Source organism: Candidatus Binatota bacterium (assembly GCA_012960245.1).
GTDB lineage: Bacteria > Desulfobacterota > Binatia > UBA1149 > UBA1149 > UBA1149.
The window spans coordinates 1-56,096 of sequence record DUBO01000040.1 but is presented as its reverse complement, the minus strand read 5'-3'; the positions used below and the strand labels follow the sequence as shown (position 1 = coordinate 56,096).

At 64.1% G+C, this 56,096-nt stretch carries 57 protein-coding genes (1 of these 57 running past the window's edge); 40 read left to right on the top strand and 17 right to left on the bottom strand.

All coding sequences use genetic code 11. The features are described from left to right. Positions 1–377, bottom strand: the 5' end (the start) of a protein-coding gene (locus tag EYQ35_06805) for an acyl-CoA synthetase (GenBank protein HIF63844.1). Its footprint begins 1,141 nt before the window's first position; the window shows 377 of its 1,518 coding nt (coding positions 1–377); it begins with the start codon at positions 375–377; its stop codon lies beyond the left edge, outside the window. Positions 378–517: 140 nt separating this feature from the next. Between EYQ35_06805 and EYQ35_06800 the strand changes: the two genes are divergently transcribed. After that, the gene (locus EYQ35_06800; protein ID HIF63843.1) at positions 518–1,546 is read left to right on the top strand and encodes a metal-activated pyridoxal enzyme; all 1,029 of its coding nucleotides are present in this window, start codon (positions 518–520) and stop codon (positions 1,544–1,546) included. A 17-nt stretch (positions 1,547–1,563) separates the two neighbouring features. Here EYQ35_06800 and thrH read toward each other — a convergent pair whose 3' ends face one another. Continuing rightward, positions 1,564–2,172, bottom strand: a complete 609-nt coding sequence (thrH, locus tag EYQ35_06795) for a bifunctional phosphoserine phosphatase/homoserine phosphotransferase ThrH (protein ID HIF63842.1) — start codon at positions 2,170–2,172, stop codon at positions 1,564–1,566. Between the two features lie 92 nt (positions 2,173–2,264). On the opposite strand from thrH, the gene EYQ35_06790 reads away from it, so the two are divergent. Both EYQ35_06790 and EYQ35_06785 read left to right on the top strand, forming a co-directional pair. Beyond that, positions 2,265–2,996 carry an SDR family oxidoreductase gene (locus EYQ35_06790; protein HIF63841.1) on the top strand — a complete coding sequence of 244 codons (732 nt, stop codon included), beginning with the start codon at positions 2,265–2,267 and terminating at the stop codon, positions 2,994–2,996. Between the two features lie 114 nt (positions 2,997–3,110). Continuing rightward, positions 3,111–4,001 carry an LLM class F420-dependent oxidoreductase gene (locus EYQ35_06785; protein ID HIF63840.1) on the top strand — a complete coding sequence of 297 codons (891 nt, stop codon included), beginning with the start codon at positions 3,111–3,113 and terminating at the stop codon, positions 3,999–4,001. Between the two features lie 9 nt (positions 4,002–4,010). Here EYQ35_06785 and EYQ35_06780 read toward each other — a convergent pair whose 3' ends face one another. Further along, the gene (locus EYQ35_06780; GenBank protein ID HIF63839.1) at positions 4,011–4,916 is read right to left on the bottom strand and encodes a crotonase/enoyl-CoA hydratase family protein; all 906 of its coding nucleotides are present in this window, start codon (positions 4,914–4,916) and stop codon (positions 4,011–4,013) included. 187 nt (positions 4,917–5,103) lie between these two features. On the opposite strand from EYQ35_06780, the gene EYQ35_06775 reads away from it, so the two are divergent. From EYQ35_06775 to EYQ35_06760, 4 genes are all read left to right on the top strand, one after another. Beyond that, the gene (locus tag EYQ35_06775) at positions 5,104–6,153 is read left to right on the top strand and encodes a CoA ester lyase (GenBank protein HIF63838.1); all 1,050 of its coding nucleotides are present in this window, start codon (positions 5,104–5,106) and stop codon (positions 6,151–6,153) included. Between the two features lie 136 nt (positions 6,154–6,289). After that, on the top strand, positions 6,290–7,498 hold the full coding sequence (locus EYQ35_06770) for a hypothetical protein (GenBank protein ID HIF63837.1): 1,209 nt from the start codon (positions 6,290–6,292) through the stop codon (positions 7,496–7,498). Between the two features lie 35 nt (positions 7,499–7,533). Further along, positions 7,534–8,439 (top strand): succinate--CoA ligase subunit alpha, encoded by a 906-nt coding sequence (locus EYQ35_06765; GenBank protein ID HIF63836.1) that lies wholly within the window; start codon positions 7,534–7,536, stop codon positions 8,437–8,439. Positions 8,440–8,466: 27 nt separating this feature from the next. Continuing rightward, positions 8,467–8,691, top strand: coding sequence for a hypothetical protein (locus EYQ35_06760; protein HIF63835.1), 225 nt, complete (start codon positions 8,467–8,469; stop codon positions 8,689–8,691). On the opposite strand, the gene EYQ35_06755 is transcribed toward EYQ35_06760, so the two are convergent. After that, entirely contained in the window at positions 8,679–9,152 is a 474-nt protein-coding gene (locus EYQ35_06755) for a DUF4345 domain-containing protein (protein HIF63834.1), read from the bottom strand. The genes EYQ35_06760 and EYQ35_06755 overlap by 13 nt on opposite strands. Between EYQ35_06755 and EYQ35_06750 the strand changes: the two genes are divergently transcribed. The 4 genes from EYQ35_06750 to EYQ35_06735 all read left to right on the top strand — a co-directional run bounded on the left by EYQ35_06750 (position 9,151) and on the right by EYQ35_06735 (position 14,052). Next, complete coding sequence (locus tag EYQ35_06750) at positions 9,151–10,260, top strand: LLM class flavin-dependent oxidoreductase (protein ID HIF63833.1); 1,110 nt, start codon at positions 9,151–9,153, stop codon at positions 10,258–10,260. The two genes, EYQ35_06755 and EYQ35_06750, sit on opposite strands and share 2 nt — an antisense overlap. A 76-nt stretch (positions 10,261–10,336) precedes the next feature. Beyond that, positions 10,337–11,560: an LLM class flavin-dependent oxidoreductase gene (locus tag EYQ35_06745; protein HIF63832.1), complete on the top strand. Its 1,224-nt coding sequence runs from the start codon at positions 10,337–10,339 to the stop codon at positions 11,558–11,560. Continuing rightward, the gene (locus EYQ35_06740) at positions 11,529–12,677 is read left to right on the top strand and encodes an alpha/beta fold hydrolase (GenBank protein HIF63831.1); all 1,149 of its coding nucleotides are present in this window, start codon (positions 11,529–11,531) and stop codon (positions 12,675–12,677) included. The genes EYQ35_06745 and EYQ35_06740 overlap by 32 nt, the downstream gene beginning before the upstream one ends. Next, on the top strand, positions 12,646–14,052 hold the full coding sequence (locus tag EYQ35_06735; protein ID HIF63830.1) for an FAD-dependent oxidoreductase: 1,407 nt from the start codon (positions 12,646–12,648) through the stop codon (positions 14,050–14,052). The genes EYQ35_06740 and EYQ35_06735 overlap by 32 nt, the downstream gene beginning before the upstream one ends. Before the next feature lie 39 nt (positions 14,053–14,091). Here the strand turns inward: EYQ35_06735 and EYQ35_06730 are convergent, their stop codons facing one another. Further along, a complete protein-coding gene (locus EYQ35_06730) occupies positions 14,092–15,252 on the bottom strand; it encodes a cytochrome P450 (protein HIF63829.1) in 1,161 nt (386 codons plus the stop codon). On the opposite strand from EYQ35_06730, the gene EYQ35_06725 reads away from it, so the two are divergent. Further along, positions 15,160–15,858: a nuclear transport factor 2 family protein gene (locus EYQ35_06725; GenBank protein HIF63828.1), complete on the top strand. Its 699-nt coding sequence runs from the start codon at positions 15,160–15,162 to the stop codon at positions 15,856–15,858. The two genes, EYQ35_06730 and EYQ35_06725, sit on opposite strands and share 93 nt — an antisense overlap. Before the next feature lie 19 nt (positions 15,859–15,877). Here the strand turns inward: EYQ35_06725 and EYQ35_06720 are convergent, their stop codons facing one another. Beyond that, entirely contained in the window at positions 15,878–16,933 is a 1,056-nt protein-coding gene (locus EYQ35_06720) for a phosphotransferase family protein (protein HIF63827.1), read from the bottom strand. 244 nt (positions 16,934–17,177) lie between these two features. On the opposite strand from EYQ35_06720, the gene EYQ35_06715 reads away from it, so the two are divergent. Together EYQ35_06715 and EYQ35_06710 are read left to right on the top strand one after the other, a co-directional pair. Continuing rightward, complete coding sequence (locus tag EYQ35_06715) at positions 17,178–18,017, top strand: LLM class F420-dependent oxidoreductase (protein ID HIF63826.1); 840 nt, start codon at positions 17,178–17,180, stop codon at positions 18,015–18,017. A 12-nt stretch (positions 18,018–18,029) separates the two neighbouring features. Further along, the gene (locus EYQ35_06710) at positions 18,030–18,941 is read left to right on the top strand and encodes a hypothetical protein (GenBank protein ID HIF63825.1); all 912 of its coding nucleotides are present in this window, start codon (positions 18,030–18,032) and stop codon (positions 18,939–18,941) included. A 50-nt stretch (positions 18,942–18,991) separates the two neighbouring features. On the opposite strand, the gene EYQ35_06705 is transcribed toward EYQ35_06710, so the two are convergent. The 8 genes from EYQ35_06705 to EYQ35_06670 form a co-directional block, all read right to left on the bottom strand. Continuing rightward, on the bottom strand, positions 18,992–19,876 hold the full coding sequence (locus EYQ35_06705) for a phytanoyl-CoA dioxygenase family protein (protein HIF63824.1): 885 nt from the start codon (positions 19,874–19,876) through the stop codon (positions 18,992–18,994). A 168-nt stretch (positions 19,877–20,044) separates the two neighbouring features. Continuing rightward, a complete protein-coding gene (locus EYQ35_06700) occupies positions 20,045–21,169 on the bottom strand; it encodes a DUF1214 domain-containing protein (protein ID HIF63823.1) in 1,125 nt (374 codons plus the stop codon). Positions 21,170–21,213: 44 nt separating this feature from the next. After that, positions 21,214–22,458 (bottom strand): sulfotransferase, encoded by a 1,245-nt coding sequence (locus EYQ35_06695; GenBank protein ID HIF63822.1) that lies wholly within the window; start codon positions 22,456–22,458, stop codon positions 21,214–21,216. Between the two features lie 85 nt (positions 22,459–22,543). After that, positions 22,544–22,978 (bottom strand): DNA-binding protein, encoded by a 435-nt coding sequence (locus tag EYQ35_06690; GenBank protein ID HIF63821.1) that lies wholly within the window; start codon positions 22,976–22,978, stop codon positions 22,544–22,546. Further along, a complete protein-coding gene (locus EYQ35_06685) occupies positions 22,975–24,105 on the bottom strand; it encodes a nonspecific lipid-transfer protein (GenBank protein HIF63820.1) in 1,131 nt (376 codons plus the stop codon). Before EYQ35_06685 ends, EYQ35_06690 begins: the two co-directional genes overlap by 4 nt. Before the next feature lie 28 nt (positions 24,106–24,133). Continuing rightward, positions 24,134–25,090: an aromatic ring-hydroxylating dioxygenase subunit alpha gene (locus tag EYQ35_06680; protein HIF63819.1), complete on the bottom strand. Its 957-nt coding sequence runs from the start codon at positions 25,088–25,090 to the stop codon at positions 24,134–24,136. 183 nt (positions 25,091–25,273) lie between these two features. Continuing rightward, on the bottom strand, positions 25,274–26,047 hold the full coding sequence (locus EYQ35_06675; protein ID HIF63818.1) for an enoyl-CoA hydratase: 774 nt from the start codon (positions 26,045–26,047) through the stop codon (positions 25,274–25,276). A gap of 43 nt (positions 26,048–26,090) precedes the next feature. Further along, a complete protein-coding gene (locus EYQ35_06670; GenBank protein ID HIF63817.1) occupies positions 26,091–26,459 on the bottom strand; it encodes a VOC family protein in 369 nt (122 codons plus the stop codon). A gap of 266 nt (positions 26,460–26,725) precedes the next feature. Here EYQ35_06670 and EYQ35_06665 point away from each other — a divergent pair, with 266 nt between their 5' ends. The 13 genes from EYQ35_06665 to EYQ35_06605 all read left to right on the top strand — a co-directional run bounded on the left by EYQ35_06665 (position 26,726) and on the right by EYQ35_06605 (position 40,799). Further along, positions 26,726–27,607, top strand: a complete 882-nt coding sequence (locus EYQ35_06665; protein ID HIF63816.1) for a CoA transferase subunit A — start codon at positions 26,726–26,728, stop codon at positions 27,605–27,607. 16 nt (positions 27,608–27,623) lie between these two features. Further along, positions 27,624–28,463 (top strand): ketoacid CoA transferase, encoded by an 840-nt coding sequence (locus tag EYQ35_06660; GenBank protein ID HIF63815.1) that lies wholly within the window; start codon positions 27,624–27,626, stop codon positions 28,461–28,463. 5 nt (positions 28,464–28,468) lie between these two features. Next, on the top strand, positions 28,469–29,524 hold the full coding sequence (locus EYQ35_06655; GenBank protein ID HIF63814.1) for a nitronate monooxygenase: 1,056 nt from the start codon (positions 28,469–28,471) through the stop codon (positions 29,522–29,524). A gap of 50 nt (positions 29,525–29,574) precedes the next feature. Further along, a complete protein-coding gene (locus EYQ35_06650; GenBank protein ID HIF63813.1) occupies positions 29,575–30,363 on the top strand; it encodes an enoyl-CoA hydratase family protein in 789 nt (262 codons plus the stop codon). Positions 30,364–30,368: 5 nt separating this feature from the next. Next, entirely contained in the window at positions 30,369–31,535 is a 1,167-nt protein-coding gene (locus EYQ35_06645; protein HIF63812.1) for an acyl-CoA dehydrogenase, read from the top strand. Between the two features lie 11 nt (positions 31,536–31,546). Next, positions 31,547–32,632: an acyl-CoA dehydrogenase gene (locus EYQ35_06640; protein ID HIF63811.1), complete on the top strand. Its 1,086-nt coding sequence runs from the start codon at positions 31,547–31,549 to the stop codon at positions 32,630–32,632. 4 nt (positions 32,633–32,636) lie between these two features. Next, positions 32,637–33,788, top strand: coding sequence for a lipid-transfer protein (locus tag EYQ35_06635; protein ID HIF63810.1), 1,152 nt, complete (start codon positions 32,637–32,639; stop codon positions 33,786–33,788). Positions 33,789–33,803: 15 nt separating this feature from the next. Further along, entirely contained in the window at positions 33,804–34,268 is a 465-nt protein-coding gene (locus tag EYQ35_06630) for a hypothetical protein (GenBank protein HIF63809.1), read from the top strand. A 75-nt stretch (positions 34,269–34,343) separates the two neighbouring features. Beyond that, positions 34,344–35,495 (top strand): acetyl-CoA C-acetyltransferase, encoded by a 1,152-nt coding sequence (locus EYQ35_06625; GenBank protein ID HIF63808.1) that lies wholly within the window; start codon positions 34,344–34,346, stop codon positions 35,493–35,495. A 31-nt stretch (positions 35,496–35,526) separates the two neighbouring features. Next, positions 35,527–36,429 (top strand): SDR family NAD(P)-dependent oxidoreductase, encoded by a 903-nt coding sequence (locus EYQ35_06620; GenBank protein HIF63807.1) that lies wholly within the window; start codon positions 35,527–35,529, stop codon positions 36,427–36,429. 26 nt (positions 36,430–36,455) lie between these two features. After that, positions 36,456–37,616 carry an acyl-CoA dehydrogenase gene (locus tag EYQ35_06615; protein HIF63806.1) on the top strand — a complete coding sequence of 387 codons (1,161 nt, stop codon included), beginning with the start codon at positions 36,456–36,458 and terminating at the stop codon, positions 37,614–37,616. A gap of 2 nt (positions 37,617–37,618) precedes the next feature. Beyond that, positions 37,619–38,404, top strand: coding sequence for an SDR family oxidoreductase (locus tag EYQ35_06610; GenBank protein HIF63805.1), 786 nt, complete (start codon positions 37,619–37,621; stop codon positions 38,402–38,404). Positions 38,405–38,495: 91 nt separating this feature from the next. Then, entirely contained in the window at positions 38,496–40,799 is a 2,304-nt protein-coding gene (locus EYQ35_06605) for a hypothetical protein (protein ID HIF63804.1), read from the top strand. Between the two features lie 56 nt (positions 40,800–40,855). Here the strand turns inward: EYQ35_06605 and EYQ35_06600 are convergent, their stop codons facing one another. After that, entirely contained in the window at positions 40,856–41,491 is a 636-nt protein-coding gene (locus EYQ35_06600; protein ID HIF63803.1) for a hypothetical protein, read from the bottom strand. Then, the gene (locus EYQ35_06595) at positions 41,488–42,222 is read right to left on the bottom strand and encodes an EthD family reductase (GenBank protein ID HIF63802.1); all 735 of its coding nucleotides are present in this window, start codon (positions 42,220–42,222) and stop codon (positions 41,488–41,490) included. Before EYQ35_06595 ends, EYQ35_06600 begins: the two co-directional genes overlap by 4 nt. Positions 42,223–42,409: 187 nt before the next feature. On the opposite strand from EYQ35_06595, the gene EYQ35_06590 reads away from it, so the two are divergent. From EYQ35_06590 to EYQ35_06575, 4 genes are all read left to right on the top strand, one after another. Next, a complete protein-coding gene (locus tag EYQ35_06590; GenBank protein HIF63801.1) occupies positions 42,410–42,805 on the top strand; it encodes a hypothetical protein in 396 nt (131 codons plus the stop codon). 154 nt (positions 42,806–42,959) lie between these two features. Next, positions 42,960–43,964, top strand: coding sequence for a hypothetical protein (locus EYQ35_06585; GenBank protein ID HIF63800.1), 1,005 nt, complete (start codon positions 42,960–42,962; stop codon positions 43,962–43,964). 90 nt (positions 43,965–44,054) lie between these two features. Then, positions 44,055–45,191 (top strand): ferritin-like domain-containing protein, encoded by a 1,137-nt coding sequence (locus tag EYQ35_06580; protein HIF63799.1) that lies wholly within the window; start codon positions 44,055–44,057, stop codon positions 45,189–45,191. A gap of 175 nt (positions 45,192–45,366) precedes the next feature. Next, positions 45,367–46,938, top strand: a complete 1,572-nt coding sequence (locus tag EYQ35_06575) for a hypothetical protein (GenBank protein HIF63798.1) — start codon at positions 45,367–45,369, stop codon at positions 46,936–46,938. Positions 46,939–47,022: 84 nt separating this feature from the next. On the opposite strand, the gene EYQ35_06570 is transcribed toward EYQ35_06575, so the two are convergent. Next, positions 47,023–48,120 (bottom strand): porin, encoded by a 1,098-nt coding sequence (locus EYQ35_06570; GenBank protein ID HIF63797.1) that lies wholly within the window; start codon positions 48,118–48,120, stop codon positions 47,023–47,025. A gap of 389 nt (positions 48,121–48,509) precedes the next feature. Here EYQ35_06570 and urtA point away from each other — a divergent pair, with 389 nt between their 5' ends. From urtA to ureC, 9 genes are all read left to right on the top strand, one after another. Beyond that, entirely contained in the window at positions 48,510–49,793 is a 1,284-nt protein-coding gene (urtA, locus tag EYQ35_06565; GenBank protein HIF63796.1) for an urea ABC transporter substrate-binding protein, read from the top strand. A gap of 142 nt (positions 49,794–49,935) precedes the next feature. Next, positions 49,936–51,597 carry an urea ABC transporter permease subunit UrtB gene (gene urtB / locus EYQ35_06560; protein HIF63795.1) on the top strand — a complete coding sequence of 554 codons (1,662 nt, stop codon included), beginning with the start codon at positions 49,936–49,938 and terminating at the stop codon, positions 51,595–51,597. 26 nt (positions 51,598–51,623) lie between these two features. Beyond that, entirely contained in the window at positions 51,624–52,793 is a 1,170-nt protein-coding gene (gene urtC / locus EYQ35_06555) for an urea ABC transporter permease subunit UrtC (GenBank protein HIF63794.1), read from the top strand. Beyond that, on the top strand, positions 52,786–53,568 hold the full coding sequence (urtD, locus tag EYQ35_06550) for an urea ABC transporter ATP-binding protein UrtD (protein ID HIF63793.1): 783 nt from the start codon (positions 52,786–52,788) through the stop codon (positions 53,566–53,568). Before urtC ends, urtD begins: the two co-directional genes overlap by 8 nt. Before the next feature lie 24 nt (positions 53,569–53,592). Further along, complete coding sequence (gene urtE, locus EYQ35_06545; protein HIF63792.1) at positions 53,593–54,288, top strand: urea ABC transporter ATP-binding subunit UrtE; 696 nt, start codon at positions 53,593–53,595, stop codon at positions 54,286–54,288. Then, positions 54,285–55,193: an urease accessory protein UreD gene (locus EYQ35_06540; protein ID HIF63791.1), complete on the top strand. Its 909-nt coding sequence runs from the start codon at positions 54,285–54,287 to the stop codon at positions 55,191–55,193. Before urtE ends, EYQ35_06540 begins: the two co-directional genes overlap by 4 nt. A 31-nt stretch (positions 55,194–55,224) precedes the next feature. Continuing rightward, positions 55,225–55,527, top strand: a complete 303-nt coding sequence (locus tag EYQ35_06535) for an urease subunit gamma (protein HIF63790.1) — start codon at positions 55,225–55,227, stop codon at positions 55,525–55,527. Positions 55,528–55,576: 49 nt separating this feature from the next. Then, positions 55,577–55,915, top strand: a complete 339-nt coding sequence (locus tag EYQ35_06530) for an urease subunit beta (protein HIF63789.1) — start codon at positions 55,577–55,579, stop codon at positions 55,913–55,915. Position 55,916: 1 nt separating this feature from the next. Next, positions 55,917–56,096 (top strand): urease subunit alpha (gene ureC / locus EYQ35_06525; protein ID HIF63788.1); only part of this gene is annotated, 180 nt, incomplete at its 3' end.

The following is a 56,096-nucleotide window of genomic DNA, read 5'->3' as shown; positions in this document are numbered from 1 at the left end:
TCCAGCTCGTCGCCGGCGACCAGCAGGGTGGCTGCGTCAACGCAGCCCGCCGAGGCGGCATCTCTATGTTGCTCGTCGCAGATCACCACGCGCGCGCCGCTGTCGGTCAGCACGTAGTCGATCTCGTCGGCCAGCAGGTGATGGTTGATGGGGGTCAGCCACAGGCCGGCCAGCCAGGAGGCGAGCACAAGCTCGAGGCACTCGCCGCGGTTGTACATCAGCGTGGCCACCCTGTCGCCGGGCTCGAGGCCCAGCTCGCTGCTCAGCAGGCGGGCCATGCGCGTGGCCCTGTCGGCCAGTTCGGCCCAGGAGCGGGTGACCGTCAGATCGTCGAGCGCGGCCTCGTCGCCGCGCATCCTGGCAAGCTCATACAACAAGGGGGATACGTTCTTTTTATGTTAAAGGTAGCAGGGCATCTTCGCCAGCCGAGCAGCCCTGCTACCTTAAGGCCCAAGGGTGCCTGGCTCTATTTCTCGATGCGCTGGCCACCGCGACGCGCGGTTGGCAGGATGGTGTCGTGAAGCTCCTCGACCTCGCCACGCCCGCGCTGCTTATTGACCGCGATGCTCTCGGGCAGAACCTGGACTTCATGGCCGCGTCGCTGCCCGGTGATCGCTTGCGCCCGCACGTCAAGGCGCACAAGTCGACGGCGTTGGCGCGTGAGCAGGCCGCGCGTGGACACTGTTCGTTTACCTGCGCCACCGCGCGCGAGATGGCGGGAATGGCAGCCGCGGGACTGGGCGACGATTTGCTGCTGGCCAACGAACTCCTCGACACGGCCCGCCTGTCGATGTTGGCGGACCTGGATGCGCGGGTGACGGTGGCCGTTGATTCGGCCTCCACCGTATCGGCTGCCGCGGCCGCCGGCATCGCCGAGGTACTCATCGACGTTAACGTGGGCTTGCCGCGCTGCGGTTGCCTGCCCGCCGATGCTGGCCGGTTGGCCGACAGCGCGAGGGCGGCCGGACTGCAGGTGCGCGGGGTGATGGGTTACGAAGGGCACGCGGTGGGTCTGGAAGACCGCGAGCAGCGTCGCGTCGCGACCGAGGTATCCATGCAGTTGCTGGCTGCCGCCCACGCGGACGTCGGCGGCGAGCTGGTTTCGGCTGGTGGTACCACCACCTGGGATCTCAACAAGCTTGCCACCGAGATCCAGGCCGGCTCGTACGCACTCATGGACACGGCGTATACGCGCATGGGCCTGCCTTTTACGCAGGCCGTGTCGATCCTGAGCACGGTGGTGTCGGTGTCCGAGGCGAGTGGCTATGCGGTGGCCGACTGTGGCCTCAAGGCCCTGGGCATGGATCACGGGGATCCCTCGATTGAAGAGGCGCGGGTGTGGTTCTGCTCGGATGAGCACGTCACGTTTTCGCCGGACCCGGCTTCGCCCGATGCCGCCGCGGGCTCCAGGCTACCCGTCGTCGGCGACCGGGTGCGGGTGCTTCCCGCCCACGTGGACCCCACCATGGCCTGCCACGAACGGGCCTACCTGGTCAGCGGCGACGAGGTTGTCGATTGCTGGGCCATCGACCTGCGCAGCTGGTAGGGGCCTGACCCCCTTTTTCAGAGTTCGTCAGCGGAAGCGGCCACGAAGGCTTCGCGCAGTTGTTGATAGTCGCTGGTGACCGGGAACTGCGGGAAATCGTCGACCACGTTCTGCGGTGGACAGAAGAGTATGCCTGCGTCGGCCTCGGTGAGCATCGTGGTGTCGTTGTATGAATCACCGGCCGCCACCACGCGAAAGTTGAGTTCGCGCAGCGCCCTTACGGCGCGTCGCTTGCCGTCGTCCAGGCGCAGGGTGTAGCCCGAGATGCGGCCTTCGGGCTCCACTTCCAGCCGGTGGCAGAACAGGCAGGGAAAATCGAGCTGCCGCATCAGCGGCTGCGCAAACTGGTAAAAGGTGTCCGACAGGATGATGACCTGCGCGCGCTCGCGCAGCCAGTCAACGAACTCGCCGGCGCCTTCGAGCGGCCCCATGCCGGCTATCACCTCCTGTATCTGGGGCAGGGTGATCCCCTCGCGGTCGAGAATGTCGAGCCGGTAGCGCATGAGTACGTCGTAGTCGGGCTCGTCGCGGGTGGTGCGCCGCAGCTCGTCGATACCGGTGCGCTCGGCAACGTTGATCCAGATTTCGGGCACCAGCACCCCTTCGAGGTCGAGACAGGCGATCATGCGCGCAAGTTAGCCCAGCCAGCGGCAAGGCTCAACGCGGGCCGCGAACGAATGGTGGCTACAGCTGCCCGCCGCCGTTAGCATTGCCCATTATGGGCACGCTTGACGGCAGGACAGCAGTGGTTACCGGGGCCGGCCGGGGAATAGGCCGCGCCATGGCCGAGGCGCTCGCGCGACTGGGGGCCTCGGTGGCGGTGAATGACATCGTGGCCGAGCGCGCCGAAGAAACCGCGGCCTTGATCAACGACGCCGGCGGCCGGGCCGCGGCCTTTGCCGCCGACGTGGGCCAGCACGCTGCCGTGCTCGAGATGGCGGCTGCCGTCGAAAAAGAATTGGGGCCGGCCGACCTGCTGGTCAACAACGCGGGCATCCCCGGTAGCTTTCCGGCGTTCAAGTTCGTTGACAGCCAACCCTCCGACTGGGAGCCCTTTCTGCGCGTGAACCTCTACGGTGTACTGCACTGCTGCCACGCTTTTGCGCCGGCAATGAAAGAACGGGGCTGGGGACGCGTGGTCACCATCTCGTCGGAGGCCTGGCGCATGGGCACCGACTACGGCATTTCGATGTACGCCGCGGGCAAGGCGGGGGCCATCGGTTTCATGCGCCAACTGGCGAGTGAGCTGGGACGCGACGGTGTTACTGCGAACTGCATATCGTTGGGAGAGCTCGACAACCTGCCGTTGCCCGACGACTACTTTGCGCGTTACCCGGTGGCGCGCGCGGGCAGCGCCGACGACGTGGTGGCGCTGTTGCTCTACCTCGTCTCGGACGAGGCCGCGTGGATGACCGGCCAGGTGCTGCCACTCAACGGCGGTCTCTCCTGAAGCGGGATACGTTGCAATCAGCCAAAAGCTAGAGGGCAGCCCCGGTACTATTAAGCTGGTTGGCGTGCATCCTCCGTATTGACTGGCCGGTGCGGGGGTGGCCTGTAGTAGGGCATGAAGTTTGGAGTGATTCCGCCTTACGGTATGGCCGCGGTCGAGGATCCAGTGTTCGCGGGCGATTTCTGTCGTGCGGCCGAGCAGACCGGCATGGAGTCGGTGTGGGTGGTCGAGCACACGGTGATGTGCCCCGACTACACTTCGCGCTACCCCTACGATCGCTCGGGCCGCTCGCCTTTTAACGAGAACGTGCCGCAACCCGATCCGTTGCTCTGGCTCGCCTGGGCGGCCGCGCACACCGAGACCCTGCGCCTGGCCACCGGCGTGATGATACTGCCGCAGCGCAATCCACTCGTACTTGCCAAGGAGCTTGCCACGCTCGACCGGCTGTCGGGCGGCCGCCTGGTGGCCGGCTTCGGCGTGGGCTGGGTGCGCGAAGAGGCCGAGGCCCTGGGGTGTGACTTCGGCAGCCGCGGGCGTCGCGCCGACGAGTGCATCGAGGTCATGCGTGAACTCTGGAGCGAGCAGGAAACGGCGTCTTACCACGGCAGTTTCTACGACTTCGAGCGGGTGGTGAGCCGTCCGCGTCCGCTGCAGGAAGGCGGTGTACCGCTGATCATCGGCGGTCACAGCGAGGCGGCTGCGCGCAGGGCCGGTCGTTACGGCGATGGGTTTTTCCCCCTGGGCGTTTCGATGCAGCGCCTGGCCGAACTGCGCGAGGTCTTGAACGATGCCGCCAAAGCGGCTGGCCGCGACCCGGCCCGCGTGGAGATCACCTGCGTGGGAGCGGCCGACCCGGCGCTGTTGTCGGCATACGCCGAGGCTGGTGTTCATCGCACCGTGGTGGCCTGCCTCGTGCCCGAACTCGACGCCGCGAGCAGCGCTATGCAGGCCGCGCTTTCGGCCGCGCGCGAAGCCGGCCTGCCGCTCGACGGTGGCCTGGCCTGAGCTGGTCCTTCAGCCGAACGCTCTCGGCGACACTGTGTTCTTCGGGTTCGGCTTGTCCTCAGCGGCGGCCTGGCTGTAGTCGCTCCAGGGTCCGTCGCGCTCAGCCACCGCTGCGCCCACGCCGTCGCGGGCGGCGGTTTCGATAAAGTCGAGCGACTCGGGAATATTGCGCATGTAGCCATCCAATATAGGCCCGAGCAGCTGCGTGCCGGCCAGGCCCATGTTTTCGTAGGCCTGGTTGACGACCATCTTCATGGCCGCGAGTTGCGCCGGCGGCAGCGCGGCGATCGCGCGGGCCTCGTCCATGACGGTTTTTTCAAGATCGGCAAAGGGTACCGCGCGGTTGATGAGGCCGATTTCGGCCGCCCGGCTGCCCGACAACGGTCTGCCGGTAAGCGCGTGTTCCTTGGCGCGGGTCAGGCCCAGCCGGTAGATCCACATGCCCGTGAGGTAGCAGCCCCACGCGCGCGAGTAGGGTGTGCCGATGCGCGCGTCGTCGCTGGCGATCACCAGGTCGGCGCACAGGGCCATGTCCGAGCCGCCGCCGACACACCAGCCGTGTACCTGCGCGATCACGGGCTTGGGGCTGCGCCACAGGCTCATGAACTTGGGCACGGGTCCGGTGTGCGGGCTGGTCACGCCTATCATGTCGCGGCCTGGGTCCCAGCTGCCGCCCGTGCCCACCAGGCCTTCCCAGGCAGCCATGTTGTCAGCGAAGTTGAAGCCTGCGCAGAAGGCGCGCCCAGCGCCGCGCAACACGATCACGCGCACGTCGGGGTCCGCGTTGGCGCACGCTACGGCCTGTTCGATCTCGTCGGGCATGGGCGGGACGATGGTGTTGAGCTCGTCGGGGCGGTTCAGGGTAATGGCGGCAACAGCCCCTTCGGTTTCGTAGATCAGGCTTTCAAATTTCATGGTGCAGGCCTCTGCGGTCAAGCTAGCGTTGCGCTTGAGTTGGTGGAAGCGAGCCGCTGGTGCGCTCGCGTCAGTAAAGGAGCGTTGCGGCCGGGCTCTAACCGGCGATTGTAAAATACACGATAAACGGGGTAGTTAGAGAGGTTCAGGTCGACCACCACGGGTCGTTTGCAGGAGGATACTGCCTATGCGCAGCGCAAAAGACTTTTTTCAGCCACTGGCCCTCGGCGCGCCCGAGCCGCTGCGCGAAGTGCCGTTTCGTCCCTCGCGGATGATACATTTTTTTGATCCGAGCAACCCTAAGATGGCGGCCAAGGTGCCCGACATCGCGAAAAAGTGCGACGTCGTGCTCGGCAATCTCGAAGACGCGATAGCGGCCGACAACAAGGAAGCCGCCCGCGAAGGCCTGGTCTCGATCGCGCGCGACACCGACTTCGGCAACTGCCAGTTGTGGACCCGCATCAACAGCCTCGACTCGCCCTGGGCCCTGGACGATGTGACCCGCCTTGTCGGCGAGATCGGCGACAAGCTCGACGTCATAATGATTCCCAAGGTCGAGGGTGCCTGGGACATTCACTACATGGACCGGCTGGTGGCCCAGCTCGAAGCCCGCGCGGGGCTCAAGCGTCCCATACTGTTTCACGCCATACTCGAGACGGCCACCGGTGTGGCCAATGTCGAAGAGATATGCGGAGCCAGCCCACGCATGCAGGGGCTGTCGCTGGGCCCGGCGGATCTTGCCGCTTCCAGGCGCATGAAGACCACTCGCGTGGGCGGAGGACACCCCGGTTACATAGTGAGGGCCGACCCCGACGCGGCCAACGAGGACGCGCCGCGCACGACCGCGCAGCAGGACCTGTGGCACTACACCATCGCGCGCATGGTCGACGCTTGCGCCGCGCACGGCATACTTCCTTACTACGGTCCTTTCGGGGACATCAAGGACACCGTCGCCTGCGAGGACCAGTTTCGCAACGCTTTTCTCATGGGCTGCGTGGGCGCGTGGAGCCTGCACCCGGTGCAGATTGGTATAGCCCGCAAGGTGTTCAGTCCGCCGGCCGACGAGGTGAAGTGGGCGCGCCGGGTCATCGACGAGATGGGCGACGGCACGGGCGCGGTCATGATAGACGGCAAGATGCAAGACGACGCGACCTTCAAGCAGTGCCAGGTGATGGTCGATCTTGCCCGCTCGCTGGCCGAGGGCGACGAGGAGTTGACCGAGGCCTACGGATTCTGAAGCGGCTGCGACGGGGCTGCTGACGTTGAAATGCGCGGGTGGAAAGGTTAGAAATCCCGTTGATTTTGAGCGCTGGACTGACTGACAGCTCGACCGACCCTACGACTGGCCACGACCCAGGAGGTGGTTTTCTGATATGCGTTTTTACGAGTTTGAAACCAAGACGATTTTGGCCAGGCGAGGTATCGCGGTGCCCGAGGGCAGCAGGGCTGCCAACGCCGGGGAGGCAGCCAGTGCTGCCGAGGAACTGGGCGGCGCGGTAATCGTAAAAGCCCAGCTGCTGGTGGGCTCTAAGGGCGGCGCGAGCAGGTCCGACGAGTCGCAGGCGGTCGATAGCCCCGAGCAGGCGGCCACCGCCACCGAGGAACTGCTCAAGATCGACGACGGCGGACGTGGTCCCAGGGGCGTGCTCGTTGAGAAGGTCCAAGCGGCCACCGCCGAGTACTCGCTGTCGATAAGTTACGACGGAACGGCCAAGCAGCCGCTTCTGCTCGCAGCCGACATCGCGGGTAACATCGAGGACATCGCCGAGGCGCATCCCGACCGCGTGGTCTCGAGACACTTTTCAGCGCTGGTGCCGTTCTCGGATTACGTCGCCAAGGAAGTAGCCGCGGGCCTGGGCCTGAACGGTTCGGAACTCAACCGCATGGCCGGCGTTATTGCTCGCCTCGCGCGCTTGTTTCTCGACTACGATCTTACCCAGGCCGACATCCAGACCCTGGCCCGGCTCGAAGACGGCAGCCTGCTGGCGGTCGATTGTTTTTCGGACATGGAAGTCGAGGCCAAGTACCGGCAGAAAGAACTGCTTGCCGAGTTCGGCGTGGGCGAGGAAGACACCCGCTCGGTGCGCGAGCCTACCGAGTTTGAGCTGGCCGGCAAGAAGATCGACGACGACGACCCGCGTGGCATCATCGGTCCGGTCGTCGAGTTCGGCGGCAACGTGGGCCTGGTCATCGGTGCTGGCGGTGGTTCGCTGACGCTTACCGATGCGGTGCGCAAGGCAGGCGGTGATCCGGCCAACTACGCGGCCATAGGCGGCAACCCCAGCGTCGCCAAGGCGGTGGCGCTCACCAAGCTGGTGCTGGGCAAGTCGGGCGTCGACAAGATAGCCGTGATGTCCAACGTGGTGTCCAACACCCGCGCCGACCTGGTGGCCCGCGGCGTCATAAAAGGCGTGATCGAGATGGGCTTCGAGCCCGCCGACAAGATCACTATTTTTCGCGTGCCCGGTGCGTGGGAGGCCGACGCGGTGAAGATACTGGACAAGTACGGCGTGGAATACTGCGACCGTTCGGTGTCGATCAGCGAGGCGGCCAAGCGCGCCGTCGACAAGATCAACGGCTGAGCGGCTGGCGAGCAGAGAGCGAGAAGAGGAAAGCGATGGGAGTTCTGGTTCACAAGGATTTTGATTTTATCGTCCAGGGCATCACCGGGCGCGAGGCGGTTAACTTTACCCGCGAGTGCCTGGAGTACGGCTCCAGGATCGTCGGTGGGGTGACACCCGGCAAGGGTGGTCGCGAGGTCTACGGCGTGCCGGTGTACAACACGGTTCGCGAGATCACCGAGCAGCGCAAGGTAGACGGCACCGTGATTACGGTGCCCCTGGCCTTTGCTGCCGACGCGGCCTACGAGGCCATCGACGCCGGCGTCAAGCTGCTGGTGATTATCACCGAGGGCATTTGTCGTCGCGACGCGGCGGCGTTCATCGAGTACGCGGCCCAGCACGACGCCCGCGTGATCGGGCCCAACTGCCTGGGAGTCATCATCCCCGACGTGTGCAGGTTCGGCAGCCTTGGCGGTCCGGCCGTCGACTGTCGCAAGGCTTTCAAGCCCGGGGTGGTTGGCGTCATGTCGCGCTCGGGTGGCATGACCACCGAGATCTGCAACGCCCTGAGCCAGGCGGGCCTGGGCGAGAGCACGGCAATTTCGATAGGCGGCGACCCGGTCATCGGCTCGACCTACGCCGAGTTGATGCCCTACTTCGAAGCCGACGAGGATACCAAGGCCGTTGTCATTTATTCCGAGCCGGGTGGTTCGTCGGAGGCGGAACTGGCGCGCTGGGCCAAGGAAAACAACAGCCGCCTGCCTATCGTTGCTTTCGTGGCAGGACGCTTCATGGACGATATGCACGGCATGAGCTTCGGCCACGCCGGTACCATCGTTGAAAAGAAACTGGATTCACCGGCCGATAAGATCCGTCGCATGCGCGACGCGGGTATTTCGGTGGCAGACGAGATCGGGGACATTCCGCGCCTCGTGCAGGAGCGCCTCGACGGCGCCGCCTGAGCATAAGGGCAGCAGGAGAACGTAAACATGGCAATGTTCATACGCGTGGATGTAAACGACGAACTGGTGGCCGCCACCGACGGACTGGCGGCCAAGTTGATCGAGGTGTGCCCGGTCAAGATCTTCAAGGCCGGCGCCGACGCTGGTTCGGTCGCCGTGGTGGAAGACAACGTAGACGAGTGCACCCTCTGCGACCTGTGTCTGCAAGGACCCGAGGGCTCGGTGTCTATCGTCAAGCTCTACGAAGACTGAGCGCCGGACCCACTCCGCAACAGCCACGCGCTTGCAGCGGCGAGCGTGTATTCGAGCAACAGCGCAGAGCCCGTGTACGAAGACAGCTCGGCCGCCATCACGGCGCCCGCGCTGCGCGCCAGGGCCAGGCCGCAGGCAAGAAAGAGCAACAGCAACAACGCCGGTCGCTCCAACTCCTCTCGCATCGCGCCGGCGGCGCAGAGGGCGCCGATGCCTGCCTGCAGGCCCCCATACATAGCCCGTAGTTCAATGGTGCCGGTCGAGGCGGTGGCCGACACGGCGGCGGCCTCGACCAGGAACTCCGGCACCAGGAAACAGTAAAGGCCGTAGGGCAGCCACAGCAGCGCGTTGGCGGCAAGAAATAATCTCGTCATGGTGTTTTCTCTCTCCCCGGGGCTCCCATCTTGCCCGCCGCTGGTATAGAAGCCAGTACAGCGGGCGCCCGCAGGGAGAACAACCATGAAATTCGCGCTTTTTCACGAGATCCCGGTGGCACGGCCCTGGACGGCGGGCAAGGAGCAACAGGCCATAGTCAACGTGGTCGACCAGGCCGTGGCTGGCGAGCAGGCCGGCTTCGACAGCATGTGGACCGTGGAGCATCACTTCCTCGAGGAGTTTTCCCACTGCTCCAACCCCGAGGTGTTGTACGGGGCCGTGGCGGCGCGAACCAGCAGCCTGCGCATCGGCTACGGAGTTCGGCTCACGCCCAAACCATACAACCACCCGGTGCGAACGGCCGAGAGCGTGGCCATGCTCGACAACCTGTCGAACGGGCGCGTCGAGTTCGGAGTGGGCCGTTCGGCCACTGCCGCCGAGCTGGAAGGATTTGGCATCGACCCGCAGGTGACGCGCGAGATGCTCTCCGAGGCGCTCGACCACATCGTGGGTTGCTGGACCGACGACCTGCACGAGTTCAACGGTACGCACTGGAGCATGCCGGCCCGGCGCGTGTTGCCGCGTCCGGTGCAGCAGCCGCACCCGCCGCTGTGGTCAGCCACGACCAGCCTCGACGGACACCGCGGCGTGGGTCGCATGGGCGTGGGCCTGTTGTCTTTTGCCGTTGGTGTGCCGCCCGAAGACCTCCTGCCGCGGGTGGCGGCCTACCGTGAAGGCCTGGCCGAATGCACACAGCCCAAGGGCAGGGTGCGCAACGAACGCGTGGCCACGTTTACCATGGGCCACTGCGCGGAGACCAACGAGCAGGCCTTCGAAGAGGCCGCCGAATCGATGACCTGGTACCCCAGGGCGGGCGCGCGGCAGGTGGCGACGGTGGCCGACTACGCCCGGCGCTTCAACGAGGACCTGGGAAGCTACGGCTACGCCGAAGACATCAAGCAACTCGACGAAGCGGGCTCACTTGACCAGCTCGACTTTGACTACATACGCGAAAGCGGTGCGGCCATGGTGGGTGACCCCGACCGCTGCATTGAAATCGCGCGCCGCTACAAGGACGCCGGCTGCGACCTGCTGCTGTGCCTGCTCAATCCCTACGATATCCCCCACGAGCAGGTCCTGAAATCGATAGACCTGCTGGGGAAGCACGTGATACCGGAACTTTCGGGCGACTGACTAAAACGAGCAGTCGTTCTCGCGGAGAGACCCGGGACCGCTGGCGAGAGTTGGCGCCGGGTTGTAAGATCCACCGATGAATGAACCGCTGCGTTTCGGGGTGTTCCTGGCGCCCTTTCATCCCACCGACGAGAATCCAACCCTGCAGTTGCACCGCGACCTGCAGCTGGCCGAGCAACTCGACCAACTAGGCTACGACGAGTTGTGGATAGGCGAGCACCACTCGGGTGCTTACGAAACCATATCGTCGCCCGAACTCTTCATAGCCGCGGCCGCCGAGCGCACGCGCAACATACGCCTGGGTACCGGCGTGGTGTCGTTGCCTTATCACCACCCGCTGATGGTAGCCGGCCGCATCGTTCAGCTCGACCACCAGACCCGCGGCCGGGTGATGTTCGGGGTGGGGCCGGGACAGCTACCGTCAGACGCACACATGATGGGTATCAACGTTTCGTCTCAGCGTCACCGCATGGACGAGGCGCTGGAGGTGTTGATCCCGCTGCTCCGCGGCGAGACCGTTACGCGCAAGACCGACTGGTTTGAACTCAGGGATGCGCGCGTGCAGATGGCACCGCATACCCATCCGTCGGTCGAGGTGGCCGTGGCCGCCGCGATTTCGCCGTCAGGTCCGCGTGCTGCCGGCAAGCACGGCATCGGGATGCTGTCGATGGCTGCCAGCAGCGCCGAGGGTTTCGACCTGTTGCCCGCCCACTGGCAGTTGTGCGAGCAACTGGCCGCCGAGCACGGGCACGTGGTCGACCGCCGCAACTGGCGGCTGGTGGCGCCCATGCACCTGGCCGAGACAAGAGAACAGGCCCGAGCCGACATGGAACACGGTCTACTCAAGCTCGTACACTACTTCGAGCAACTGGGAGGCAACAAGCTGGACTACAGCAGCAGCACCGAGGCTGCCGTCGAGGAGTGGACGGAGCGGGGCCTGACCGTGCTGGGCCGTGCGATCATCGGTACGCCGGACGACGCCATCGAGCAGATCGAGCAACTACGCGAGCGCTCGGGTGGTTTTGGTACCTTCATGATGATCGCCCACGACTGCGCCGATCCGCAGCGCACGGCGAACAGCTACGAATTGTTTGCCCGCTACGTGATGCCGGCCGTCAACGGTGCCAACCGCACGCGCGAGGACAGCCTCGACTGGTGCAATCGCAACAGCGCGCAGGTGATAGGTGACCTGCAGAACGCTATCGTCAGTGCGATCGGGGAACACGAAGACGAGCGACGCGAGCGTGGCAGTGGCGTGGCCTGGGGCGATGGCAGCGACCTGCTGGTCGGCGACGAGTAGTTTACGCGTGAGTACTTGCGGGAATGGTGCTGGTGCGGGCAAGCCCGCGAGACTGGAGGGCTTGGCTGCGGGTGCACGGACGCTTACGGCCGCAGCGCTTACCCTGGGCTATTCCTACCGTCGCTTCGACTGGAGTACGGGCGAGGACGAGCGTCACACGGCCGTTACGTCCGATGGCTGGAAGCTCGCGCTGTACCGCTATCGCGCCCGTGGCCGCGCCCATCCCTACCCCGTTCTGTGCAGCCACGGGATGGCAGGCAGCCGTTTCATATACGACCTGCATCCCGACTACTCGCTGGCGAGATATCTCAGCGGGCGCGGCTTCGACACCTGGCTGGTCGACTTGCGGGGCCGTGGAGAAAGCTGGCCCGAAGCGGGGCCCGACCGCGCCTTGCAATGGACGTTCGATGACCTGGCCGAGCGCGATCTGCCGGCGGCGGTCGCGCGCGTGTGCGAGATAACCGGCGCGCCGCAAGCGTTCTGGGTAGGCATGGAAATGAGTGGCCAGGCTCTCTACGCGGCAGCTATACAGGGCAAGGCCGGCTTGGTGCGCGGTGCGGTGACCTGTGGCTCACCGGTGCTGACGGATTCCGCGGCCCTGGTGCCCGGCGTGACCGCTGCCCCGAGGATGAGCGTTCGAGGGCGCGTGCCGTTTCGCTCGGGCGCGCGCATGGCTGGGCCGATTCTTGCCTACGGCCGCTCGCATGCGCTCGAGAGCAGCTTTCGGTCCTGTAATACCGCCCCGCTGGTTTCCGCTCGTTACTTTCGCAACGGGATTCCCGACGAAGCTGCCAGCCTGGTCGACCAGTTTAAGACCTGGATCGACGAGGGCACCATGCGCAACCTTGACGGCTCGGTGGTGTACTCGGACCGGTTGGAAGAGGTTAAGTTGCCGCTGCTCGTGATGGCGGCGGGGAGTGACCTGCAGCGACCTGCCGAATCGGTTCGCGCGGCGTACGACGCTTTCGGGAGCACGGACAAAACATTTCTGCACGCTGGCGTAAGCGATGGGTTCAGCGTGGACTTCGGACACGACGACCTGCTTGCCGGGTACGCGTCACCAACTGAGATATTTCCCCTGGTCAATGACTGGCTCGCTAACAGGAGCGATTCGTGAGACTGAATATCCGGATATTGGTCTGCTACGCCCCGTGGGGACCGCGATAAAAGACAAGGGAGTTCGGACGATGCTCGACGCGATTGTAATAGGAGCTGGCATGGCCGGGATCACGGCGGCCAGGGACCTGGCCGCGTCGGGCCTGTCGGTGTGTGTTGTAGAGGCGCGCGACCGGATCGGTGGCCGGGTCTACTCGGTACGCGATTTCTGTGACGAGCCGGTAGAGGGCGGAGCCGAGTTTATACACGGGGTCGGTGCCGCGACGTGGCCTGACGCGATGGCAGCTGGCGTGGAGGCTCGGCCCTGTCCCCTGACCCGTCACACGATGTTCAGCCTGGGCGGTCGACCGCGCTGGTTACCGTGGATCCTGCTCCACCCCGGAGTCTGGCCCAGCTTTCCCATCCTGATGAAGGTCGCCCGTTTCAAGCCGCCCGACATGTCGGCGCGGGAGTTCATCGACAAGCAGGGATACCGCGGCCACGCGCGTGTCATGGCCCAGATGGTACTTACTGCCCATTTGCCGGGTAGTGTCGACGAGGTCGGCTTGCTCGGTTTGCTGGAGGACAACGTTCTCAAGCTCGAGACCGGTCTCAATCATCGCATAGTTGAAGGCTACGACTCGGTGGTCTCGCACATCGCCAGGGATCTTGATGTGCGCCTCGGTTTTGGTGTCGAGTCCATAGACTGGAGCGGTGATGGCGTCGTGATCCGTTCGACCGGCGGCGAGGAGCTCTCTGCCCGTGCCGCGATCACCACGCTACCCCTGGGGGTGCTCAAGTCGGGTAAGGTGCGCTTCAAGCCCGAGCTGCCGGCTGGCAAACACGAGGCGTTCGAGGGCCTGGTGGCCGGGCCGGTCGTCAAGGTGCTGTTGCACTTCAAGGAGCGGTTCTGGCCCAGGTGGCTCGCCAACCTGCCGTGTGGAACGGGTCCGGTGACCCTTTACTGGCCGGTTTTTTACGGAGCCAAGTACGAGACCCAGGCCGTGCTTACGGCTTACGCGACCGGCCCCCGGGCAGCCCGCCTGTCGGAGGTCAGCGAGGACGAAGCCACCGAGATCTGCATCTCGGACCTGGAGCGCCTGTTCCCGAAGGCCGATCCTCGCGGCCAGCTGGTTGCCCGTCGCCGGATTGACTGGGCGGCGGACCCGTTCGCTTGCGGGGGATATACGCTCGTGCGGCCCGGCGGTGCTGGGTCGAGGGTGAAGCTGACCGCGGCCGATACCGGGGCACTGTTCTGGGCCGGTTCGGCTACCTCCACCCCGGTGATCGCCGCCACGGTAGAGAGTGCTTTTGTGAGTGGTCTGCGCGCCGCGGGCGACGTACGGGCATTACTCGGGGGCGCCGCCGCGCGGGATCGCCCGGTTGCCGGCGCCTGAGACCCCCGTAGATCGGACGCCAAGGGCCCGCGCTGTTGCCTAGGTGTCCAACTCCAGGGGAACGCTGAGCATGCCACGGAAGGTTGCGGAGTGCAGGCGCTCGACCGGTTGCACAACGCGAAATTTTGGGAATCGCGCGAGGATTTCCTCCCACACGACGCGTAGCTCAAGGCGGGCCAGGCTCGATCCCAGGCAGAAGTGGGCACCGAATCCGAAGGCCAGGTGAGGATTGGGGTCGCGGCCGACGTCGAAGCGATCGGGATCCTCGATCTCCCTCTCGTCACGGTTGGCGGCGCCGAGCAGCAGGAAAACTTTCTCTCCCCTGTGAATCGTCTGGCCCTGGATCACGACGTCTTCTGTCAGCAATCTCTCAACGCCCTGGACGGGGGACTCGAAACGGAGGAATTCCTCGACGGCCGAGCCGATCAGCGAGCGGTCTTCCAGCAGGCGGGCCCGCTGGTCCGGGAAGCGGTCGAGGAGGATCGTCGCGTTGCTTATGAGGTTGGTAGTGGTTTCGTTCCCGGCCACAAGGAGCAGGAGTGCGAATCCCATCAGTTCTTCCTGGCTCAGGGCGCGTCCGTTGATCTCGGTCGTGAGCAGCGCGCTCATCAGGTCATCGCCAGGGTGTTTGCGTTTCTCGGTGAAGACCTCCGACAGGTATGCTGCGAGTTCGAAGGACGCGTCGGTGTTCTTCACCCCCGCCGGGCCCACGCTGGCCGCGATGGCGATGGACTTTTCCTTGAACATTTCGCGGTCCTCGGTGGGGACACCGAGGAGTTCGGCGATGACGATGGTCGGCAGTGGTGCCGCGAGATCCCGGAACAGGTCACAGTGGCCCGAGTCTATAAAAGAATCGACCAGGTCGGTGGTGATGTCGCGAATGTGTGGCTCAAGGGCTGCTATTCTTTGTGGCGTGAAGGCGCGGTTTACCAGCGAGCGGAGCTCGTCGTGTCGCGGCGGGTCCAGGACCACCATGATGGGCATAAGAGATGACGGGTCGGACGGGGGAGGGGGCCCCAGGAACCGTTTTGACGAGAAAACCTGTGGGCGCATCAGCGCGGCGGCCACGTCTTCGTAGCGAGAGATGGCCCAGAAGCCCTGTTCGGGATGGTGGTAGACAGGGGCTGTATCGCGCAGTTCGCGGTAGACGGGGTAGGGGTTCTCGTGGAAGCTGTCCGAGTAAGGGTCGTAGTTGATCAAGTTTTATGTCCTCTTGCGGCAATGCCTGCTCAGGGCAGGCTTGACAGGGTTTGCCCGGGGGTGGTTTCCTGTGGCAATGGACTCCGAATATTGTACGTTTGCCCCAATCGCAAGAGTGCGAAGAGCCGCCGCGACGTTTTGTCGAGGTATGCAAGCTGGAGTAGCGCCGTGAGCCCAACCGAATGTCTTCTGATCGAGCGAGAGTGCGAGCGCCTTGTCACGGCCTACTGTCACTACGTTGACCACGGACAGGCGCGGCGCATCGCGGATCTCTTTACGTCCGATGGAGTCTGGACTGCCCCCGGTGTCGTCACCATGACCGGCACCGAAGAGCTGCAGAAGGGATTGGGAGAGAGGGAAGCTCGTACCGATCGCAGGTCGCGGCACGTGTGCAACAACCTGCTGTTGGACGTGCTCGACGAGGATACGGCCGAGGGCGTGGTATACCTGGTTCTTTATCGGCATGACGGTGGCGATGATGAGAAACCTGCGCCGGTTGAGAGCCCTCTCATGATAGGCGAGTACAGGGACCGGTTCGCGAGGACATCGGAGGGCTGGCGTTTCTCGCGCCGCGAGGTCGCCGTTTCCTTCGTGCGCGAGCGTTAGCGAGAACGGGCATTCAGGCTCAGGCGAATATTTTTCCGTCTATCAGGTCGTTGGCTTCTTCGAGCAGGCCCATGGAAAGCCGGGCCATGATTTCACTGGTGGAGGGATCTCCGATTCCGGCTGCGGCACGGGCCACGTGCCCCTCCAGGATAATGCCGAGTTTGTAGCAGGCCAGAACGCAGAAATAGCGCACGGCTTCAGGGGTGCGGTCGGTCCGCGCGAGGTAGCGGTCGATCATCTCTGCTCGCGAGGGAAAACCGTTCCACGGCTCGATGTACGTGGTGGGCATTCGCGGTCCGTCCGGCTCAGACCAGCTAGCCAGGATCCAACCCAGGTCGAGCATGGGGTCGCCGAGTGTCGAGAGTTCCCAGTCGATCAGGGCGATGAGCTCGGGGCGGTCATGGGCAAACATGGCGTTGGGAAGTTGCGGATCCCCGTGAAGGATGCCCGGCCGGTAGTCGCGCGGTCGGTTGGCCTCCAGCCAGGTTGCGACCCGGTCGAGCCCAGGTAATTTGTGGCCCTGGTAGCCGGTTATTTCGCGGTAGCTCTCCAGCTGGGCACGCCAGCGTGGGACCTGCCTTTCCAGGAAGCCGTCAGGTCTGCCGAAGTCCTCCAGCCCGACCGAACGATAATCGACCAGGGCCAGGGCTGCCAGGGCGTCCACCAGGGCGAAGCCCATCTCCCGGCGGAACCGCGGGGACGACGCGAATGGTTCTTTCAGCGGGCTCCCGGGACTCCAGCCATCGATCGGCTTCATTACGTAGAAGCACACCCCGATCACATCCGTGTTGTCGCACAGTGCGTGGAGCATCGGGTGCGGTACGTCGGTGTGCGCAAGAGCGCGCAGCAGGGTGCCCTCGCGGACTATCGACTTGTTGCTGTCGCGGCGCGGGTGGCGTGGTGGCCGCCGTAGCACGTAGTCAGCATCGCCGCGGTGGAACCGGAAGACCGCGTTTGACGAACCACCACCGAGTTGGGCCAGTCTTTCTATCGGCGCCCCGCTGCCGATATCCTGCGCATCCAGCCAGGGAGCCAGGCGATCCAGGGGCAACAAATCTAAATCATCTTTGCTCATCGGAGCCCGGAGGATCCACCGGTCAATTCACCGTCGGCCTCCTTTTACATAAGCCCGAGGGCATTGTACTTCAAGCCGTGGTTATTCCGCGGCGCGGAAGGCTGAGTGGAAAACTCATGTACGCGGAATAAACTACGAACCAGGTAGCCACCGCTTTTGACGGTCTTTTCCGCGAGGCGGCGAAATTGAAAATTATTGGTGTGGGTAAGAACAGGCGCATCGCGAGGCCCGGGTAGGTAACGGAGTGAAACTGGGAATCGCACTTGGCCGTCTCTACCCGACGTACTACGAGAGGGTGACCCTGGAGGCTGATCGCCTGGGCTTTGAATCGGTGTGGCTGCCCGAGCACCTGGTGCTGCCGGTAGACGTGGCCGGCTCGCCGTTTGCCGGGGCCGACCATCCGCCGGTTCCGTCGAACGCGCCCGTGTACGACTGCTTTGGCTATCTTAACTACCTGGCCGGTGTGACATCGCGTGTCCGCCTGGGAAGCCACGTCTACCTGCTGGGTTTGCGCCACCCATTCGTCTCGGCGCGCGCGATCCAGACCCTCGACCTGGTCTCGGGCGGCAGGGCCGAAATCGGGGTCGGCGCGGGCTGGCTGCTGAGCGAGTGGACCGCCACCGGCATGGACCCCCGAACGCGCGGTCGTCGCCTGGACGAGGCAATCGAGATCTGCAAGCGCCTCTGGAGCGACGATGTTATTGAGCACCACGGCGAGTTCTACGACTTCGAACCGGTGCAGTTCGAACCCAAGCCGGTACAGAAGCCCCACCCACCTATCCTGATCGGTGGAGAGTCTCCGCCCGCCCTGCGCCGGGCTGCCCGAGTGGGGAATGGCTGGGTGGGGCTCGATCACACGCCCGATTCGTGCGCCGAGCCGATCGCAAAGCTGGCACAGCTGCGGGCTCAGTACGGCCGCGAGGACGAACCCTTTGAGTTGGTATGCACCGGACGGATCGAGAATCTCGACGACGTTCGCCGCTGGGAAGACGCTGGAATCACGCGGTTGATAGTCGCGCCGTGGGACCGTTCGCGCGGGGCCATCGACGGGATGCGGCGCCTCGCCGAGCAGGTCTTCGAGTAGCAAGGAGGCTCTATGTCCGAGATTGTTCGATTGTTTCATGGCTCGCAGATCGTCCACGATGTTCTCGAGGTCGGTCGTTTTTACCACGACTTCTTCGGGAGCTGGGTATACGAGGCCCAGCACCTGGGAGCGGAGGACAGTCGCAACAGCGCCAACCTGCTGGGCGGAGATTTTTCGATCGAGATGCTTGCTCCCGTTGATCGCCAGGCCCCCACGTCCATCGCGAGGTTTCTCGGGCGCCACGGCAACCACTTCAACAACATCGCCTTCTGGGTCAAGGACTGCCGTGGGCTGGCACAACGTCTCGTGGAGAACGGGGTGCGGGTATCACTACGAGGGCTGGGGGTCGTCGACGAGATCCCGGACCAGGACTTCGACTACGTGATCGCTCACCCCCGGGACACGTACGGTTCTGCCCTGGAATTCCTGGAGGACCAGGTGATTCCCGACCCGCGGCACCGGGAGTGGTGGTCACCGGCCTTCTGGCGCGACCGGCATCCCCTGGGGATAGAGGCGCTTTCGCACTGCACGGTGGCGGTGAATGATCTTGCCGGGGCGGCGGGGTTCTACACGGACGTGCTGGGCTGTGAACTCGTTCACGAGGAAGAAGACTCCACCCGCAGCTCACACAGCCTGTTTTTCGCGATCGGCGATACCCTGATCGAGTTGGCCGAACCGACCTCCGAGGGCTCGGAACTGGCGCGCCACCTTGAGGCACACGGACCCATAGTCTACGCGTTCACCTTCAGGGTAGCCGATCTGCAGCGGGTGGTTGCCCACGCCCGCGACCACGAGATCGGCGTGATTCAACAGGGCTCGCATACGGTTGAACTCGATCCTGCGGATACTTTCGGCGCGGTATACGGGTTCACCGAGCGTGAGCTTCCGGGCCACCCGGGGTTAGGCGAGGGCGACGCGACATAGCTGGTCGCAGCGACGCCTGCATGACGGGAGGGGAGCAGCTCGCCTTTCGATCAGCCGAGTTCGCCGTTGGCGAGCAGTTCAACCGGGTCCTTCATACGGACCATACCGAGGTAGCCTCCACCGCGGGAGATGCTGTCATGCAGGGCATAGCCGAGAAGCTCCTGCGCCAGCCGCGGGTAGGTTGCTGCGGTGGCGGGAGGTGTTGACAGGTAGTTGTTCTCCTCGGTTCGTAACCAGCCCAGGCAGTAACTCAGGTGTGCACCCCGTCGCGGTTGGTCCGTGGTGTTCGCCCCGCCCCCGTGTATGGTGCCGCCCGAGTAGACGATGGCAGAACCTGCGGGCATTTCCGCGCACGCGACCTGGTCGGCGGTCGGCGCCGGCTGCCCGGCCTGTTCCGCTGGAGAGAGCTGACGGTCGGGCCAGCGGTGACTCCCGGGCACGACATGGGTGGCGCCGTTCTCATGGGTGAAGTCGACGAAGGCTATGACCGACGCGAGCTGCAGTTCGGGGTGCGGGCGGGGCACGTCACTCCAGACGGCCTCGTCTCGGTGCAGCCACTGGTCCTCGGCGCCCGGGCCGCGCTGCAGCAGGTGGCCCAGGTTGAGTTGGTAACGGGCGCAGGATGGCAACAGGGTGCGGTCACAGAGCGCCATCAGCATGGGATGGCACATGACCTCAAGGGCAAACGTGCGTGAGATCCCGGGTACGCCGGTCACCTGTTTTGTGTAGGGGCCATAGAACGCCTTCATGATCGGGTTGAGCATCGCCTCTTCAGGGTCCGCGGCGAGGACGGCCGAATCGACCTCGTCGTTGACGCGCCGGATTACATCCGGTGGGAGCAGGTTCTCGATGATCGCCGCGCCGTCGCGCTCAATGGTGGCGTGAATCTTGTCGGGGTCGCCCGCAACGCTGAACCGTTCAATTTTCGCATTCATCAGGGTCTCCTCCTCTTCGAATCGCCGCCGGTCGTGGCAGTTGCCTTGAGTCGGGGTATAGCGGGATAAACCGGGAAAGCGGAAGAAGGAAGTTTCGGGGGAGTTTTTCTCGGCCGGTTTTCGAGGCTTCGCGGTTTCACGCAGAACGAGGCCGGTGGGCCAGGGTGGTCAGAGGCGCAGTGACGAGAGCGACATCAATTCACAATCGGGGTCGGGCGGGACCTCGCCGTGCGTCACCCAGCGCAGCATCGCGAATCCTTCGAGCCGGCCACCGGTGTCGACCCAGTTGGCGACTCCCGGGTCATCGGCCGCGATCACCAGGCGCCAGGTCCCGTCCTCGTTCCGATCTGCCTTGTGATTGTTAGTACAGGGTCTCGCGTAGCGGCTGTCATATGATTCCATCCATGGGTTAACGAGAGTGATTCCCCAGTACCGGAAGTTTCCTTCCGGCGGTCGGATCGTTACCACGAGCGCGTGGCCGTCTTCGAGCGACCACCGGCTGCCCATGTAGTACATTTGCGAATCGCAGTGCGTGTTGATCTCGTTTTCGCCCGCCTTGACGTGGTGCTGGCCGGAGCCCCCCCCAATATTATTCACCCGGGAGCCGAACCCGGACCACATGGAGATGCTGGTCTGCACCACGAACAGGAAAAACTTTGCCGCGGTCGCAAGCTTGTCGGCGAACTCTTCCGGCGTGAGTTCGGGTGGTGGGACCTTTCGCCCTGTGAGCTCGATGCTGAGCTTCGCGGCCTCCTGCTTGCGCAGGTCGGAAAAAGTTTCACGTAACGTTACATGTTGGGTTCCCTTTTCGAGTCGTATCCAGTTCCCTTCGTGTTCATCTGGACTCAGGGTGATCTCGAATTCTCCGTTTTCCGAGATTTCAAAATTATCAAGGTCGTACTGGCCGAGGTTTCCTCCCGCGGCGCCTGAACCCCAATTGAAGATGTCGCTGCCCAGGTTAATCCCGATGTAGATCGCTTCGCCGCGCTTCCCGAATAAGCGATAGGTTTCGTTTTCGTCGATGGTCGCGAAGTATCGGTTGAGGTCGGGATTATCGACGATGAACTTGTGGTAGTCGTCTTCGTTGAGGAAGACTACCGGGTGCAGCGGGTCGTTCTTCTCGACCACCCATTCGAGGGCGATGCTGGCCATGCGCGTGACCCAGCGATAGCCCTCGGCCCAATCGGCGGCCGTGCCCGGTTGCTCGGCGTCGTTGACGAGCCCGATCGCGGTCTGCTGCGCCGCGATCCATTCGTCGAACGCCTTGGCCATGATTTTGGGTGGTTGTTTCATAGGGCAGCAAAACTCCGTGTTTGGAGGTGTCCGACCGGCAGGCCTCAGACTTCGGAAGGTATATCGAAACGCTCCTGGTACTTATTATGGCGCGCGCGTTCGGTGGCAAGGTCGAGCCCGGTGTCTTCAAAAGTATACTCGTGGACGCCGTGTCTATCCTTTGGCCGCTGCTTCATCCAGGCCTCGATGGCCTGTTCGGCTTCGCCGGTGAGCGGGGAACCACAGCGCTTGTAGATGTCGCGAACCGTTCCGATCGGATCGGCCATGAGGTCCTGGTAGCGCACGTCGATGATGCTTTCGGTCGCCAGCGTCCCCGCGTCGCGCGCCTGCATGACGCGCTCGGGAAGGTAGGCGTGTCCAAAGGCCAGGCTTTCGACGACCGATTCGTAATGCACGTGGTCACTGCGCATCCACTGCAGACTCGCCATCAGGTTAGAGATCGAGCCCAGGACCCGCAGCGGGTCACGGTGTGTGATTACAACGTGTGCGTCGGGATAGGTGTCCAGGAGACAGACGAGCTGATTCATATGGGAGGGCGCTTTGAGCACCCAGCGCCGCTTCGGCTGCCGCCACTGTAACAGCTTGAGGAAGCGCCGGTGGTAGCTGTAGGCGGGCTGGGGGTCGAGTCCCGCCTTCCACATGGTGTAGCTGGGGACGTGGAAGAACCCCGTGAACATGTCGCAGGCAAATTCGTGGGCGAAGATGTAGATGCACTCGTTTGGAAGCTCCGCGCCCAGCTCGTGCATCGTTCTCATGGCCGGCAGGACATGGTCCTGCATCCTGACTTCGTTCTCCGCGAGCTCGATTGTCAGGGCGCTGTCTATCTCGGAGGTAGCGACGGCGGCGGCCGGGTACATCATCTCCCATGTGATGGGGGCGCGATTACCCGGGTCCCGCCACAGGAGTTCATGGAGGATGCTGGTCCCCGTGCGGGCAATTCCCGTTACGAATACCGGGGCGATGATTTCTTCTTCTTCTATCTCGGGGTGGTCGTGAAAGATCTTCTCGGTGCGGAGTCGACTCTCGAGAATCCGTGCAATCTCCGCGCGCGCCAGCAGCCTGCCGACGAGCGTGAGCTGGGCCTCCTCTTCGAGCGAGCGAACAAGCATGGCCAGCCCTTCGCGGAATCCATCGTCTCCAAAATTATCGAGACCGGTCGCGTCGACCGCGGCCTGGATAGCCTGCACCTCGTCGAGCGGTACCATTGAACGGCCACCGTCGGTCAGTGCCGATGCGAGCCCGTTAACCTGGTCAACCCAAGGCGACCGGGGCGGTGGAGTCCACGCCATGGCGCAGTGTTCTGTAGGAACGGGCGTGTGTCAACGGACTGTGGCGGGCGCGCGTTGTCTGGATCGTTGACCGAGGCCGGCGAATTCAGCCCGCGGAGTCCACGACCCGGAATACGGGGACGCGGAACTCGCCGCCAGGCAGGTCTACGATCTCTGCCTGGACTCGCTGGCCGATTGCGAGCTGACCTGGCTCGGCGTCAACGAGGCGGGCTGTCAGGCGAAGACCTGTCTGCTCATCGAGTTCGATGAGACCGACAAGTCCGGGAAGGTCGTCCAGGTAGCCTGGGCAGCAGGGGTGCCTGACGACTATGAAGCTGTAGATCGTGCCGCCGCCCGAGACGCTTTCGAAGCGTGTCTCGCCGGCGCAGTGACGGCAGCGTTCCAGTGGTGGTTGTATCCAGGTTCGGCACTCCACGCAGCGGCACAGCGCCAGTTCGCCCCTGGTCGTGGCTTCCCAGAACTGCTCGGAGTCCGGGTCCGGGGCGGGTTGAGGCGGGAGCGAGTAGGCGTCGGTACTCATACGTTTTCCCGGGTGTAGACCAGTGCGCTGCCCGCCGGCCCGGCACCGGCAGTGACCAGGGCCAGCCGGGCCTCCGGAACCTGTCTTGGTCCGGCTTCACCGCGTAGCTGCAGCACAGCCTCGTAGTGGTGGTTCATGCCGTGCAGGTAGGCCTCGGCCAGCAATCCGCCGTGGGGATTCACGACCACGTCACCGCCGTAGGTGCCTCGGCCCTCTGCGAAGAAGGTACCGGCTTCTCCGCGCTCGCAGAAGCCGAAGTCCTCGAGCGCCACCATCACGGTATAGGTGAAGCAGTCGTAGATGCACGCCACGTCCATGTCCGCGGGTCGCAGACCGCAAAGCTCCCAGAGGCGGGGCGCCACCGCCTCGGAGAACATTCGCGTGGTATCGGGCCACTGGTCCCACGAACCCCCGCCGCGACTGGACTCGGCGTGGGCGAGTATACGTATGGGGTCGTGGGGCAGGTCACGCGCCCGCTCTTCGGTCGTGAGGACAACAGCCACTGCACCGTCCGCCTCGTAGGCGCAGTCGTAGAGCCGCAGGGGCTCGTGTATCCAGCGGGCCGCGAGATAGCCGTCAAGGGTGAGAGGCTTTTGTGTAAGGGCGTGGGCGTTGGCACAGGCGTGGCGGTTCGCGTTGAGCGCGATCTGGCCGAGGTCCTCGCAGGTGCTTCCGTAAACTTCCTGGTGTCGCCGTGCCCACATCGCCATCCACTGGGGCGGGACCAGGTATCCGTGGGGTGCCTGGAACTGGGACTCGCCGGTTGCCTCGATCGTGCGACCGCGGCCGGTACCGAAGCGGTAGCTGGAGCGCCCGTTCATGGCGCGAAAAACAATAGCCGTTTCGCATGAACCCGCCTCGATGGCGGTTGCGGCGTTAGCTACGACCGCCGCTGCCTGGTTGCCGCCGCCGTACACGTCCAGGTTCCAGTGCAGCTCCTCGATGCCGATAGCGTCGGCGAGCTGGTAGCCCATTACCGAGTCGGCTGCCTGGAACGAACACGCACCGTTAACATCTGCCGGCTGGAGGCCCGCGTCGGCGATAGCCTCCCGGGCAGCTTCTGCGGCCTGGGCCAGTACCGTTCGGCCCGAGTTCCTGGTGTAGGCCGATCGACCAATTCCGACGATGGCCGCTTTTCGTGTCACGCCCCGGGCCTCACCCGTGCGCGCTCCAGCTGTCCGGGTAGAACTGCTGGTAGAACTCGCGTAGTAGGCCAATCGGTCCGTCGCCGTCACAGAGTATGGGCTTGGCGAGGTGGCGCTTGTTCTCCCATATGGGAACGTCCTGCGAGTACTGTCGTTCGATCTCGTCGATGAAAGCCTTGGCCACGCTACGGGTGGCTTCTTCTCCCGCGGGCAGCTCCTTTACGACGAATCGGATGGTGGTCTGGTTGAGTTCGTCATCTATGGGCAGGCCCGTAATCAGGAGAAGCGTGTCGATGATTCCGGAAAAGCGCGTTACCGAGAAGCCTGGCCCGTAGGCGCGGATTTTGACGTCTCCCTTCACCTCTCCGCGCGGGGTCGTGAACGTCAGTTCCTGCGACGCTTCGAGTACGTGGCCGTCGATGCGCGCTTTCATCCGCGGACGTTCGGGCGTGCCGTGAACGTATTGAAAATGAACCGAGTCGACCACGTTCTCGGCCATTTCCTGTGGGTGTGAGCGAACTCGGAATACCCGCGCGTCGGGCTTGGTCCACCCCTCTTCACCCCATTCGGGAACATCGGGAATATCCCAGCCAGGCTCGTCGTCCCGTTCCTGGTGCCAGACAAAAATGAGCCCGTTTTTTTCTACCACCCGCCACGATTTCAGCCTCGCCTTAGGCGGAATATGCTTGGAGTAGGGTATATGGACGCACTTGCCCGATCCGTCGTACTCCCAGGCGTGAAAAGGACAGCGCAGGTTGTTGCCCTCTATCCTGCCGCCGTGGCCGAGATGCGCGCCCAGGTGGGGGCAGAAGGCGTCGATAACGTGGGCCTGCCCGTCCTCGCCGCGGAAGGCGACCATCTCACGTCCAAAACAGTGTAGAGCCTGCAGGCTACCTGGCTCGAGCTCGTCAGACGCCAGTACGCAGAACCAGCCCTCAAGAATTGGTAAAGGTATTCTCTCACTCATTACAGCAACCTGGCAGCTTCAGGCGGTAGCAGTATTGGCGTTTACCGGGACTCAACAGCGAGTTTTTATACAACGTTCGTAGCTTGAATAGAAGTTGCGGCGACGGGCCCTATTCAGACGAAGAAAACCTGCTCTATCCACGAACTACGTACGCTACGACCGTTCGGTCCCGGGCTCACCCGGCTAGCGCCCCTTGAACACGGGGTCGCGCTTCTCGATAAAAGCCACCACGCCCTCGCGGGTGTCTTCGCTCGCCAGGTTTATCGACTGCGAGGTCGCCTCGGCGTCGAGCGCGTCGGGCAGCCCCTGGTTGAACGCGTTGGACAGCATCTTCTTGGTCATCTGCAGGGCCAACGGTGGCCCTGCGGCCAGGCGATCGGCCCAGTCGTCCACGAAGTCATCGAGCTCGTTGTCGGCCACGACCCGGTTCACCAGGCCCATCTGCTCGGCCTCGCGCGCGCTCAGTATCTCGCCCAGCATCGCCAGCTCCTTGGCCTTGTGCATGCCCACTGCGCGCGGCAGCAGCCAGGTGCCGCCGAAGTCAACCGACAGCCCGCGGCGTACAAAGATCTGAGAGAAGCGCGCGCTTTCGCCCGCCACTACGAGATCGCAGCCCAGCGCGATGTTCATGCCGGCACCCACCGCGTCGCCGTTGACCTTGGCTATGGTCGGACGGGTGATCTCGTGCAGCGCGAGCACGGCCGAGTTAACGCTGTCCATCGAGCGCAGGGGATGCAGCCTGGAAAGCTCCTTTCCGAGATCTGCACCGGCGCAGAACGCGTCGCCCTCGCCGGTAAATATCACGACGCGGTCGTCTTCGTTCTGCGATATCTCATGGAAGAGCTGCCTCATCTCCTCCCACATGGAGTAGATGATGGCGTTCTTGCGCTGCGGGCGGTTGAACGAGATCGTCACCACGCCGTTGTCTTTCCGGTTGACCAGGATTTCGTCCACTATTGTTGGCTCCTTGTTGCTCGCGTGTCGGTGTTCCTGGGCACTCTCAGCCCATGTGAAAAAATACGGCCTTGTTTCCGTCGAGGTCGCGGAAGTAGCCGCCGTAGAAACCGGGCATGCGTTGCCCCGGCGCTCCCTCGTCGCTGGCTCCCATGCCCATGGCGCGGGCGTGCATCTCGTCCACCTTTTCGGCCGAACCGGCCGGGAAGGCCACCATGTTGCCGTTGCCGTGGTCGGCGGGCTTTTCGTCAAACGGCGTGCACACTGCCAGCATGGGCTGGTCGAGCGCGGGGCCGATGAGCGCGATGCGTCCGAGGTCCATTATGACCTTGGCGCCCATGGGCTCGAGCAGCTCGGTCCAGAAGGCCTTGGCCTTTTCCATGTCGGTGGTTCCTATGGTGACGTAACCTATCATCGCGTTGTTCTCCTTCGCCTCGTTGCTCGGGCGCCGCCCATCTCGCGCCGGGAAGCGGAGTTCTACACCCCCGGCGCGGGTGTTGGTAGCGGGGGGCGGCAGCTCCCCGCGTCGCGAGGCTCCTTTGCTTAACTCTTTCCTTCACCGCGGCGACTTGATAGTAGAACGTGTTCTAGCCGCTCGATTTCAGCGCGGGAAACCAGCGCCGGTAATCGGCGCGGCCAAGCAGTGTAAGCGGCGGAAGACAACGGGGATAAGGGTTACAGGTGACCGATAAAACGATGACGGCCGCTGACGTCGTCGGCCAACTCCGGGACGGCATGACGCTGGGCATAGGCGGCTGGGGCGCCCGCCGCAAGCCCATGGCGCTCGTGCGCGAGATACTGCGCTCGCCGCTCACCGACCTCACGCTGGTGAGCTACGGTGGTCCCGACGTCGGCCTGTTGTGCGCCGCCGGGCGCGTGCGACGGCTGGTGTTCGGCTTTGTCACCCTCGACGTCATCGCTCTTGATGCGCACTTTCGTCGCGCCCGCCAGGCCGGCGACTTCGAGATCACCGAGATAGACGAGGGCATGTTCCAGTGGGGACTGCGCGCCGCCGCCATGCGCCTGCCCTTTCTGCCCACGCGCGCAGGCCTGGCCACCGACGTGCAAGCGCGCAACCCCGAACTCAAGACCATCAGCTCGCCCTACGATGACGGCGAAACCCTGCTCGCCATGCCGGCCTTGAGGCTCGACGCCGCGCTTGTGCACGTGGACCAGGCCGACAGCCGTGGCAATGGGCAGGTGCTGGGGCCCGATCCTTACTTTGACGACCTGTTCTGCGCCGCGGCCGATCATGCCTACCTGAGCTGCGAGCGCATCACCACGGCCGACGAGATGCTCAAGGACGGCTGCGTGCACAGTTTGCTTATAAACCGTTCGCAGGTGTCGGGCGTGGTCGAGGTGCCGCTGGGCGCTCATCCCACCGGCTGCTCACCCAGCTACGGCATAGACGCTGCGCACTTGAAGGAATACTCCGCGGCGGCGGCCGACGAGCAGGCCTGGGGGGCTTACCGCGAGCGTTACCTTGACGTGGACCACGCCGCGTACATTAAAAACGCGGGCGGCCGCGATCACATAACGGCCATCCCGCCCACGATCTATTGATGGCGGTGTACTGATCATGGCAGCAAACGAGATAGCAAAAGACGAACAGGCGCCCGGCGATTCCACGCTGGCTGAGCTCTGCATTGCGGCGGCGGCGCGAGCCTGGGCTGACGACGGCGAGCTGCTCGCGTCGGGACTGGGAACGGCACCGCGGCTGGCGGCCGGCCTGGCCTGGCTCACGCTTAACCCCGACCTGATGATGACCGACAGCGAGTGCATGCTCGTGGGCGAACCCGTGCCTCCCGGCCCGCGCGGCGACTATCGCCCGAAGGTGGAAGGCTGGCTGCCCTTTCGCGCGATCTTCGATCTCATTGCCGGCGGCCGTCGCCACGCCATGACCATGCCCACGCAGATCGATCGCTACGGCGGCACAAATATTTCGGTGATCGGCGACTACGACCATCCGAAAGTCGCGCTGCTGGGCGTGCGTGGCATACCCGGCAACACCATCAACCACCCCTGTAGTTTTTTTATCCCCAGTCACTCCACGCGCAGCTTCGTAGAGAGCGTCGACATGCTATCGGGCGTGAGTTACGACCCCTCTCGCTGGCCGGCCGGTGCCCGGCGCGAATTTCACGACTACCGCCTGGTGGTCAGCAACCTCGCGGTACTCGATTTCGGAGGCACCGATGACCAGGGAGCAAGAACCATGCGGCTCGTGAGCACGCACCCCGGTGTGAGCGTTGAGCAGGTGCAGGAGGCCACGGGTTTTGAACTCGCGCTGGCCGACAACATCGTCGAGACCCCGGCGCCCACCGCCGAACAGCTGGCGGTGCTCAGGGACCGGCTGGACCCCCACAACCTTCGCGCGACAGTGTTTCCTCCAGCGAAATCCAGCGCCGCAAAAAAAGGCTGAGCACTGTGGGTGATCCTCTGCACACCCGCGCCTGTGACCTGTTCGGGGTACGCTACCCCATCGTCCAGACGGCCATGGGCTGGGTCGCCACGCCAGAGCTGGTGGCCGGCACGGCCAATGCGGGCGGCATGGGTTTTCTCGCCTGTGCCGTGATGCATCCCGACGAGGCCGACGCGGCCATCCGTCGCGTGCGCGAGCTTACCGACCAGCCCTTCGGCGTAAACTTCTTGATGGAGCAGCCGGGCGCCGACCGTATCGTCGAAAGCATAGTCGAGCACGGCGTACGCGCGGCGAGTTACTCGCGCTCTCCCAACGCGGCTTTCATCGAGCGCATGAAGAAGGCCGGCGTCGTGTGCGTGCCCACGGTGGGCGCGGCCCGTCACGCCGAGAAGGCCGTCAAGCTGGGAGCCGACATCGTTGTCATACAGGGCGGCGAGGGTGGCGGTCACACGGGAGTGGTGCCGACCTCGCTGCTGTTGCCGGCCGTACTGGACGTGGTCGACGTACCGGTGCTGGCGGCCGGTGGTTTCCACGACGGACGCGGCCTGGCCGCGGCGCTTGCCTGGGGTGCCGACGGCGTGGCCATGGGTACGCGATTCCTGCTGACCGCCGAGAGCCCGGTGCCCGACGCCACGGTTGATCGCTACTTTGCGGCCGGGGTGGCCGACGTGGTCGTCACGCGCGAGGTCGACGGCATGCCCCAGCGGGTGATACGCAACGAGTTTCTCGACCGGCTCGAGAGAGGTAGTTCTTTAACCAGACTTGCGCGGGCGCTGGCCAGCGGCCTGGAGTATCGCAAGATGAGCGGCGCCAGCATACCCGAGCTGCTGCGCTCGGCATTGGCCATGCGAAGCTCCGACAAGCTTACCCCCACGCAGACGCTTATGGCAGCCAACGCGCCGGTGTTCATACAGCGCGCCATGGTAGACGGCCGCCCCGCCGACGGCGTGCTGCCCAGCGGCCAGGTCGCCGGGCTCATCAGTGATCGCCCGACCTGCGCGCAATTGATAGAAGGAATGGTTGAGCAGGCGCGCGTGCGGCTGGCCGCGCTGGCGGGCTGAGGGCGGGCGACGGCCGAGGGAACAGGCGAGGGTTGACGGGAGAAACGCAAATGGCATTCAAGACAAGCATAAGCGACGGGCTGGCCGAGTTGGTGCTGGACAAGCCGCCGGTAAACGCCTTTGACAGCGGCGAGTGGCACGAACTCGCGGGACTGTTTACGCAACTGGGCGACGATCCGTCGGTAAACGTGGTGCTCTGTCGCAACGAGGGACGCGGCTTCTGCGCTGGGGTGGACATCAAGGAACTCGCTGCCGACAGTTCACGCATAGTGGAGGTCAACCACGGCTGCTACGACACCTTTGCCGCCATACACGACTGCGCGGTGCCGGTCGTGATGGCGGTGTCGGGTTTCTGCCTGGGTGGGGGCATCGGCATGGTCGGCTCGGCCGACATCATACTGGCTTCTGACGACGCGACCTTTGGTCTGCCCGAGATAGACCGTGGAGCCATGGGTGCGGCTACTCACCTGGCGCGCATGTTCCCGTTGCAGAAAGTACGGCGCATGTTTTTTACCGGCGAGCCCATAGACGCCCTCGAAGCTTACCGACTGGGCGCGGTAGAAAGCGTGCATCCTCGCGATCAACTGGCCGCCGCCGCCCGCGAGCTGGCCGCCGTCATCGCGGCCAAGAGCCCACGCGCCGTGCGCGTGGCAAAGGAGGCCCTGAACGGCATAGAGCCGGTGGACATAAAGCGCAGCTACCGTTTTGAGCAGGGCTTTACCTACGAGATGTACGCGTCGTCCGATTCGCAGGAGGCGCGCGACGCCTTCGTTGAAAAACGAGAGGCGAGTTTTTCGGATGGCGGCAAAAAGACCGGCGGCAAGGGCAACAAGGACTGACCCTTTTGGATCTCGACTACACCCAGCAACAGCGCGCGTTCCGCGTGGAGGCAAGAGAGTGGCTCGAGGCCAACGTGCCCGCGCAGGCCCTGCAGTCGATGGACACCGAGCAGGGCTTTGCCGCTCACCGCGAGTGGGAAACCAAGCTCAACGAGGGCGGCTGGGCGATGGTGTCGTGGCCCGTTGAGTACGGCGGTCGCGGCGTGGATCTCATCGAGTGGCTGATCTTCGAAGAGGAATACTACCGCGCGGGTGCGCCCGGCCGCGTGAACCAGAACGGCATTTTCCTGCTCGGCCCCACGCTGATGGAGTTCGGCAGCGACGAACAGAAGGCACGCTTTCTCCCGCCCATGGCTGCCGGTATCGACGTCTGGGCCCAGGGCTGGAGCGAGCCCAACGCGGGCAGCGACATGGCGGCCATTCGCACCACTGCTTTTCGCGACGGCGACCATTACGTCGTTAACGGCCAGAAGACCTGGTGCTCGCGTGCGGTGTGGGCCGACTGGATTTTCTGTATCTTTCGCACCGACCCCGACTCCGAGCGTCACCGAGGGCTCAGCTTCATGCTCGTACCGCTTGACGCCGAGGGCGTGCAGGTGCGGGCCATCGAACAACTCGACGGGGAGACCGGTTTCGCGGAGGTGTTCTTCGACAACGTGCGCGTGCCCGTCGACCAGTTGCTGGGCGAAGAGGGCGGGGGTTGGAAAGTGGCCATGAGCACTGCCGGTTTTGAACGCGGACTCATGCTGCGCAGCCCGGCTCGCTACCAGGCCACGGCGCGCAAGCTGGTGGCACTGCTTCGCGACAATCCCGAGGCGGCCCAACGCGACCCTACGCTGGGCGACCGCGTGATACGCGGTTGGATGCAGGCCGAGGCTTACGCCCTGCAGACCTACCGCACGGCCAGTCGCATCATCGGAGGCGGCAGCATCGGCGCCGAGTCGAGCTTGAACAAGATTTTCTGGTCGGAGATGGATCTCGCCATGCACGAGACGGCGATGGCTTTGCTCGGGCCGCGTGCCGAGTTGCTGCCCACGGCCCGGGCTGCGGGCGACGTCGGCGACTGGCTCGACGGTTTTCAATTCGCCCTGGCGGGTCCGATTTACGCCGGCACCAACGAGATACAGCGCAACATAGCGGCTGAGCGGCTGCTGGGACTGCCCAGGGGCTAGGTGGGCGAACCGTGGATTTTCATTTCAACGAAGAGCAGCTGATGTTTCGCGACAGTGTGCGCGCGCTGCTCGAGCGCGACTGTACGGCGGCTGTTCTGCGCGAGCTGTGGGCCGGCGAAAGCGGGCGCAGCGACGGGCTGTGGCGCGGGCTGGCCGAGCTGGGCCTCACCGGCCTGCTGCTGGCCGAAGAGCACGGCGGCCTCGGTATGGCCGAGGTCGACCTGGTTCTGGCGCTCGAAGAAAGCGGGCGGGCCTGCCTGCCCGAGCCGCTTGTAGAAACAGTGCTGGCCGCAGCGCCGCTGCTCGAGACACTGGCCGCCGGGGGTGGCTCCGCCGCGAGCGTGGCCGGCAAGTGGCTGCCGCGCGTGGCCGCGGGCGAGGCCCGGCTGGCCCTGGAGCATCCGGCCAACCCCTGCGTTGCCGACGCCCACGTGGCCGAGCTGCTGCTGTTGCTGGCCGGTGATGGATCTCTGCACGCCGTTGAGCGCGCCCACGTTGAACTCACCCGCCAGCCCTGTAACGACGCCGCGCGGCGCCTGTTCACCGTTGACTGGAAGCCCGGCGACGACAGCCTGCTGGCCAACGCTGCCGGGGCCATGCGCCTGCTCGACGCGGCCTTCGACCGCGCGGCTTTCGGCTGCGCTGCGCAGCAACTCGGCATCGGGCAGAAGCTTATCGACCTGGCCGTTGACTACGCCGGCCAGCGCGAGCAGTTCGGCCGGGCCATAGGCAGCTTCCAGGCGGTCAAGCATCACCTGGCCACGGCCCAGGTCGCTGTCGAGTTCGCCCGGCCTGTCGTGTACCGGGCGGCGTGTTCGTTGGCGACCGGTCACGCTGACGCCGGCTTGCACGTGTCGCAGGCCAAGGCCATGGCCGACGAGGCGGCGCTGCTGGCTGCCAGGACCTCGCTGCAGGTGCACGGAGGCATTGGTTACACCTGGGAGGTCGACCTGCACGCGTGGATGAAGCGCGCCTGGGCCTTGGAGATGACCTGGGGTGGCTCGGCCTGGCACCGCGGCCGCCTGGCGGACGCCGTTCTTGCGGACGTAGACAACAACCCCCGTGAAGGCCAACTGCAATTGCAGGGAGTCAACTGACGGCGTGGGCTCGTTGAGTGACAGCACCGCCATCGTGGGGCTGGCCGAAAGCGAGTACGCGCGCAGCCTCGGGGCCAGCGAGCTGGAGCTGTCATGCCGGGTGGTGCGCGACGCGCTGGCCGACGCCGGCATTGATCCCAGAGAGGTCGACGCGCTCGCGTCGTTTACCATGGAAGGTCCGGCTGACTTCGAGCTCGCGCGCGCAGTGGGCATGGGCGAGCTCAATTTCTTTTCGCAGGTGGCGCACGGCGGCGGAGCGGCCTGCGGGGCGGTGGCCCAGGTGGCCATGGCCATATCCTGCGGCATGGCGCAGGTGGGAGTTGTGTGGCGGTCGCGCAAGCGAGGCGCGAAGAGCAGCCGCGTCTGGGCGCAGGTCAACGATCGCATTTCCGACCAGTGGAAGTACTCGCGGCCGGTAGGCCTTCTGCGGCCCGTGGACGAGGTGGCGCTGATGGCGCGCCGCTACATGCACGAGTACGGTCTTAAGCGCGAGCAGCTGGCCGAGGTCGCGTTGGCCCAGCGCGAACACGCAAACCTCAACCCCCGCGCGGCCATGTACGAGAAGCCACTCGACCTGGCCACTTACCTCGACGCGCGCTGGATCAGTGAGCCGCTTTGCCTCTACGACAACTGCCTCGAGAGCGACGGCGCGGTGGCGGTGGTCATCGTGTCGGCCGAGCGCGCGCGCGACTGTCGCACCCGGCCGGTGTTCATACACTCGGCCTCGCAGGGCATGGGCGAGCAGTACCAGGTGATGACTAACTTTCATTGCGACGACCCGCTGGCCGGCTGCTCGGGGGCAACCGCGCGCAACCTGTGGAGGCAGGCTGATGCCGTGCCGGCCGACGTGAAGGTGGCGCAGTTATACGACGCCTTCAGTCCGCTGGTGTTGTTATCGCTTGAGACCTACGGCTTGTGCCCTGTGGGCGAGGCCGGGGGTTTTGTAGAAGGCGGCACCCTGGGGCCGGGCGGCTCGCTGCCCGTTAATACCTCGGGCGGGAGCCTGTCGGAGGCTTACGTGCACGGCATGAACCTGCTCAACGAGGGCGTTCGGCAGATGCGCGGGAGTTCGACTTCCCAGGTCGAAGACGCCGACCTCTGCCTGGTGACTTCGGCCCACGTGGTGCCGAGTTCGGCCTTGCTGCTGAGAAATTAGAGACTTGCAGTTACGATGATAGACGAACGACCATTGCCGGTGACAGACGACCCCGCCGACGCGCCAATGTGGGAGGCCGCTCTGCGCGGCGAACTCGTGGTGCAGGCCTGCGTTGACTGTGGGCGCCTGAGGTTTCCGCCGCGCCCGATGTGCCCCGACTGCCAGTCGCTGGATACGGGTTGGCAGAAACTGTCTGGTAGAGGGCAGCTGTGGTCGTACTGCGTGGCACACCCCCCGTTGCTGCCGGCCTTTGAAAAAGACGCGCCCTACAACGTGGCCGTCATCCAGCTCGACGAAGCGCCCACGCTGAGGATATTCGGCAGGGTTGTTCGTGGCGGCGCGGCCGGCGGTAGCGGCGAGGCGCGCGAGCCCGTTGACCCCAGCCTGCTGGTCATAGGGGCCCGCCTCAAGGTTGCCTTTGAAAAAGTAGCCGACGACGTTGCCCTGCCGCTGCTTTTATTGGAAGACGACGTTGCCTAGCCCGCTTTACTGGGCACCGCGGGCGGGAAACATTGAAGGCTTGAAACCCCCGAGGGGTAGAAGAGGAGAGACCACATGTCCGAAGCATACATAGTAGACGCACTGAGAACGCCCGTCGGCCGGCGCCGTGGCGGCTTGAGCCAGGTGCACCCTGCTGACCTGGGTGCGCACAGCCTGCGCGCGTTGATGGATCGCAACGACGTTGATCCCGCCGCCATCGAAGACGTGGTTTTCGGTTGCGTTGACACCATCGGTCCACAGGCCGGTGACATTGCGCGTACCTGTTGGCTGGCAGCCGGCCTGCCCGACGAGGTGCCGGGCACGACCGTCGATCGCCAGTGTGGCAGCGCCCAGCAGGCGGTGCACTTTGCGGCCCAGGCGGTGATGAGCGGCACGAGCGACCTCGTGGTCGCCGGTGGCGTGCAGAACATGAGCCAGATCCCGATTTCCTCGTCGATGCTTGCCGGCCAGGAATATGGTCACGAGGATCCTTTTTCGCAGTCGAAGGGCTGGGTGGAGCGCTACGGAACCCAGGAAGTGTCACAGTTTCGTTCGGCAGAGATGATCGCCGAAAAGTGGGAATGCTCGCGCGAGGAAATGGAGGAGTTTGCCTACCAGAGCCACCAGCGCGCCATAAAGGCCCAGGACGAGGGGCGTTTTGATCGCGAGATCGTGCCGCTCGAAGGCGTCACCGCCGACGAGGGACCGCGCCGAGATACCTCGCTGGAAAAAATGGCGACTCTGAAGACGCTGAGCGAGGGCGGGCGGGTCACGGCAGCGGTGGCCAGCCAGATATCCGACGCCAGCTCCGCGTTGCTCATAGCCAGTGAAGACGCCGTGAAGGAACACGGGCTCAAACCGAGGGCGCGCATTCATCACTTGAGCGTGCGCGGTGCAGACCCGGTTTGGATGCTCACCGCTCCCATGCCCGCCACGCGCTGGGCACTGGAGAAAACCGGCATGACTCTGGACGATATTGACCTCGTAGAAATCAACGAGGCCTTCGCGCCGGTGGTGATGGCCTGGGCCAAGGAGCTCGAGGCCGACATGGACAAGGTTAACGTCAACGGTGGTGCCATTTCGCTGGGTCACCCGCTGGGTGCCACCGGGGCGCGGCTGATGACCACGCTGCTTCACGAGCTCGAGCGCACCGGCGGCCGCTACGGTCTGCAGACCATGTGCGAGGGCGGCGGCCAGGCCAACGTGACCATAATTGAACGCGTGTAACGGGACAGCTGGACGGGGAGAAGACGACGAGATGGGTATCTGCGAAGGAAGGGTGGCCGTTGTCACCGGCGCGGGCCGTGGCCTGGGCCGTGAGCATGCGCTTGAGCTGGGTCGCCAGGGCGCGGCCGTGGTCGTGAACGACATAGGAGCCGAACTCGACGGCAGTGGCGGGTCTACCGGCCCGGCCGGCGAAGTCGTAGAGATGATCCGCGCTGCGGGTGGCCAGGCGGTGGCCAACGCCGGCGACGTGGCCGACTGGGACGGGGCAGGCTCGCTGCTTGCCACCGCCCTCGAGAGTTTCGGTCGTCTGGACGTGGTGGTCAACAACGCGGGCATCGTCCGCGACCGCATGTTTGCCAACGCCACGGTAGAGGAGTTCGACGCGGTGCTGCGCGTGCACTTGCGCGGCCACTTCTGCGTGGCGCGCCACGCGGCGGCCCACTGGCGTGACCGTGCCAAGGCCGGCGAAGAAGTCGACGCACGCATCGTGAACACCAGCTCGGGCGCGGGCCTGCAGGGTAGCATCGCGCAGTCGGTGTACTCGGCTGCCAAGGGAGCCATAGCTTCTATGACCTTGGTGCAGGCGGCTGAACTGGGTCGTTATGGCATCACGGCCAACGCGATCGCGCCATCGGCGCGCACGCGCATGACCGAGGGAGCCTTCGCCGACATGATGAAAGCCCCCGACGAAGGATTTGATGCCATGGATCCGGCCAACGTGTCGCCGCTGGTGGCGTGGTTGGCGAGCCCGGCGTCGCGCGAGGTGACGGGCCGAGTGTTCGAGGTGGACGGCGGTCGCGTGAGCCTGTGCGATGGCTGGCGCACGGGTGTTGAGATCGACTGCGGACAACGCTGGGAACCCTCGGACCTGGGCGAGGCCGTGGCGGGGCTGTTAGGGCAGAGCGAGCTTCCGCAGAAGGTCTACGGTACCTGACTGAAGGACAAGCGGGGGAAGGGCAACTGGATTTTTCACTGACAGCCGAGCAGCAGGAACTGCGCCGCAGCGCGCGCGAATTTCTTGCCGACCAGTCCTCATCCGAGCAGGTTCGTGAGGCCATGCAGGGCGAGCGCGGTTGGGACCAGGGCGTGTGGCAGCGCGTAGCGGGCGAGATGGGCTGGACGGCCGTGGCATTGCCCGAACAGTACGGAGGTTACGGTCTGGGTGCGGTCGAGTTGTCGGTGCTCATGGAGGAGATGGGCGCGGCGTTGTTGTGCGCACCGTTTTTTTCGACGGTCTGCCTGGCCGCCAACGCCTTGTTGCTGGCCGGCAGCGAAGAGCAGAAGCAACAGTGGCTGCCGCGCATAGCCGCGGGCAAAATAAGCGCGGCGTTGGCCTTTGCCGAGAACGACGGCTCACGCGAGGCTGGTGGAATACAAGCGACTGCTACTACCGACGGAGACGGCTGGCGCCTTGACGGCGTTAAATCTTTCGTCGTTGATGGAGCCACGGCTGACCTCCTGGTGGTCGCCGCGCGCGAAGCCGGCGGCAGCTCCCCGGATGACATAGCGCTTTTTCTTATCGAGGCCGGCACTGATGGCCTGGCCTGCGTCCAGACACCGGGCATGGATCATACCCGCCGCCTGGCCCGCGTTGAGCTCAAGGGCGTGCGGCTGGAGGCCGAGGCGCGCATGGTCGGTGGCTGGGCCGAGCTCGAAGGCACGCTGGACCTCGCCTCGGTCGCACTTGCGGCCGAGCAGCTCGGTGGCGCAACGCGCGTGCTCGACGCCGCTGTGGCCTACGCAAAAGAACGCCGCCAGTTCGGCCGGCCGATAGGCGGTTTCCAGGCCATCAAGCACAAGCTGGCCGACTTGATGGTCAAGGTCGAGAGCGCGCGCTCGGCTGCTTACTATGCTGCCTGGGCCGCGTCGGTAGAAGATCCCACCTTGCCGCGATCGGCTTCGCTGGCGCTGTGTTACTGCAGCGAGTCTTTTTTCTCGGCGGCCGCCGAATCGATACAGGTACATGGCGGGGTGGGCTTTTCCTGGGAATACGATTGTCACCTCTACTTCAAGCGCGCACGCGCTGGGGGCACAATGCTGGGTGCCCCCGATTGGCACCGCGAGCGCATAGCCAGCCTGTTGGGTATAGGATGTGCGGACAGGGCAGGCTTGGAGGCTTGACGATGGCAGATAAACTCGACTTCAGTGGCAAGGTCGTCGTCGTAACCGGTGGCGGTAAGGGTGTGGGCCGGGGCATCAGCGAGTGCTTTCTCGCGGCGGGCTCTGAGCTCATCATCTGCGGTCGCAGCCGGCCCGATGTCTTGCCGTCGGTCGACGGTCGCGAGGCCATGTTTGTTGAGGCCGATGTCCGTGACCCCGACGCCAGCGCGGCTGTCATCGAGGCTGCGGTAGACAGCCACGGCCGACTGGACGTGCTCGTCAACAACGCCGGCGGCGCCCCGGCCACCGAGGCGGCGACCGCCTCGCCGAGGTTCTCCGAGTCGATAGTGCGCCTTAACCTGTTGGCGGCGCTCAACTGCGCGCAGCAGGCCAACGCCGTGATGCAGCAACAGGACGGCGGCGGTGCGATCATAAATATTTCCAGCGTGAGCGCGCTCAGGCCTTCGCCGGGCACGGCGGCTTACGGGGCAGCCAAGGCTGGGCTGTTGAGCCTGACCGAATCGCTGGCCGTTGAGTGGGCCCCCCGTGTGCGGGTCAACGCCGTAATCGGCGGCATGGTGCGCACCGAGCAGGCGCACCTGCACTACGGCGATGAAGAGGGCATCGCCTCGGTCGCAGCCACGGTGCCGCTTGGGCGCCTGGCCGACCCCTCGGATCTAGGCGATGCCTGTGTGTTCCTGGCCTCGCCGATGGCGGCCTACATAAGCGGCGCCGGTCTGCTCGTGCACGGTGGGGGCGAAAAACCGGCCTTCCTGGGTGCTGCGGCCAACACTTCGGGCTCAAAATAGCTCTTTTCGCGGCGAAAAAGGGCGATTCACCTTGACGAACCCGCTGCCGGTTTCCTATTGTTGAAGTTGCGCTGACCGGGGCGCCCCCCTCATGAGACGGCTTATAATTCTGGCCCTGCTGTTGTCCCTGTTCCTGGGCGGGGTCGCAGTCTTTCCAACTCCCGCCCCGGCCCAACCGTGGACCCTGGAGCTCGCGCTACCCACCGCAGGACAACAGCACTCGGCTGCCGAACGACGCGCGTGGTTCGCCTGGCTTACCGATCACGGCATGCACGCGGGCCGCTGTGGCTACGACGCCGACACCGGCAGCGCCGTGGTTGACGTGCCCGACGCGCGCGCGTTGGCAGAGCTGGTTGAGGCCGGCTTCGTGGTGCTGCGTTCGTTTGACGACGCGCCGCTTGAGCCGGGTCGCACGCAGTCGCAGTACTACGATCCCTCGGAGATACAGGCGCTGCTCACGCAGGCGGCCGCCAACTACCCGTCCATCACCCGGCTGTTCGTGGTGGGTACGAGCTGGGAGGGACGCGACATCTACGGCCTTGAGATTTCCGACAACCCGGGGACAGACGAGGACGAGCCGTCGTTGTTGTTCAACAGCCAGCACCACTCGCGCGAGGTTGCCACTCCTCACGTGGCCATGGACGTGGTCGACACCTTGACGGCCGGCTACGGAGTGGACGCTACGATTACCGCCTGGGTCAACGACTACAAGACCGTGGTCGTGCCGGTGGTAAACCCCGACGGCACCCAGCACGTGTTTGACGTGGATTCGCTGTGGCGCAAGAACCGCCAGACCTACGGTGGCTCGTGTACGGGCGTGGACCTCAACCGCAACTACTCATACCTGTGGGGGCCGGCGGGTTGCGGCAGCGGCGCGTCGTGTTCGCAGGAAACCTACCGCGGGCCGTCGGCTTCGTCCGAACTGGAGAGCTCGGCCATGGCTGCTCTCAGCGACCAGTGGCACTTTACGACGGCCATAAGCTGGCACGCTTACGGCCAGTTCATCGACTACCCCTACGCCTGCAGCAACGGCGCGGCCAACGAGATCATGCCCGAGCACGACGTCATCCACGAGATGATGCACGGCATGGCCGACGCCATCGACGCCGTGGACTCGACGCCGCGCTTCGACGTCTACTCGCCGGCCTCGGGTGGGCCCATAAGCGGTGACGACACCAGCTGGTACTACGCCTACCATGGCACCTACGCCATGCTGGTGGAGGTGGGAACCTCCTTCGAGCCGAATTTTGCCGATGTGCCAGCGATAGTGTCCCGCAACCGCGCCGGCTGGCAGTACCTGTACAGTCGCCTGGACGGTGCGCGCCTGGACGTACACACCACCGACTCGGCAACCGGCCTGCCCATGGAGGCCACGGTCACGCTGACGGATTACGTCTTCGATACGGGTGAGCTTGAGCGCAACACCTTTCTACCCTTTGGCCGCTGGACTTACATGCTGCCCGCCAACGCAACTTACACCGTGCAGGCCTCGGCGGCCGGCTATGCCACCCAGCAGCAGGCGGTGGCGGTGGGCGCAGTGCCGGCCGAGATCAGCATTGCCCTGGTGGCCGACAACTGTGGCAACGGTGCAATCGATTCCGGCGAGGAGTGCGACGGCGCGAACCTGGCAGGGCAGGACTGCGTGGGCCTGGGATACCTGGCCGGGACCTTGGCCTGCGGCGGTGACTGCCTGTTCGATACCTCGGCCTGCTCGAACTCGATCTGTGGCAACGGGCTCATCGAGGGTAGCGAGCAGTGTGATGGTAGCGATGACGCGGCTTGCCCGGGTTTGTGTATAGCCGCCGGCGAGGCGGGCGAGTGCAGCTGCGAGGCGGATTCCAGCTGTACCAATTCCGACGGTTCGCGTGATCTCGGTGGCCGTCCGCGTCTTAAACTGTCAGGGCTGGGTGACGGGAGTTCGGGCAACGAGGGGTTGCTGGTGAAGGGAGAGCTGGTTCTGCCTGCGGGCGTGAACTTTTCGGACATCAATCTTGGAAGCGACGGCCTGCTGCTGACCGTGCAGACCGAGGGGGGCAGCTCGTTGGCTGAGGTCGCACTGCCATCCGGTTCGTACCTGGGTACGGGTACGCGGGGCTGGCGGGTGAACGGCGCGGGCACGAAGTGGAAGTACGCCGACAAGACCGGCAGCGCAGTGGGCGGTATAAACAAGGTCATGCTTGTGGATCGATCGAAAAAAACCCCCGGCGCAACCAAGCTGATCGTAAAGGCCCGCGACGGCGCTTACCCGCTCGAGCAGGGCGATGAACCGCCGCTGCTTACCGTGGTGCTCGGCGATGCCGCCGCAGCGGCCGCCGGCCTGTGCACCGAGAGCGCTTTCGTGCTCGCCGACTGTCGCTACAACGGCTCGGCCACGAAGCTCAGTTGCAAGCAGTAGCCGCGGGCGGTGATGGTTTTAACCGCAGCATCCCGTCGGCATTGAAACAGGTCGGCTCATCTCCAGAGCGGCGTATCCTCGTTTTTTTTGAATTGCACTGGATTGACGGATCCCTTGAATTCGTTTGAATGGAGAACCTTGTTACCGTCGATCGACATTGAAAAACGAAGGGTGGTCGAGAAAGTTCCTTCGTATTTCGGGGTTGGAAACAGCCAGTGCTCTCCTGGATCAAGAAGGACGTGGCGATAGCTGTTGCCACACCAGCTTGTCGGGAAATACTCAACCGGTTTCCATTCCCCGGTCTCGTCGATGGCTTCCTGGACTATAAACAATCTATGGTCGGACGAGGGGAAACTCTGCTGGTTTTCCGTACCGTTTATTAACCGTAGCTCCATGCCCTTGCTACGCCCAAACGCGGTCGCGCTGTCAGCACGCGCCAGCAGGTAGACCTCTTCTTTCTGGTTCTTGATCGAATCGTCAATCTTTTGGGGAAAATTGTAGTATTCCGGCGTTAATCTGCGGAGAATAATTTCGTCTGTGATCTTTTCGGCTACGCCGTAGTAGCCTCCAAGCTGGTGAGCGAAGTTGCTCGGTTGAAGCTCAGCTACAGGGTTCGACTCAACTGCATGGCCTGGCGTGGCACCAACCGTGCATATAAAGGCCAGCAGGGCTGCTAATAGATTCCTTCTCATACTTTCCTCCGTGATTTGATGGGCTGGGTAGAAACCGAGTATGCCTCGGTCATGATTACCGTCGTGCTGTGCTTGAGGTCCACGAAGCGCGCGACGTCGTCCATGATTATCTGCTGGCTTTCTTCGTCGTTGTACAATCTGTTGGCGAGATCATCAGGGCTGTCGAAGTACAGCACGGCTACGCCATCCCAGGATGGCGTCTTTGCCGTGAGCACTCCCTCGACGACGTTCTGCTGGTAGGCTGCCATGCCGGGGTGGTGTTCGAGCGCGAGCGGTGCGTGGCGGTCGCGCCAGTGCTGGTCAAACTGTTCGTGGTTAGGTTCGGCGATACGGTGCATGGCCGACACCATCACCACTCCCGCGCCTGCCCGGCTGCCGTTAGCAGGACGCGGCGTGCGTGGTTTCGGCCATCTGCTTCGGACGAGCAGCGCGTGCAGGTCGGTGGCGCCGTCCGGGTCGTCGCCCAGCTCTGCCCTGGTGGCCTGCGCGAGGTTGCGCGCCTGGTGCTCGTCTTCTACGCCCACCGAGACCAGGGCGTCGAAGAGTTCGGGCGTGGGGGTTTGGTCGCTCGTGGCCACGAGTACTCTCTGGTCGCTGCTGCCCGGCGATCCCTGCAGCAGCGGCGCGAGCCGACGGCCTATAGCCTCGCTGTCACCGTTGCCTGCCCGCCCGGGAGACTTAAGCAGCAGCATTAGTTCCAGCTTTTCGGTCACCTGCTCGCCCACCCCCATGTGAGCGCCCGCTTCTGCTGTGCATTTCGCGGGGTCGCATACCGGGGTACCTGACAGATAAAGCAAAATGCGGCGCGGGGCCAACGGATAGACCTCTTTTGTTCGTCTTGGTTACCCGGCGGCGAGCGCAGTGGGTACTTTCTTATCCTTGTTGTCCCTCATGTTTTTGACTAAACTTGTGCGCAGGGTGAACGCTTTTAGGCAACGTAGCTTTCTGGTTACCGCCACCGCGATTTTGCTGCTGCCGGCGGTGCCCGGCACCACGCTGGTGGCCCAGGCCGCGGCGGCCGTGCGCGCGAGCTGCGCCACGGGGCCGGGGCGCATGCCCTGCCACGTCAAGAAGAAGGCTCGCGCGGGTTCTGCCGAGCGGGCTTGCTGCTGCGAGGGCATTCGCAATCCCGGTGGGGCGGGTTGTCCCACCCCTGTAATCCCGGCGGTTGCCGCCGCCGAGCCGGCCCTGCCAGGGCAACAGGGCGAAGGGCTGGGGCTGCCTGCGAGTCGCCAAGTCGCGGCCTTGCTTGCCGGGCTGGCCCAGGGACTGGCCCTGTCGCCCGATTACCCACCTCCACGACTGGACTCCTAACGGCCGCGCCACCTGGCGCTTCGCCTTACATGGGAGATCGGAATTAACATGGCGCACCAGTGCGGGGCAGCGATTCGTTGCCCCGCAACCGGCGTGAGTTTTTCACGAGTGATAGCGCGAGCCACGCGTGCAGTGAATAGATAGGGAGAGCGGAATGAATCGTATTTTGAAGAGAGGGCTTTTGACCGTGTTGGCGGTGACCGCGGCTGGTCTTACCACGGCGGCGGGAGCATACGCCTGTGACCTGTGCTCGGTGTACACCACCGTTGCCATGGAGCAGGCTCGGCCCGGCCCGCGAGTAGGGCTGGCCACCCAGTTCAGCAGCTTCAAGAGTTTGCAGGAGGCTGGGGAGGAGGTCGATAACGACGAGGGAGAAATGCTACGCAGCTCGGTCACCCAGTTGCTCATCGGCTACAACTTCAACCCCAGCTGGGGCGTGCAGGCCAGTGTTCCGTGGATAGATCGGCGCTTTCGCCAGGCAGATGAGCCGAGCGCGACCACCGGCCGCGAGGACGGCCTGGGCGACATTGCGCTGACCGGGCGCTGGGTAGCGCTGGATCGCATAGGCGAGAACCAGTCCGTGCTGCGTGCCAGCTTGAGAGGAGGCATCAAGTTGCCCACCGGCAACAGCGATCTCCTGGCTGAGGAGCATCACGACCCGGAGATAGGACATGAAGAGCGATCGGTCTCCCGGGAGGGCGACCACGAGGGAGGGCTTCACGGGCACGACCTCGCGCTTGGCACAGGGTCGGTTGACTACCTGGCAGGCATGGACCTGTTTGCGAGTCGTGGCCGCGCGTTCGCCTCGTTGGTCCTTGATTACGCTTTACGCACGGAGGGTGATCATGACTACCAGCACGCCGACGACCTGACGATTGCGGGCGGGCCGGGCGTGTTCTTTACCCACGGTCCCACCGAGCACCGAGTGGCTATGCAGTTGATGGCGACCATGCAGAGCAAGGGGCAGGATACCCAGGCCGGCGAGAAGGTGTCGGGATCGGCTTTGACGGCCCTCTACCTGGGCCCGCGAATTCTGTATTCCTGGCGTACTTCGCTGGTGGGGCATCTTGCGCTCGATTTGCCCGCTGTGCTCAACAATTCGGGGCTTTCGCTGGTGCCTGACTACAGGTTGAGAGTTGGCCTGACCTGGTTGCTCTAGGTTGAGCTGTTTCCCCGTTTGCACATCGCCCGGCGCAGACGGGGGGCGGGTCAACTGGTCAACGGTCGGCGTGTCTGGCACAATCTGCCGATGGCCATGTCAGACAAAGACCGGGAACGTAACCGGCATACCAACATCAACCCGGCGTTCAATGCCGTGGCCCGCGATGATTTCGCGGCCATGCTCAACTCGGATCGTTATCTCGACCGCGCGCCTGAATTCGAGCCACTGATCGCGCGCACCCACGAGCACTTCTGGAACCCCGACGACCGCGACTACATAGATTTTGATATAGCTGCTCCCACCGACCTGCCACTTATCCCCATAAGCCAGATCCCCGAACGTCACTCGGCCATATGGGACACGCTGGACGAGGGCCAGCAGATCAATTTTGCCAACCAGACCACGCTCATGCGCATAAGCGGCGTGCTTCACGGCGAGCAGGGCGCGCTCAGTATCTCGACCGGCCTTGCCGACATGTTGCTCGATGCCGGGGCGGCGGAGTACGCCACTAACCAGGCCCGCGAAGAGGCCCGCCACGTGCAGGGCTTTGCGCGTTATCTCCACTCGCGCTTCGGCGAGGTCACGCCGCCCACCGAGACACTGGATCGCGTGCTCAACCAGATCGTTGGCAGCAACATTATCTACGAGAAGCTCATTGGCATGCAGATGGTCATCGAGGGCATAGCCATGGGTATTTTTGCCGGCCTGTACCAGGAGGCCAACGACCCGGTGCTCCGTCGACTGGCCCAGCTGGTGATGACCGATGAAGCCTTTCACCACCGCTTCGGGCAGATCTGGGCTCGCCTCAACGTGCCCGGGGTGGGTGACGAGATACGCAACGAGCTCGAGGACTACAGTCGCAACATGTTCGAGGACCTGCTCTTCAACCTCGTGGGCGCCGACCAGCGACGCGGCCTGTACGAGCGCTGCGGCATAGACCCCGATTTTGCGGTTGCGGCCATGTCGGAGGCCATAACCGACGACACCAGGCGCAGCTTCATGCGTGATAGTAGCAATATCTTTCGTACGCTGATCAAGACGCTATACACCGGCGGCTTGATCACTGAGCGCACTATTCCGTTCTACAGCCTGTGGGTCGACATGGACGAGATCGCCGGCGAGGGCGAGTGGAACATCGGCCAGGCAATTGCCGAGGAAGGCATCGCCGAACTCAAGCAGATCAACGAGGGCAAACGGTCGGTAATACGGCCCATCGCCAGCTGATCGAGACTCGTCAGTAACAGCGCCTGCCTGGCGCTAAGTTTGCCACAGGCCTGCCCCCCCGATCGGGGGGGGGGCGGTTATTTATGCCTTGACGCAACGTTGCGGGTGGTGACATATTTATTACTGACCGCCTGTCATCTGTCAGCCGGCTCGCTAAACAGGAGGAATTCCCAACATGACGTCAGCTCAAAGGCTCGTCGCGGTTTTTACCGTGGCGGCGTTTCTCGTACCCACCACGCTGCCTGCGCATGTCTTTTCGCCGTCGAAGGACGCGCAGAAGTGCCGCAAGACTATCAACAAGAGCGCGGGCAAGTACATGACCACCGCTCTCAAGGAGCTGGGCAAGTGCTACAAGGGTGCCATGGGCAAGGGCATACCCGCCGTGGCCTCTGATTGTGCGAGCGTCGCCACTGGTGACTTGAAGGGCAAGATTTCTGGAGCCGAGGGTAAAGCGTTGGCCGACATCGGCGGTAAGTGCGTCACCACCCTGGGCGAGACCGGTGCCCTGTCGTCCTGCCCCTGGCCCTGCGATTCGGTAGGCGCCATAGCGAGTTTTTCGGATCTCGCTTCCTGCCAGGTCTGTCTTGCCAGGACCGAGGCCGAGGCCATGACCGCGGCCACCTTCGGTAGCGCTGGCGCGAGCCTGTCCAAGGACCAGCAGGGTTGTCTCAACACCATGTCCAAGGGCGGTGGTAAGATGGCAAAAACCGTACTCAAGACGATCGCGAAGTGCTACGAGTCGGTGGATAAGGGAAAGTCTTCGGCCGACTGCAGCGACCTCGCCCAGGCCGACTCCAAGGGCAAGATCACCAAGGCCGCCGGCAAGATGGCTGATGGTGTGAGCAAGAAGTGTAGCGACGCCACCCTGTTATCCCTCGATGCTTGCGCGGGCGCGGCCAGCTCTGTGGCCCTGGCCCAGGCTTGCATGGGGGCGCTCTACCAGGATGGGTCGGTCGTCTCTGCGCACACCATAACCGGATCCTGCGGTACCGATGGCACGTGTGACGACGCCGACGAGGGCGCCATTACCTGCCCGGTCGACTGCAGCCAGGTAAACGAAGAAGTGCAGGACATTTTCACGGACAGCTGTGCCACGCTCGGTTGCCACAACTCGGCCAGTTCCCTCCCCGGGGGGGGGCTCGTGCTGTCGGCGGGCGTCTCGGGTGCGCAAACCGTAAACGTAGCCTCCACAGAACAGCTTGCCACTGACCGGATCGAACCGGGGGATCTCGTGAACAGCTGGCTGTACACCAAGATTACCCAGAACCCGCCGCCCTTAGGCCTGCCCATGCCACCATTAGCGGCCCTGTCAGCTTCCGACATAACCACGATCGGTGACTGGATAACCGCCGTCACCGACTGTGGTGACGGCACATGTGACGCCGCCGGTGGAGAGAATCTCACCAACTGCTCGATGGACTGCGGCCCGCGCTTGCCCGACGCCGTGCAGGCCATAATGGATACGAACTGCGCCACATCGGGCTGCCACGATTCCTTCACGGCCTTCCAGGGCCTCGACCTTTCTGCCGGTGGTGCGGGATCGGCGCTTGTCGGGGTAGCTTCCACGCAGGTCGTATCCACCCTGGTGGTGCCGGGCGATTCGCTCAACAGCTATCTCTACGAGAAGATCTCGTCGGCGTTGCCCGGCTTCGGTTTTCAGATGCCCTTTGCGCTGCCGGCCATGTCAGCACCTGACCAGCAGGTCATACAGGACTGGATAGACGACGGCGCCCTGACCCAGTGGTAGGAACAAAAAGGGGGAGGCGCTGCGGTGTGGCCGCGCCTCCCCCACTCCTATCGGGGAATCCCCTCAGAGTTCAGAGCCTGGAGCTTAGATCTGGATCTGCATGCCCAGGCGCACACTGTTGAAGCTGTCGCCGCTGCCTGCAGGATCCTCTTCACCGAACACCAACGACACCCGGCTGTTGTGGCCGTCCATGATGTAGTTGACCCCGAGCTCCCATAGCTCGGTCGCGTCTGTGTCGGCCTCGTTCTCGTACTCCTGCCAACGGAACATCGGCTGCCACTTGCCCTCAAGCGGGCCTATGCTGCTCGTTTCCGGGCAGAGCCAGCTCGCGAGCACGAAGAAACCGTCACCCTCGGCCGTGCCACCGGTGGCACCGTCAGAGTCGTAGTCGTAGAAAGCGCCTTCCAGCGTGGCTACGCCCATCTCGAGGTTCTTCTCGGCCAGGACGTCGATGTTCCAGCCGTTGAAGTCACCCGTTCCGCCCGAGATGCCGTCACCCGCGCCGTCGGACTGGCTCATGGCTACGAGGCCAATCGCGAGTACGTCCTTCGACCCGTAGTAGGTACTCGAGTTGTAGTAGCCCGGCTCGGGATCCCACAGGTTCAAGGTGAGACGGCCGGCAAACAGAGGGTTGTCTTCGTCGTTGTTGACACCCTGCGAACCCTCGAAGGCACCCACCTGGTACTTGAAGGCACCGCCGCCGGTCTGTCCCCACACCGCTACGCCGTTATCGCGCCCGGCAAAAATGGCAGGGTACTTCTGGGCGATGGGGAAGGTCCAGGCATTGAGGAAATACGGCCCGCTCAGGTTGCTGCGATCCGACGGAGGCAGAAAACGCCCACCCCAGACTTCAAACAGATCGTTGAGCTTTACCTTCACCACCGCGTCGAGCAGCTTCACGTCGTCTTCGGTGGCGTCCACGTTGCCCTCGAAGCTGATGTAGTCGTTCAACGATCCCGAGCCGTACAGGCGCAGGGTCTCCAGGTTGAAGTCGTTTGAGCGATCGGCGCCACTGGGCGCGCCGTCTTCCACGCTGTTGTAGCTGGCCCTCAATCCCACCCCGAGGCTGTAGGATCCGTCGCCTACGTCCTGGCTGATCCCGGCCTGGGCGGCCACGACCGAAAGCCCGAACAGCAGGGCCACGGCGAGGCCGGTACCGGCTGATTTTCTGTATACGTTCACTGTTGAGTTTCCTCCCTTTTTTTGTGGCCGGTCTCCCGGCGTGCTTTCTGATAACTCGCGTGTAGTGGTAACTCGTGTGCAGTGCAATTTTGATACCGCTCTCGGCCTGCCCGCCGACACCCGCGGGCTGTCTTTTGCCGGCCACCTGGAGGCCAACGGGGCACTGATTGCCTGTTGAACGGGCAGTCGGCTGCTGTTGCATGCAGCAGTTACCAGCAGCCCGGGCCGCTGCGGGCCCGTATAACAGCCAGAAAGCAGGCCTGCCGTTGGCCCCTTTATTGCTCTGCAGGGGGAGGGGAGATGTGTGACAGCCGGGCTGGACGGGCTTTCGTCCGAGGCCCGCGATGACCGGGACTTAACTTGAAATGATAAAAGGAGGAATACTAAATATGTTCAGCTACAAGAAGGTGGCGCTGCTGGCCGCGGGCGCTTTGATATGCGTGGGCGTGGCCGCGGGTTCAGCCCAGGCAAAGAAAGACACGATAAAGGTAGGCGTGCTGCACTCGCTGTCGGGAACGATGGCGATAAGCGAAGTGACGCTCAAGGACACGGTCCTTATGATGATCGATGACCTCAACCGCAACGGCGGCTTGCTGGGTCGCGAAGTGGAGGCCGTGGTCGTTGACCCGGCATCGGACTGGCCGCTGTTTGCAGAGAAGGCCAGGGAGCTGGTCGAGCAGAAAAAGGTCGACGTTGTATTCGGCTGTTGGACATCGGTGAGCCGCAAGTCGGTGCTGCCGGTTTTCGAAGAGCTCAACGGGCTGCTGTTCTACCCCGTGCAGTACGAGGGCGAAGAGTCTTCGCGCAACGTGTTCTACACCGGCGCGGCGCCCAACCAGCAGGCCATCCCCGCGGTGGAATACCTGATGGGCGAAGAAGGCGGCGAGGCCGAGCGTTGGGTACTGCTGGGGACCGACTACGTGTACCCCCGCACCACCAACAAGATCCTGCGTGCGTTCCTGCGCAAGAAGGGCGTCAAGGAGTCCGACATCTTGGAAGAGTACACGCCGTTTGGTCACTCGGACTGGCAGACCATCGTCAGCCGCGTGAAAAAGTTTGCCAACGAGGGCAAGCGCACCGCGGTGGTGTCCACCATCAACGGTGACGCCAACGTTCCCTTCTACAAGGAGCTGGCCAACCAGGGCATCTCGGCCGAGGACATTCCGGTCATTGCCTTCTCGGTGGGCGAAGAGGAGCTGTCGGGCATAGACACGAGCAACCTCGTGGGACACCTGGCCTCGTGGAACTACTTCATGTCGGTGGATTCTGCCGAGAACGAGTCTTTCATCAAGAGTTGGCAGAAGTTCATCAAGAACGACAAGCGCGTGACTAACGACCCCATGGAGGCCCACTACATAGGCTTCAAGATGTGGGCGCAGGCGGTTCGCCAGGCTGGCTCGACCGATGTCGACGCGGTCAGGCAGGCCATGTACGGGCAGGAAGTACGTTCGCTCAGCGGCTACGACGTGGTGATGAACACCAACCACCACTTGTCCAAGCCGGTGATGATAGGCGAGATCACTTCCGACGGGCAGTTCGACATCGTGTGGCAGACCGACGAGACGATCAAGGCCGACGCCTGGAGCCCTTTCATTCCTGAAAGCGCTAAGCTTACTGCCGACTGGTCGTATCCCTGGGTCTGCGGCAACTGCGCGAAGCCCAAGTTCAACTAGAAGCTCGATTCAACTATGCCTCCCCCGTGGGGGGGGGCTGCAGAAACAAAGCCCGGGGAGGCGGCAAGCGCCGTCTCCCCGGGTGACATTCCAGGCCGGTGCATTGACCGGCGTTCAGGAAATCACCGGGCGAGCTGGGAGGATGAGACACTTCTACAACTACTTCTCGCGCCCAGCTTCTGCCCTCCTGCTGTTGCTGGCAGTGGCGGCACCCTTGCAGGCTGCTCCTTCCGAAGCCGTGTCTTTTGACGCCGCGGCCGCTGGCCTGGCTTCGTCGAGCTACAGCGATCGTATGGAGGCCATAAAGACCCTTGGTGCCATGGACGATCCGCGAGCCTCGGGAGTGTTGGGCTCCATGCTCGAGAGCCGGCTGTACCGACGCTTGTCGGACGATCGGCTGGTCGACGCCCGTCGCGAGGGCAGCGCCTACCTGCTCAGCGATCCCAGCACGGGTGAGTCCCTGGGCGAGGCCGGCTCGCGCGACATACGCAAGATCTCGGTCAACAACTCGCTGCGTGGCGCAATCCGTGCGGTTCTGAGCCGCATGGACCTGTTCAGCGAGGACCTCGAACGTCGTCGTGCAGCGGTGGAGGCGGCTACCGGTTATCCTTCCAGTGAGATGGCCGATTCGCTGGCTCAGGCGCTGGCCAATGAAGCCGATGCCGATCTCAAGGCCGCCATGGAGATAGCGCTGGCGACTTCGCGCCTGCTGAGCACTGACGCTGCCACGAGACTGGCCGGCCTCGAGACGTTGTCGGAATCCACTGGCTCCGAGGTGCGCGCCATGGTTTCTCGCCTGACCGAAACCGACGCCGACGGCGAGTTCTACGAACCCGACCCGCGTGTGCGTGGGGTGGCGTCAGGCATCATGGCCGACATGGAGGCCCGGATGCGCATGCTTGAGAATGTGGGCAAGCTCTACCAGGGTCTGAGCCTGGGCTCGGTGCTGCTCATCGCCGCGGTGGGGCTGGCTATCACCTTCGGCGTGATGGGGGTCATCAACATGGCCCACGGCGAGATGATCATGCTGGGTGCCTACAGCACCTTCGTGGTCCAGGAGCTGTTTCGCGACTACCTTCCCGCCGACCTCTTTTATCTCTACCTGCCGGTGGCGGTACCTGTGGCTTTTCTCGTGACCGGCCTGGTGGGTATAGCGCTGGAGCGCGGGATCATACGATTTCTTTACGGCCGCCCGCTCGAAACCCTGCTGGCAACCTGGGGTGTGAGCCTGGTCCTGCAGCAGGCGGTGCGCACGGTGTTCGGGGCGCCCAACCGCGCCGTCGAAAATCCTTTCTGGATGACCGGCGGTTTTGAACTGGCTGGCGTGGTAACGCTGACCTGGAACCGGCTGGTCGTGATCGCCTTTGCGCTGGCGGTGCTGGCCGCGCTCGGCCTGCTGCTGCGCTACACGGCCCTGGGCCTGCAGATGAGAGCTGTGACGCAGAACCGCGAGATGGCTTCGGCCATGGGCATCAAAACCGGTCGCGTGGATTATCTCACTTTCGGCCTGGGCTCGGCCATCGCGGGTGTGGCCGGCGTCGCCTTGAGCCAGATTGGTAACGTGAGCCCCAACCTGGGCCAGTCCTACATCATTGATTCCTTCATGGTAGTGGTCTTCGGCGGGGTGGGAAGCCTGTGGGGAACACTGACCGGGGCGATGAGCCTGGGCGTGATCAACAAGTTTCTCGAACCGGTGGCAGGAGCGGTGCTGGGTAAGATCCTGGTGCTGGTGTTCATCATCATCTTTATACAGCGACGCCCGCGCGGACTGTTCGCCATGAGCGGCCGGGCGGCCGAAGACTGAGCGATGGCGAGCCACGCAACGACACGATGAACTGGCAGGCGAACAGGTTGGTATCGGTTATGGATCGGCGCGGCTGGGCCCGCTTTGGCGGCCTGTTGGCGTTGGCCTGCCTTGTGCCCGCGCTCAACCTGGCCTTTGAAGACGGCTCGGTCCTGCACCTGTCGGGTTACACTGTGACCCTGCTGGGCAAGTATCTCTGCTACGCCCTGCTGGCGCTGAGTCTTGACCTGGTGTGGGGCTACGCCGGCGCGCTGAGCCTGGGCCACGGCGCCTTCTTTGCGCTCGGTGGCTACTCGATGGGCATGTACCTGATGCGGCAGATCGGCACGCGCGGTGTCTACGGCAACGCGCTGCTACCTGATTTCATGGTTTTTCTCGACTGGAAAGAGCTGCCCTGGTACTGGCTCGGCTTTGACCATTTCTGGTTCGCCCTGCCGATGATGATGCTTGTACCGGGCCTGCTGGCGCTGGTGTTCGGCTGGTTCGCGTTTCGTTCGCGGGTGTCGGGCGTTTACTTTGCGATCATCACCCAGGCCATGACTTACGCGCTGCTGCTCGCATTCTTTCGCAACGACATGGGCTTTGGCGGCAACAACGGCATGACCGATTTCAAGGAGCTCGCGGGCATGGACCTGCAGCTGGCCACCACCAGGGCCGGCCTGTACATGGCTTCGTTGCTGGCGCTGGCCGGGGGCTACCTCGTGAGCCGCGTGGTGGTGTCGTCCAAGCTCGGCCGGGTGGCCACCGGTATACGCGACGCCGAGAGCAGGCTGCGTTTTCTCGGCTACCGGGTGGAAAACTTCAAGCTGTTTCTCTTCGTGCTCTCGGCCATGATGGCCGGCTTAGCGGGGGCTCTCTACGTGCCGCAGGTCGGCATCATCAACCCCGGCGAGTTCTCGCCGGCCAACTCCATAGAGGTAGCCATCTGGGTGGCCGTGGGTGGTCGCGGCACGCTCTACGGTGCGATAGCAGGAGCGCTGGCGGTGAACGGTTTCAAGACCGTGCTTACCGGGTTGATGCCCAACGCGTGGTTGTTTTTTCTGGGCTCGTTGTTCGTGGTGGTGACCCTGGCCATGCCCGGCGGCCTGGTGGGAGTGGTGGCCAGCCTGCGCTCCCGTCGTGAAAAACGACGGGCTGTCTCTCGCGTGGACACCAGCGAAGTGGCCGGCGAGCAGGGGGACACGCAGGATGGCTGACGGCAGCGTAAGCCAGGGAAGGGTCAAACCGGTCGCCACCGGCTCTATGCTCTACCTTGACGGGGTCACGGTGAGTTTTGACGGCTTCAAGGCGCTCGACAACCTGAGCCTGGTGCTTGCCCCCGGCGAACTGCGCTGCATTATCGGGCCCAACGGAGCGGGCAAGACCACGATGATGGACGTGGTTACCGGGCGCACGAAGCCGGACAAGGGCGAGGTTATTTTTGACGGGGGGGTCAACCTGCTGCCACTCGACGAAGCCGCGATAGCCGAGCTCGGCATAGGCCGCAAATTCCAGGCGCCTACCGTGTTCGAGGCTCTCAGCGTGTTCGAGAACCTGGAGCTGGCGCTCAGGAACGACCGCTCGGTGTTTGCTACGCTGGCTGCCGTGCTCAGCACGGAGCAACGCGAGCGCATAGAAGAAGTGTTGCAGACCATCGACCTGCTCGGCATTCGCTTCGACGAAGCGGCTACCCTCAGCCACGGGCAGAAGCAGTGGCTGGAGATCGGCATGCTGCTGGTGCAGGATCAGAAGCTGATGTTGGTCGACGAGCCTGCGGCCGGCATGACCACCGGTGAACGCGAGCGTACCGTGGAGCTGCTCACGGCCATAGCCGGCGAGCGTACGGTTGCGGTGGTGGAGCACGACATGGAATTTGTCCGCGCGCTGGCGAGCAAGGTGAGCGTTCTCCACGAAGGTCGCCTGCTGGCCGAGGGCAGCATCGACACCGTGCAGGCCAACGAAGAAGTAATCGAGGTCTATCTTGGTCGCTGATCGCAACACGGGAAGGCGGGCTCCATGCTGAGCGTAAAAGAGCTGCACCTGTTCTACGGGGCGAGCCATTGCCTGCGCGGTGTGTCACTCGACGTTCGGCCGGGTGAGGTCACCTGCCTGCTCGGGCGCAACGGGGTAGGCAAGACCAGCCTGCTGAGAGCGATTTTCGGGCTCGAGTCGACGGCACGCGGCAGCATCAGCTGGCGTGGTAAAGACGTGACCAGGATGCCCGTATACCAGCGCGCGCGGTCGGGCATGGCTCTGGTGCCGCAGGGCCGAGAGATATTTCCGCGCCTGACCGTCGAAGAAAACCTCCAAACCGGTTACTCGGGCATGGACAAGATAGACAGGCACGTTCCCAACGAGGTCTGGTCACTGTTCCCGGTGCTTGACGAAATGCGTTCGCGCCGGGGTGGTGACCTGTCGGGTGGGCAGCAGCAACAGTTGGCTATCGCGCGCGCGCTGGTTACCCGGCCCGGGCTGCTCGTGCTCGACGAGCCGACCGAAGGCATACAGCCTTCGGTTATCAAGCAGATAGAGGAAGTCATACGCATGCTCGCCTCTCGCGGCGAGATGGCCATACTGCTCGTGGAGCAGTACTTCGATTTCGCCCGCCGCCTGGCCGACAGTTACGCGGTGATGGAAGGCGGCCGCCTGGTCGTTGAGGGTCGTGGCGAGGACATGGACGAGGCCGAGGTGCGCGCCCACCTAACGGTATGACGACGGCAGTCACAGCGCCGAACACGCAGCCGGCGCCCTCGGTAGTCGCGTCCCCTGGAAGCACGGCGCCGCTGCCGGCGGCTGCCACCGAGGGCGAAGTCTCGCTGGCGCTGGCCGTCAAGCGCTCGGACACTGTTGTCACCCGGCGTTACCAGCGCGCGCCCTTGCGTGTCTTCACCCCGCGCTCCGACGAGAGCGGCCTGCTGCAGGCCGTCGTCGCCAACATTTCGGGTGGCCTGGTCGGTGGCGACCGCCTCGAGGTCAAGGTTGAGCTCGGCCCCGGCGCGCGGGCGCTGGTGCTGGGGCAGGCGGCTGAGAAAGTGTACCGGGCACTGCCTGGCAGCCACTGCAGTCTCGACACCCGCCTGGAGGTGGGCGAGGGTGGCTGGTTGGAGTACATGCCGCAGGGAACCATACTGTTCGACGGTTGTCGGCTGCGACGACAGACAACCGTTTGCGTACAGGGTGACGCCCGCGCCCTGGTCGGCGAAATGCTGGTCCTGGGAAGGGTATCGTCGGGCGAGGAGCTGGGCGACGTAGCTTTCAACGAGAGCTGGACGGTGAAGGTCGACGGCCGACTGGCCTGGGCCGATCGACTGCGCCTGCCCGAGGGGCAGGCCTGGTTGCTCTCGACGCGCGCAGGTTTCGGCGGGGCACGGGCGCTGGCCACGCTGCTCTACCTTGCCCCGGACGCGGCCGGGCAGCTTGATACGGCAAGGCAGGTGATAGCAGACTGCGCGCAGGGAACGAGGGCATCGGTGTCCTGTCCCGGACCGTTGCTCGTGCTGCGCTTGCTCGACGAGGATCCGGCCCGTTTGCGCGAGGCGCTGGGCAGGTGCTGGGCCGCGCTGAGGCAACGACTCGCGGGGCTGGTAGAGATGACGCCGACCGTGTGGTCGGCCTGATCGGGTTGTTCCGAAAGAGGAGACTGAAGCGATGAATCTTACACCGAGGGAACGCGACAAGCTGCTGGTGGCCACCGCTGCCATGGTGGCCAGGCGCCGGCTGGAGCGCGGCGTCAAGCTCAACTACCCGGAGGTCGTCGCCTTGGTGTCCGACTTCGTGCTCGAAGGCGCGCGCGACGGCTGCACCGTGGCCGAGTTGATGGAGGCGGGTGCTACCGTGATCGCGCGAGAGCAGGTCATGGACGGCGTGGCCGAAATGGTTGCCGAGGTACAGGTCGAGGCGACCTTTCCCGACGGCACCAAGCTGGTGACCGTGCACGAGCCAGTGCGATGAGGGCGCCGGTTGTAAGGACTGCGCGACCAATCGACGAGGGGGGCGAGCAGTGAAGCCGGGAGAAATCATAACCGCCCAGGGCAGCATCGTTATCAACGAGGGATTGCAGGCCACCACGCTGAAGGTGGCCAATACCGGCGACCGCCCGGTGCAGGTGGGCTCGCATTATCATTTTTACGAGGTCAACGAGGCCCTCGACTTTGACCGCGAGGCGGCGCTGGGGCAACGGCTCGACATACCCGCTGGCACGGCCGTGCGTTTTGAGCCCGGGCAGTCTCGGCAAGTAGACCTGGTGCCTTACCGCGGCTCGCGCGAGGTCTACGGTTTTAACGGTAAGGTCATGGGGCCGCTGTCGGTCCAGGGCAGTGGCGACGGGGGAGGCGACTGACATGGCGCGCGAGATTTCGAGACGGGCTTACGCTGACATGTACGGCCCCACGGTCGGCGACCGTGTGCGGCTGGCCGATACCGAGCTGATCATCGAGGTGGAGGAAGACCGCACCACCTACGGCGAGGAAGTAAAATTCGGCGGCGGCAAGGTCATACGCGACGGCATGGGGCAGTCGCAG

Excerpts from the sequence above, each read along its gene's own strand:
- EYQ35_06690 (HIF63821.1), bottom strand. The coding sequence starts at position 22,978 with ATGAGTACCGACGCCTACTCGCTCCCGCCTCAACCCGCCCCGGACCCG.
- EYQ35_06610 (HIF63805.1), top strand. The coding sequence starts at position 37,619 with ATGGCAGATAAACTCGACTTCAGTGGCAAGGTCGTCGTCGTAACCGGT.
- EYQ35_06595 (HIF63802.1), bottom strand. The coding sequence starts at position 42,222 with ATGGGGGTGGGCGAGCAGGTGACCGAAAAGCTGGAACTAATGCTGCTG.
- EYQ35_06535 (HIF63790.1), top strand. The coding sequence starts at position 55,225 with ATGAATCTTACACCGAGGGAACGCGACAAGCTGCTGGTGGCCACCGCT.
- EYQ35_06585 (HIF63800.1), top strand. The coding sequence starts at position 42,960 with ATGAATCGTATTTTGAAGAGAGGGCTTTTGACCGTGTTGGCGGTGACC.
- EYQ35_06705 (HIF63824.1), bottom strand. The coding sequence starts at position 19,876 with ATGAATGCGAAAATTGAACGGTTCAGCGTTGCGGGCGACCCCGACAAG.
- EYQ35_06750 (HIF63833.1), top strand. The coding sequence starts at position 9,151 with ATGAAATTCGCGCTTTTTCACGAGATCCCGGTGGCACGGCCCTGGACG.
- urtA (HIF63796.1), top strand. The coding sequence starts at position 48,510 with ATGTTCAGCTACAAGAAGGTGGCGCTGCTGGCCGCGGGCGCTTTGATA.
- urtE (HIF63792.1), top strand. The coding sequence starts at position 53,593 with ATGCTGAGCGTAAAAGAGCTGCACCTGTTCTACGGGGCGAGCCATTGC.
- EYQ35_06770 (HIF63837.1), top strand. The coding sequence starts at position 6,290 with ATGCGTTTTTACGAGTTTGAAACCAAGACGATTTTGGCCAGGCGAGGT.
- EYQ35_06760 (HIF63835.1), top strand. The coding sequence starts at position 8,467 with ATGGCAATGTTCATACGCGTGGATGTAAACGACGAACTGGTGGCCGCC.
- EYQ35_06785 (HIF63840.1), top strand. The coding sequence starts at position 3,111 with ATGAAGTTTGGAGTGATTCCGCCTTACGGTATGGCCGCGGTCGAGGAT.
- EYQ35_06670 (HIF63817.1), bottom strand. The coding sequence starts at position 26,459 with ATGATAGGTTACGTCACCATAGGAACCACCGACATGGAAAAGGCCAAG.
- EYQ35_06700 (HIF63823.1), bottom strand. The coding sequence starts at position 21,169 with ATGAAACAACCACCCAAAATCATGGCCAAGGCGTTCGACGAATGGATC.
- EYQ35_06680 (HIF63819.1), bottom strand. The coding sequence starts at position 25,090 with ATGAGTGAGAGAATACCTTTACCAATTCTTGAGGGCTGGTTCTGCGTA.
- EYQ35_06720 (HIF63827.1), bottom strand. The coding sequence starts at position 16,933 with ATGAGCAAAGATGATTTAGATTTGTTGCCCCTGGATCGCCTGGCTCCC.
- EYQ35_06650 (HIF63813.1), top strand. The coding sequence starts at position 29,575 with ATGGCATTCAAGACAAGCATAAGCGACGGGCTGGCCGAGTTGGTGCTG.
- EYQ35_06745 (HIF63832.1), top strand. The coding sequence starts at position 10,337 with ATGAATGAACCGCTGCGTTTCGGGGTGTTCCTGGCGCCCTTTCATCCC.
- EYQ35_06740 (HIF63831.1), top strand. The coding sequence starts at position 11,529 with ATGGCAGCGACCTGCTGGTCGGCGACGAGTAGTTTACGCGTGAGTACT.
- EYQ35_06660 (HIF63815.1), top strand. The coding sequence starts at position 27,624 with ATGGCAGCAAACGAGATAGCAAAAGACGAACAGGCGCCCGGCGATTCC.
- EYQ35_06600 (HIF63803.1), bottom strand. The coding sequence starts at position 41,491 with ATGAGAAGGAATCTATTAGCAGCCCTGCTGGCCTTTATATGCACGGTT.
- EYQ35_06725 (HIF63828.1), top strand. The coding sequence starts at position 15,160 with ATGGTGGTAGACAGGGGCTGTATCGCGCAGTTCGCGGTAGACGGGGTA.
- EYQ35_06790 (HIF63841.1), top strand. The coding sequence starts at position 2,265 with ATGGGCACGCTTGACGGCAGGACAGCAGTGGTTACCGGGGCCGGCCGG.
- EYQ35_06710 (HIF63825.1), top strand. The coding sequence starts at position 18,030 with ATGTCCGAGATTGTTCGATTGTTTCATGGCTCGCAGATCGTCCACGAT.
- urtB (HIF63795.1), top strand. The coding sequence starts at position 49,936 with ATGAGACACTTCTACAACTACTTCTCGCGCCCAGCTTCTGCCCTCCTG.
- thrH (HIF63842.1), bottom strand. The coding sequence starts at position 2,172 with ATGATCGCCTGTCTCGACCTCGAAGGGGTGCTGGTGCCCGAAATCTGG.
- urtC (HIF63794.1), top strand. The coding sequence starts at position 51,624 with ATGAACTGGCAGGCGAACAGGTTGGTATCGGTTATGGATCGGCGCGGC.
- EYQ35_06735 (HIF63830.1), top strand. The coding sequence starts at position 12,646 with ATGACTGGCTCGCTAACAGGAGCGATTCGTGAGACTGAATATCCGGAT.
- EYQ35_06695 (HIF63822.1), bottom strand. The coding sequence starts at position 22,458 with ATGGCGTGGACTCCACCGCCCCGGTCGCCTTGGGTTGACCAGGTTAAC.
- EYQ35_06755 (HIF63834.1), bottom strand. The coding sequence starts at position 9,152 with ATGGTTGTTCTCCCTGCGGGCGCCCGCTGTACTGGCTTCTATACCAGC.
- EYQ35_06580 (HIF63799.1), top strand. The coding sequence starts at position 44,055 with ATGGCCATGTCAGACAAAGACCGGGAACGTAACCGGCATACCAACATC.
- EYQ35_06765 (HIF63836.1), top strand. The coding sequence starts at position 7,534 with ATGGGAGTTCTGGTTCACAAGGATTTTGATTTTATCGTCCAGGGCATC.
- EYQ35_06620 (HIF63807.1), top strand. The coding sequence starts at position 35,527 with ATGGGTATCTGCGAAGGAAGGGTGGCCGTTGTCACCGGCGCGGGCCGT.
- urtD (HIF63793.1), top strand. The coding sequence starts at position 52,786 with ATGGCTGACGGCAGCGTAAGCCAGGGAAGGGTCAAACCGGTCGCCACC.
- EYQ35_06605 (HIF63804.1), top strand. The coding sequence starts at position 38,496 with ATGAGACGGCTTATAATTCTGGCCCTGCTGTTGTCCCTGTTCCTGGGC.
- EYQ35_06780 (HIF63839.1), bottom strand. The coding sequence starts at position 4,916 with ATGAAATTTGAAAGCCTGATCTACGAAACCGAAGGGGCTGTTGCCGCC.
- EYQ35_06630 (HIF63809.1), top strand. The coding sequence starts at position 33,804 with ATGATAGACGAACGACCATTGCCGGTGACAGACGACCCCGCCGACGCG.
- EYQ35_06625 (HIF63808.1), top strand. The coding sequence starts at position 34,344 with ATGTCCGAAGCATACATAGTAGACGCACTGAGAACGCCCGTCGGCCGG.
- EYQ35_06540 (HIF63791.1), top strand. The coding sequence starts at position 54,285 with ATGACGACGGCAGTCACAGCGCCGAACACGCAGCCGGCGCCCTCGGTA.
- EYQ35_06575 (HIF63798.1), top strand. The coding sequence starts at position 45,367 with ATGACGTCAGCTCAAAGGCTCGTCGCGGTTTTTACCGTGGCGGCGTTT.
- EYQ35_06775 (HIF63838.1), top strand. The coding sequence starts at position 5,104 with ATGCGCAGCGCAAAAGACTTTTTTCAGCCACTGGCCCTCGGCGCGCCC.